Origin of the sequence: Rhodococcus aetherivorans (assembly GCF_011058165.1) — a bacterium.
In the GTDB taxonomy this organism is placed as follows: domain Bacteria; phylum Actinomycetota; class Actinomycetes; order Mycobacteriales; family Mycobacteriaceae; genus Rhodococcus; species Rhodococcus aetherivorans.
Genome location: NZ_JAALEG010000057.1, coordinates 1 through 41755 on the forward strand (window position 1 = coordinate 1; position 41755 = coordinate 41755).

At 70.8% G+C, this 41755-nt stretch carries 37 protein-coding genes and 1 pseudogene; 14 read left to right on the plus strand and 24 right to left on the minus strand.

All coding sequences use genetic code 11. The annotated features are described in order from the left end of the window. Positions 1-33 precede the first annotated feature (33 nt). The 4 genes from G6039_RS20065 to G6039_RS20080 all read right to left on the minus strand — a co-directional run bounded on the left by G6039_RS20065 (position 34) and on the right by G6039_RS20080 (position 3126). Positions 34-1530 carry an MFS transporter gene (locus G6039_RS20065; RefSeq protein ID WP_043799322.1) on the minus strand — a complete coding sequence of 499 codons (1497 nt, stop codon included), beginning with the start codon at positions 1528-1530 and terminating at the stop codon, positions 34-36. Between the two features lie 100 nt (positions 1531-1630). Continuing rightward, complete coding sequence (locus G6039_RS20070; RefSeq protein ID WP_006947463.1) at positions 1631-2188, minus strand: TetR/AcrR family transcriptional regulator; 558 nt, start codon at positions 2186-2188, stop codon at positions 1631-1633. Further along, positions 2185-2793 carry a recombination mediator RecR gene (recR, locus tag G6039_RS20075; protein WP_006947462.1) on the minus strand — a complete coding sequence of 203 codons (609 nt, stop codon included), beginning with the start codon at positions 2791-2793 and terminating at the stop codon, positions 2185-2187. Before recR ends, G6039_RS20070 begins: the two co-directional genes overlap by 4 nt. Before the next feature lie 9 nt (positions 2794-2802). Then, a complete protein-coding gene (locus tag G6039_RS20080) occupies positions 2803-3126 on the minus strand; it encodes a YbaB/EbfC family nucleoid-associated protein (protein ID WP_050034469.1) in 324 nt (107 codons plus the stop codon). A gap of 76 nt (positions 3127-3202) precedes the next feature. On the opposite strand from G6039_RS20080, the gene G6039_RS20085 reads away from it, so the two are divergent. Next, a complete protein-coding gene (locus G6039_RS20085; RefSeq protein ID WP_080688528.1) occupies positions 3203-3961 on the plus strand; it encodes an Rv3717 family N-acetylmuramoyl-L-alanine amidase in 759 nt (252 codons plus the stop codon). Here the strand turns inward: G6039_RS20085 and G6039_RS20090 are convergent. Then, complete coding sequence (locus G6039_RS20090) at positions 3958-4392, minus strand: SRPBCC family protein (RefSeq protein ID WP_029547133.1); 435 nt, start codon at positions 4390-4392, stop codon at positions 3958-3960. The genes G6039_RS20085 and G6039_RS20090 overlap by 4 nt on opposite strands. Before the next feature lie 137 nt (positions 4393-4529). On the opposite strand from G6039_RS20090, the gene G6039_RS20095 reads away from it, so the two are divergent. Continuing rightward, positions 4530-5963, plus strand: coding sequence for an FAD-binding oxidoreductase (locus G6039_RS20095; RefSeq protein WP_006947457.1), 1434 nt, complete (start codon positions 4530-4532; stop codon positions 5961-5963). Beyond that, positions 5960-7261, plus strand: coding sequence for a class I SAM-dependent methyltransferase (locus G6039_RS20100; RefSeq protein WP_006947456.1), 1302 nt, complete (start codon positions 5960-5962; stop codon positions 7259-7261). Before G6039_RS20095 ends, G6039_RS20100 begins: the two co-directional genes overlap by 4 nt. A gap of 38 nt (positions 7262-7299) precedes the next feature. Here the strand turns inward: G6039_RS20100 and G6039_RS20105 are convergent, their stop codons facing one another. The 7 genes from G6039_RS20105 to G6039_RS20135 all read right to left on the minus strand — a co-directional run bounded on the left by G6039_RS20105 (position 7300) and on the right by G6039_RS20135 (position 17092). Then, positions 7300-8337, minus strand: coding sequence for a type IV toxin-antitoxin system AbiEi family antitoxin domain-containing protein (locus G6039_RS20105; protein ID WP_029547132.1), 1038 nt, complete (start codon positions 8335-8337; stop codon positions 7300-7302). 123 nt (positions 8338-8460) lie between these two features. Further along, complete coding sequence (locus tag G6039_RS20110; protein WP_029547131.1) at positions 8461-10611, minus strand: 3-hydroxyacyl-CoA dehydrogenase NAD-binding domain-containing protein; 2151 nt, start codon at positions 10609-10611, stop codon at positions 8461-8463. A gap of 28 nt (positions 10612-10639) precedes the next feature. Then, the gene (locus tag G6039_RS20115) at positions 10640-11854 is read right to left on the minus strand and encodes an acetyl-CoA C-acetyltransferase (protein WP_006947448.1); all 1215 of its coding nucleotides are present in this window, start codon (positions 11852-11854) and stop codon (positions 10640-10642) included. A gap of 148 nt (positions 11855-12002) precedes the next feature. Beyond that, positions 12003-12665, minus strand: coding sequence for a response regulator transcription factor (locus tag G6039_RS20120; protein WP_006947447.1), 663 nt, complete (start codon positions 12663-12665; stop codon positions 12003-12005). Next, positions 12650-14584 carry a sensor histidine kinase gene (locus G6039_RS20125; protein ID WP_029547130.1) on the minus strand — a complete coding sequence of 645 codons (1935 nt, stop codon included), beginning with the start codon at positions 14582-14584 and terminating at the stop codon, positions 12650-12652. The genes G6039_RS20120 and G6039_RS20125 overlap by 16 nt, the downstream gene beginning before the upstream one ends. A 44-nt stretch (positions 14585-14628) precedes the next feature. Beyond that, the gene (locus G6039_RS20130) at positions 14629-15315 is read right to left on the minus strand and encodes a hypothetical protein (RefSeq protein WP_043799319.1); all 687 of its coding nucleotides are present in this window, start codon (positions 15313-15315) and stop codon (positions 14629-14631) included. Between the two features lie 217 nt (positions 15316-15532). Continuing rightward, the gene (locus G6039_RS20135) at positions 15533-17092 is read right to left on the minus strand and encodes a hypothetical protein (protein WP_043799317.1); all 1560 of its coding nucleotides are present in this window, start codon (positions 17090-17092) and stop codon (positions 15533-15535) included. Positions 17093-17444: 352 nt separating this feature from the next. Here G6039_RS20135 and G6039_RS20140 point away from each other — a divergent pair, with 352 nt between their 5' ends. Next, on the plus strand, positions 17445-18821 hold the full coding sequence (locus G6039_RS20140; protein ID WP_029547127.1) for an MFS transporter: 1377 nt from the start codon (positions 17445-17447) through the stop codon (positions 18819-18821). 7 nt (positions 18822-18828) lie between these two features. Here G6039_RS20140 and G6039_RS20145 read toward each other — a convergent pair whose 3' ends face one another. After that, the gene (locus G6039_RS20145; protein WP_029547126.1) at positions 18829-20502 is read right to left on the minus strand and encodes a PucR family transcriptional regulator; all 1674 of its coding nucleotides are present in this window, start codon (positions 20500-20502) and stop codon (positions 18829-18831) included. Positions 20503-20756: 254 nt separating this feature from the next. Here G6039_RS20145 and G6039_RS20150 point away from each other — a divergent pair, with 254 nt between their 5' ends. From G6039_RS20150 to G6039_RS20185, 8 genes are all read left to right on the plus strand, one after another. After that, positions 20757-21206, plus strand: coding sequence for a GlcG/HbpS family heme-binding protein (locus tag G6039_RS20150; protein WP_006943161.1), 450 nt, complete (start codon positions 20757-20759; stop codon positions 21204-21206). A 185-nt stretch (positions 21207-21391) separates the two neighbouring features. After that, on the plus strand, positions 21392-22111 hold the full coding sequence (locus G6039_RS20155) for an iron-containing redox enzyme family protein (RefSeq protein ID WP_006943160.1): 720 nt from the start codon (positions 21392-21394) through the stop codon (positions 22109-22111). A gap of 83 nt (positions 22112-22194) precedes the next feature. Continuing rightward, entirely contained in the window at positions 22195-22578 is a 384-nt protein-coding gene (locus G6039_RS20160; protein ID WP_006943159.1) for a Rieske (2Fe-2S) protein, read from the plus strand. Further along, the gene (locus G6039_RS20165; RefSeq protein WP_029547125.1) at positions 22575-23798 is read left to right on the plus strand and encodes an NAD(P)/FAD-dependent oxidoreductase; all 1224 of its coding nucleotides are present in this window, start codon (positions 22575-22577) and stop codon (positions 23796-23798) included. The genes G6039_RS20160 and G6039_RS20165 overlap by 4 nt, the downstream gene beginning before the upstream one ends. 1 nt (position 23799) lies before the next feature. Then, the gene (locus tag G6039_RS20170) at positions 23800-25254 is read left to right on the plus strand and encodes an aldehyde dehydrogenase family protein (protein WP_029547124.1); all 1455 of its coding nucleotides are present in this window, start codon (positions 23800-23802) and stop codon (positions 25252-25254) included. A gap of 42 nt (positions 25255-25296) precedes the next feature. Beyond that, positions 25297-25653, plus strand: coding sequence for a Rieske (2Fe-2S) protein (locus G6039_RS20175; RefSeq protein ID WP_006943156.1), 357 nt, complete (start codon positions 25297-25299; stop codon positions 25651-25653). Beyond that, positions 25650-27248: a gamma-glutamyltransferase family protein gene (locus G6039_RS20180; RefSeq protein WP_006943155.1), complete on the plus strand. Its 1599-nt coding sequence runs from the start codon at positions 25650-25652 to the stop codon at positions 27246-27248. Before G6039_RS20175 ends, G6039_RS20180 begins: the two co-directional genes overlap by 4 nt. Further along, positions 27238-27708 (plus strand): RidA family protein, encoded by a 471-nt coding sequence (locus tag G6039_RS20185; protein WP_006943154.1) that lies wholly within the window; start codon positions 27238-27240, stop codon positions 27706-27708. Before G6039_RS20180 ends, G6039_RS20185 begins: the two co-directional genes overlap by 11 nt. A gap of 10 nt (positions 27709-27718) precedes the next feature. Here G6039_RS20185 and G6039_RS20190 read toward each other — a convergent pair whose 3' ends face one another. From G6039_RS20190 to G6039_RS20225, 8 genes are all read right to left on the minus strand, one after another. After that, entirely contained in the window at positions 27719-27856 is a 138-nt protein-coding gene (locus tag G6039_RS20190; protein WP_006943148.1) for a hypothetical protein, read from the minus strand. An 89-nt stretch (positions 27857-27945) separates the two neighbouring features. Further along, positions 27946-29163, minus strand: coding sequence for a M50 family metallopeptidase (locus G6039_RS20195; RefSeq protein ID WP_029547123.1), 1218 nt, complete (start codon positions 29161-29163; stop codon positions 27946-27948). After that, positions 29160-29846 carry a cutinase family protein gene (locus tag G6039_RS20200; RefSeq protein ID WP_006943145.1) on the minus strand — a complete coding sequence of 229 codons (687 nt, stop codon included), beginning with the start codon at positions 29844-29846 and terminating at the stop codon, positions 29160-29162. The genes G6039_RS20195 and G6039_RS20200 overlap by 4 nt, the downstream gene beginning before the upstream one ends. Positions 29847-29964: 118 nt before the next feature. Further along, entirely contained in the window at positions 29965-30837 is an 873-nt protein-coding gene (locus G6039_RS20205) for a polysaccharide deacetylase family protein (RefSeq protein ID WP_029547122.1), read from the minus strand. Next, a complete protein-coding gene (locus G6039_RS20210) occupies positions 30834-31325 on the minus strand; it encodes a hypothetical protein (RefSeq protein WP_006943141.1) in 492 nt (163 codons plus the stop codon). The genes G6039_RS20205 and G6039_RS20210 overlap by 4 nt, the downstream gene beginning before the upstream one ends. A gap of 5 nt (positions 31326-31330) precedes the next feature. Continuing rightward, positions 31331-33277, minus strand: a complete 1947-nt coding sequence (locus G6039_RS20215; protein WP_029547121.1) for a primary-amine oxidase — start codon at positions 33275-33277, stop codon at positions 31331-31333. After that, positions 33274-34755 (minus strand): APC family permease, encoded by a 1482-nt coding sequence (locus tag G6039_RS20220; protein WP_029547120.1) that lies wholly within the window; start codon positions 34753-34755, stop codon positions 33274-33276. Before G6039_RS20220 ends, G6039_RS20215 begins: the two co-directional genes overlap by 4 nt. 209 nt (positions 34756-34964) lie before the next feature. Next, positions 34965-36470, minus strand: coding sequence for an aldehyde dehydrogenase family protein (locus G6039_RS20225; protein WP_006943134.1), 1506 nt, complete (start codon positions 36468-36470; stop codon positions 34965-34967). Between the two features lie 446 nt (positions 36471-36916). Here G6039_RS20225 and G6039_RS20230 point away from each other — a divergent pair, with 446 nt between their 5' ends. Both G6039_RS20230 and G6039_RS20235 read left to right on the plus strand, forming a co-directional pair. Beyond that, positions 36917-38338: an APC family permease gene (locus tag G6039_RS20230; protein WP_044476308.1), complete on the plus strand. Its 1422-nt coding sequence runs from the start codon at positions 36917-36919 to the stop codon at positions 38336-38338. Continuing rightward, positions 38335-39090, plus strand: coding sequence for an IclR family transcriptional regulator (locus G6039_RS20235; protein WP_029547119.1), 756 nt, complete (start codon positions 38335-38337; stop codon positions 39088-39090). The genes G6039_RS20230 and G6039_RS20235 overlap by 4 nt, the downstream gene beginning before the upstream one ends. Before the next feature lie 46 nt (positions 39091-39136). Here the strand turns inward: G6039_RS20235 and G6039_RS20240 are convergent, their stop codons facing one another. The 3 genes and pseudogenes from G6039_RS20240 to G6039_RS20250 form a co-directional block, all read right to left on the minus strand. Beyond that, complete coding sequence (locus G6039_RS20240; RefSeq protein ID WP_043799314.1) at positions 39137-39850, minus strand: response regulator transcription factor; 714 nt, start codon at positions 39848-39850, stop codon at positions 39137-39139. A 92-nt stretch (positions 39851-39942) separates the two neighbouring features. Continuing rightward, a complete protein-coding gene (locus G6039_RS20245; protein ID WP_029547117.1) occupies positions 39943-41358 on the minus strand; it encodes an amidase in 1416 nt (471 codons plus the stop codon). A gap of 98 nt (positions 41359-41456) precedes the next feature. Further along, a pseudogene (locus G6039_RS20250) lies at positions 41457-41755 on the minus strand (DNA polymerase III subunit gamma/tau); the annotation flags it as partial.

Below are 41755 nucleotides of genomic sequence, written 5' to 3' on the forward strand. Positions count from 1 at the left end.
CGCCGCCCGGGAGGGGCGGCGGGCCGGCGTGCGTCACCCGGCGGGCACCTCGGCGACGTGCTCGGCGGGACGCCGGTTCGCCGCCGGCAGGGCGAGCGCGGCGACGAACACCACCACCGCGCACGTCGCGCACACCAGGTAGGCGATCGAGAAGCCCGCCGTGGTGATGCCCCCGTTCGACAGATGCGCCGCGAGAACGGTCGCGACCACCGCGCTGCACACGGTGCTGCCCGTGGTGCGCAGCAGCACGTTGACACCGTTCGCCGCGGCGGTCTGCTCCAGCGGGACCGCGCCCATGATCAGCACCGGCAGCGTGCAGTACACGAGGGTGGTGCCGATGGCGGCGACGCCGAGCGCCACCACCACCGACCACAGCGGCTTGTCCGGCACCGCATGCAGCGAGTATCCGCACAGCAGGAACAGTGCGCCGGCCAGCATGGGGACCTTCGTTCCCCACCGGTCGGACAACCGCGCCGCGACGAGGGAGAACGACATCATCGCGAAGCTCGCCGGCAGCTGGCACAGGGCCGCGAGCAGGATCGGCAGCCCGTAACCGGCGCCGCGGTCCGGGTCGGCCTGCAGCAGCTGCGTGGTGATGAGGGTGTTGCCGTAGAACGCGAACCCGACCAGCAGGGCGGCCAGGTGCGGCATCAGGACGGTGCGTCGCGCCGAGACCCGCAGATCCACGAGGGGGTTGCGGTTGCGCAACTGCTGGAAGCCCCACAGTCCGAACAGGACCACGGCGGCGGCGAACATCGACAGCACGGCCGGGCTGGTCCAGCCCCAGGTGCTGCCCTGGGTGATCGGGACGAGCAGGCTCACCAGCGCGGCGGTCAGGCCGACCGCGCCGACGCCGTCGAACCGGCCGCCGGTGCGGGTGCGGGACTCCCGGATGAACACCGCGGCCGCGGTCATCACCGCCGCGCCGATCGCGGTGGTGACCCAGAACAGCACGTGCCAGTTCGCGAACTGGACGATGGCCGCGGCGAACGGGATGCCCAGGGCGGTGCCCAGTCCGAGCGTGGAGCTGAGCAGGGCGATCGCCCGTCCGATCCGTTCCCTGGGCAGTTCCTCGCGCAGGATCGACATGCCGATCGGGATGATCGCGGCGCCCGCGCCCTGCAGGCCGCGGGCGGTGATGAGCACCGCGATGTTCGAACTGATCGCGCAGAGCAGCGACCCGACGGTCATCAGGACCAGGGCGACGAGCAGCATGCGCTTCTTGCCGATCATGTCGGCGAGCCGCCCGAAGATCGGGGTCATCACGGCCCCGACGAGCAGCGTGGTCGTCACCAGCCACGACACGGCCGTGGTGTCGGCGCCCGTCAGGGTCGGCATGCTCGGCAGCAGCGGCACCATGACCGTCTGCATGATCGCCTGGAAGATCGCCCCGACCGCGAGGATAGGGAAGACGAAACGCGACGGCCGGGGCGCGACGGCCGTTCCCGACCCACCGGCGGACGCCGCGGCGAGGGGCCGGTCCGGCCGGGACCCGCGCAGCCGGAGGGGGTGGGTGGACACGTACGCCATCGGTCCTCCTCCGCGTGGGGTGAATAATTGTTTACTAGGCTAAGTGAATAGCCGTTTACCCCGCAACAGAGGTGACCCGCGTCTCACCCCGGACCGTCTGTCACTCCGCCCCGTCGAGCAGCTCCTGCACCAGCGGCGCGTACCGCGCCACCACGTCCGGCACGGAACCGGTGGCCCGCTCCCCCAGCATCCGGCGCCGCATGATCGCCAGCCCCATCACCATCGACATCGCCAGCTCCGCGCGCAGCCGCGCGTCCGGACCGGGCAACCGCGCGGCGAGCGCGTCGATCATCTGCTTCGAGTAGTTCTCCCGGAGCGTGCGGTTGCTCTCCTCGCTCGCCCCGCTCATGAACAGGATGTTCATCGAGAGCGGCTTGTACGGCTCGAGCGGCCGGGCCAGCATCGAGACCATCCGCTCCCCCAGCTCCCCGAGCGGGCCGTCGAACAGCACCCGCGCCGCCTCCTGGAAGTCGACCAGGGCGTCGAACAGCTGCTCCTTGGAGCCGAAGTACTTGATGATCAGCGGCGCGCTGACCCCGGCGTCCTCGGCGATGTCCTTGAGGGTGATCTCGCGGTACGGGCGCGTCGCGAACGCCATGCCCGCCGCGTCGAGGATCCGGCGGCGCGTCTGCTCCCCGGTGCGCCTCGGCGCCGTCACAGTGTGCGTCGGCCCGAGAGCGCCCGGCCGAGGGTCAGCTCGTCGGCGAACTCGAGGTCGCCCCCCATGGGCAGACCGGACGCCAGCCGCGTCACCGTCAGGCCGGGGAAGTCCCGCAGCATCCGCACGAGGTACGTCGCGGTGGCCTCGCCCTCCGTGTTGGGGTCCGTCGCGATGATCACCTCGGCGACGTCGACGCCGTCCTCCTGGTTGCCGATGCGGGTGAGCAGCTCGCGGATCCGCAGCTGGTCCGGCCCGATGCCGCTGAGCGGATCGAGCGCGCCGCCGAGCACGTGGTAGCGGCCCCGGAACTCGCGGGTGCGCTCGATGGCCTGCACGTCCTTCGGCTCCTCGACCACACAGATCTGGGTGCGGTCCCGGCGCGGATCGGAACAGATCCGGCAACGCTCCTGATCCGACACCGTGCCGCACACCTCGCAGAACCGGACGCCGTCGCGCACCTGCTGCAGGGCCGCCTGCAGCCGGTCGATCTCCGGCGGCTCGAGCGACAACAGGTGGAACGCGATGCGCTGGGCGCTCTTCGGACCGATGCCCGGCAGCTTGCCGAGCTCGTCGATCAGGTCCTGGACCGGTCCCTCGTACACGTGACTCCTCTAGAAGCCGGGCAGACCGGGGATGCCGCCGCCCAGCCCGCCGGCCAGTGGGCCGAGCTTCTCGGAGGCGATCTCCTGCGCCTTCGCCGACGCGTCGGCGATCGCGCCGATCACCAGGTCCTGCAGCGTCTCCACGTCCTCGGGGTCCACGACCTTCGGGTCGATGTGCAGGCCGACGACCTCGCCGGTCCCCTTCACCGTCGCCGTCACCAGGCCGCCACCGGCCTGGCCGGTCACCTCCGCCTGCGCCATCTCCGCCTGGGCGGCCATCAGCTGCTGCTGCATCTGCTGCGCCTGCGCGAGGAGCTGCTGCATGTCGGGCATTCCACCGGGTTCCAAGGCATGTCCTTTCCGCGGGATTTCGCAACTCAGGGTAGTCCGTCCCCGGTACCGTGACGGCATGCGCGTGCGTGGACTGTCCCGCCGGATCACCGTCGCCGCCACCTGCGTGCTGGCCCTGTCCCTGCCGGGACTGCCCGCGACCGCGAACCAGGACCTGCCGCTGGCCGGTCGCACCGTCTTCCTCGATCCCGGCCACAACGGCGCCAACGACGCGAGCATCACCACCCAGGTGCCCACCGGTCGCGGCGGCACCAAGAACTGCCAGACCACCGGCACCAGCACCGACTCCGGCTACGCGGAGCACACCTTCAACTGGGACGTGGCCACGCTCGTGCGCGCCGAACTCGAGCGGCTCGGCGCGCACGTGCTGCTCAGCCGGCCCGACGACACGTCCGTCGCCGCCTGCGTGGACCGTCGCGCCGAGGAGGCCAACGCCTCCGGCGCGGACGTCGTGGTCAGCCTGCACGCCGACGGCGGGCCGGCCGACGGCCACGGCTTCCACGTCAACTACTCGGCGCCCCCGCTCAACGAGGTGCAGGCCGGCCCGTCCGTCGCCCTCGCCACCGCCGTGCGCGACGCCCTCGTCGATGCGGGCCTGTCCCCGTCCACCTACCTCGGCACCGACGGCCTGCTCGGCCGCGACGACCTGGCCGGGCTCAACCTGGCCCGACGGCCGTCCGTGCTGGTCGAGTTCGGCAACATGCGCAACGCGGCGGACGCCGCGACGATGACCGGCCCCGAAGGGCGGCAGCGCTACGCCACCGCCGTCGTCGCCGGGATCGTCGCGTTCGCCGGCGAACCGGCCGAGGCTCTCTAGTCCAGCTCGCGCTTCAGGTTCGCCAGCACCTGCTCCTGGATCTTGCGCAGCCCGAGCGGGGCGAAGGTCTTCTCGAAGAAGCCGCCGATGCCACCCGCGCCCTTCCACTCAGTCAACGTCACCACGGTCGAACCGGTGCCGTTGGGCACCACGCTCCACGTGGTCACCAGGGACGAGTTCGCGTCCCGCTCGGTGATCGTGCTACCCGACACCGCCACTCGCGCCTCGACGTCGCGGGCCCGCTTCTTCGTCGCCTGCAGGATCCAGTGCACGACCGTGCCGTCGCCGCGGCCACCCGAGAGCACCCGGTAGTCGCGGTACTGCTCGGTGAGGATGCGCGGACGCACCGACTCGTAGTCCGCGAGGGCCTCGAGCACCCGCTCCGGCGCTGCGGCGAGCTGAATCGAACTGCTGGCGCTTACCTGTCCCACTGTTCCTCCTGTGTCTCGTGGGCCGCTCACGTCGCGGCCGTCACCGAGTCCCATCCTGCCTGCTTCATCGTCGCGCCCGGCCGGGCCCGCGGGGCTATTGTGAAGATCGCCACCGGCGCGTCGCCCCAGGGAGTCGTATGCAGAAGCCGAAGTCAGTCGTAGCCCCGAGCGGAGAATCCGCCCACCGGGCCGGTGTCGAGCGCCTGTTGCGCTCCTACCGCGCCATCCCAGCCGACGCCCCTGTGCGCCTGGCCAAGAAGACCTCCAACCTGTTCCGGGCCCGGGCCCGGGTGGACGCGCCGGGCCTCGACGTGTCCGGCCTCGGCGGGGTCGTCTCCGTCGACCCCGCCGCGCGCACCGCCGACGTCGCCGGCATGTGCACCTACGAGGATCTGGTCGACGCGACGCTCCCCCACGGCCTCGCGCCCCTCGTGGTGCCGCAGCTGAAGACGATCACCCTCGGCGGGGCGGTCACCGGACTCGGCATCGAGTCGACCTCCTTCCGCAACGGCCTGCCGCACGAGTCGGTGCTCGAGATGGACATTCTCACCGGGGCCGGCGAGATCGTCACCGCCACTCCCGACGGCGAGCACGCGGATCTGTTCCACGGCTTCCCCAATTCCTACGGCACCCTCGGATACGCGACGCGCCTGCGCATCGAGCTCGAGCCGGTGAAACCGTACGTGGCGCTGCGGCACCTGCGGTTCGACTCGCTCGACGAGATGCAGTCCGCCCTCGACCGCATCGCCACCGAACGGGTGCACGCCGGGGTGCCGGTCGACTATCTCGACGGAGTGATGTTCTCCGCGACCGAGTCCTACCTGACCGTCGGCACGCAGACCGACGCACCCGGCCCGGTCAGCGACTACACCGGCGAGCACATCTACTACCGCTCCATCCAGCACGCGTCCGTCAACCATCCCAGGACCGACCGTCTCACCATCCGGGACTACCTGTGGCGGTGGGACACCGACTGGTTCTGGTGCTCGCGCGCCTTCGGCGCCCAGAACCCCCGGATCCGGCGGCTGTGGCCGAAGCACCTGCTCCGCAGCAGCTTCTATTGGAAGCTGATCGCCCTCGACCACCGCTACGGTATCGCCGACCGCATCGAGCGACGCAAGGGCAACCTGCCGCGCGAACGCGTCGTGCAGGACATCGAGGTGCCGATCGAGCGGACCGCGGAGTTCCTGCGCTGGTTCCTCGACGAGATACCGATCGATCCGGTGTGGTTGTGCCCCTTGCGGTTACGCGAGAACGGACCCGCAGCGGGCGATGTCCAGCGCCCGTGGCCCCTGTACCCGCTCGAGCCGAAGCGCACCTACGTCAACATCGGCTTCTGGTCGTCGGTGCCGACCGTTCCCGGCGAGATCGAAGGCGCGGCGAACCGTCGCATCGAACACAAGGTCGCCGAGCTCGACGGGCACAAATCGCTGTACTCCGACTCGTACTATTCACGCGCGGAGTTCGAGCAGCTCTACTACGGCGGCGGGGACTATCCCGCCCTGAAGAAGCGGTACGATCCCGAATCCCGTTTGCTGGACCTCTTCTCGAAGGCGGTGCACAACAGATGACCACGTTGCGAGAACCACGCACGAACGACGGCCGGCTCACCCTCGCCCAGATCCTCGAGACCGTGACCGGCGGCGAGCTGCCGGTGCGGTTCACCGCGTACGACGGCTCCAGCGCCGGCCCCACGGACGCCCCGTACGGCCTGCGGTTGACCTCGACGCGCGGCACGACCTACCTGGCGACGGCCCCCGGCGACCTCGGCATGGCACGCGCCTACGTCTCCGGTGACCTCGAGGCCGAGGGCGTCCACCCCGGCAACCCGTACGAGCTCCTGAAGGCCCTGGGCGACCTGCACTTCCAGCGCCCGCCGGCACTGACGCTCGCCCAGATCGCGCGCTCGCTGGGCTTGGAGACGCTCAAGCCCATCGCGCCGCCCCCGCAGGAGCACCTGCCGCGCTGGCGCCGGTTCGCCGAGGGCCTGCGGCACTCGCGCAGCCGCGACGCCGAGGTGATCCACCACCACTACGACGTCTCCAACGCGTTCTACGAGCGCGTCCTCGGCCCCTCCATGACGTACACGTGCGCCCTGTTCGACTCGGAGACGCAGAGCCTCGAGGACGCGCAGGAGAACAAGTACCGCCTCGTCTTCGAGAAGCTGCGGCTGCAGCCCGGGGACCGGCTTCTCGACATCGGCTGCGGCTGGGGCGGGATGGTCCGGTACGCGGCGCGGCGCGGCGTCAAGGTGCTCGGCGTCACCCTGTCGAGTGAGCAGGCCGAGTGGGCGCAGAAGGCCATCGCCGAGGAGGGGCTCACCGACCTCGCCGAGGTCCGCTTCTCCGACTACCGCGACGTGCCCGAGACCGGCTTCGACGCGATCTCGTCGATCGGGCTGACCGAGCACATCGGCGTGCAGAACTACCCGGCGTACTTCCGGCGGCTGCACGAGAAGCTGCGCGAGGGTGGGCTGCTGCTCAACCACTGCATCACCCGCCCGGTCAACCGCGGTCCCGTGAAGGCCGGGGGCTTCATCGACCGGTACGTCTTCCCCGACGGCGAGCTCACCGGCTCGGGCCGCATCATCACCGAGGTCCAGGACGTGGGCTTCGAGGTGCTGCACGAGGAGAATCTGCGCCAGCACTACGCGCTGACCCTGAAGGGCTGGTGCGAGAACCTCGTCGCCGACTGGGACGCCTGCGTCGCCGAGGTCGGCGAGGGCACCGCCCGCGTCTGGGGCCTGTACATGGCCGGCTCCCGCCTCGGCTTCGAACGCAACGTCGTTCAGCTGCACCACGTCCTGGCCGTCAAGCTGGGCCCGGACCAGGAGCCGAACGTCCCGCTGCGCCCTTGGTGGGTGGCCTAGGCGGCTCCGCCGCCCGTGCGTGGTTCTGGTAGTGCCCGCTACCAGAACCGCGCACGGCAGCTGCAGGGGTTCGGCTCGTCCCGCACCCAGCCCAGCCGGGTCAGTACCGTCTCGACCTCCCGCGCGACGTCGCACGGCGACGACGCCACCTCCCGATAGCCGAAAACCAGTCGCGACCGGCGGGCCAGCTCGGCGGCGTTGTCGCGGCGCCGGTCACGGAAGGCGACTTCGCGCATCGAATGGACCCACCTGCCGTCCAACCGCACCGTGAGCGGGCATCCGGCGCCGTCGTACGTGCAGTCCTCGTACAGGGTCCTGCCGTCCACGACGACCGGACTCTGCCGGCGCGCCACGGGCAGAGCGTGTGCACGCTCGACGTCGATCGCGTAGTGGTATTCGAGCACGGACTGCACCCCGTCTGCGAGCAACGTCACCGCCTCTGCCAGCGAACTCCGATATCGATACGGCGGTCGTTCCTCGAGTCGCAGACGCACATCGGCCAGTCGGATGCCGGCGTTCGTCACGGTGGCGATCAGCGACAGGTACGCCTCCCGCGGCGACGGTTGCGCGGTGGCCAGATCCAGTGCGGTGTCGACCTTGGTCGTGCGCGGCAAGTACCGATCGACGCCGATGTGTGCGTGTGCCCGTGACCGGTGCACGACTACCCCCGGATGGAGAACGGCAGTCGGCTTCGACACCGGCAGCTTCGCTTTCCGTCCTGGTGCCCGCACCGTGGCTCGCTGCGGCAGCGCAGACTTCCCCACGGGAACGGTGAGGTGAACCGGTGCGGTGTCGTCGACCGGAAGCATGCCCCACACCTCGGCCGCGGTCCGGTGACTGAGCATCGCCGCTCCGCCCCCATACAGCAGGGCCGCCTCGAGCACCATGGTCCGCGTCAACGGTCCGCTGCTGACGGCATACACGCCCTGCAGGACACGTTGCCACCGTCCCGTATCGAGCAGATGCCGGACCGCTCCACGGCCCACCCCCAGCGCAGTCAGCTCCGCCTGTGTGACCAGACCGGCCCGATCGTCGACCAGCTTCTGAATCTCGCTCTTCCCGAAGTCGTCCCCCATGCCGTCGATGATGGCCGACCCGGCGACGGGCAAGGGCTCCCGACCGTGGTCGGGAGCCCTTGCCTGTGGACAACTCGTGTGTGGTTCTGGCAGCGATTGCTACCAAAACCACGCACGGGCGCGTCAGCGCAGGGACGCCGGCGGGGTGAAGCGCTCGCCGTACTTGGCGGCGAGTTCCTCGGCGCGCTTGACGAAGCCCTCCTTACCGCCCGGGTAGCCGGCGATGTACTGCGCGACGCCACCGGTCCAGGCCGGGAAGCCGATGCCGAGGATCGAGCCGATGTTGGCGTCGGCGGTGGTACGCAGCACGCCCTCGTCGAAGCACTTCTGGGTCTCGATGGCCTCGATGAACAGCATCCGCTCGATCAGGTCCTGGATCGGGATGTCGGTGGGCGCGCTGCTGAACTTCTCGCGCAGGCCCGGCCAGATGCGGGTGCGCTTGCCGTCGGCGTACTCGTAGAAGCCGCCGCCACCGGCGCGGCCCGGGCGGCCCTCGTCGACGAGGAAGTCGACGACGGTGGTCGAATCGTCCTGCGGCACCTTCAGACCCGACGCCTCGGCGGCAGCCTCGGTCTCCTTGCGGATCTTCTGCATCAGCGTCAGGTTCAGCTCGTCCGACAGCTGCAGCGGCGGAGCCGGGTAGCCGGCCTGCGAACCGGCCTGCTCGATCGTGGCCGGCTCGATGCCCTCGCCGACCATGCGGATCGCCTCGTTGACGAACGTGCCGATGACGCGGGAGGTGAAGAATCCCCGCGAGTCGTTGACGACGATCGGGGTCTTGCGGATCTGCTGGGCGAGATCGAACGCCTTGGCCAGCGTCGCGTCGGAGGTCTTCTCCCCCGCGATGATCTCGAGCAGCGGCATCTTGTCGACCGGGGAGAAGAAGTGCAGGCCGATGAAGTCCTCCTGGCGCTTCACTCCCTCGGCGAGGCCGGTGATCGGCAGGGTCGAGGTGTTCGACCCGAGCACCGCGTCCGGCGCGACGACGTCCTCGATCTCCTGGAACACCTTGTGCTTGAGGCCGGTGTTCTCGAACACGGCCTCGATGACCAGGTCCGCGCCGGCCAGGTCGGCGGCGTCGGCCGTCGGCGTGATGCGGGCGAGCAGCGCCGCGGACTTCTCCTCCGTGGTCTTGCCGCGGGCGAGCGCCTTGGCCTCGAGGCCCTCCGAGTAGGCCTTGCCCTTCTGCGCCGACTCGATCGAGACGTCCTTGAGGATCACGTCCATACCGGCCTTGGCGCACACGTAGGCGATGCCCGCGCCCATCATGCCGGCGCCGAGCACGGCGACCTTCCGGAAGGTGGTCTTCGGGAACGGCGTGCCGTCGGCCTGCTTGGGGCGCGACGCCCCGGAGTTGATGGCCTGCATGTCGAAGAAGAACGCCTGGATCATGTTCTTGGCGACCTGGCCGGTGACCAGCTCGGTGAAGTAGCGGCCCTCGATCTTCGACGCGTTGTCGAAGTCGACCTGCGAGCCCTCGACGGCGGCGGCCATGATGGCCCGCGGGGCGGGCATCGGGGCGCCCTTGAGCTGCTTGCGCAGGTTCGCGGGGAACGCCGGCAGGTTCGCCGCGAACGACGGCGACGCGGGGGTGCCGCCGGGGATCTTGAAGCCCTTCTTGTCCCAGGGCTGCACGCCGCCTTCGGGATTGGCCTTGATCCACGCCTTCGCGGCGGGGACGAGTTCGTCGATCGAGCCGACGACCTCGTCGATCAGGCCGAGTTCCTTGGCCTTGACCGGGTTGTACTTGTTGCCCTGCAGCAGCACCTGCATCAGCGCGGTCTGGATGCCGAGCATGCGCACGGTGCGGGTGACGCCGCCGCCGCCGGGCAGCAGGCCCAGGCTGGCCTCGGGCAGGCCGATCTGCACGCCCTTGACGTCGGCCGCGATGCGGTGGTGGGTGGCCAGGGCGATCTCGAGACCGCCGCCGAGGGCCGCGCCGTTGATCGCGGCGACGACGGGCTTGCCGAGGGTTTCGAGCCGGCGCAGGTCCGCCTTGATGCCCTCGACCTCGTCGAAGATCCGCTGCGCGTCCTCGGGGCCGACCTTGATCATGTTCTTCAGGTCGCCGCCGGCGAAGAAGGTCTTCTTCGCGGAGGTGATCACGACACCGGTGATGTCGTCCTTCTCGGCGACCAGGCGGTCGACGGTGGCCTTCATCGACGCCTTGTAGAGCTCGTTCATGGTGTTCGCGCCCTGATTCGGGTCGTCGAGGGTCAGCACCACGATGCCGTCGGCGTCGCGCTCCCAGCCGATCATGTTGTTCTCAGTCACTGTGAATTCCCCAGTCCCTTCCGAAGTTTCAGACACGCTCGATGATCGTGGCCACGCCCATGCCGCCACCGATGCAGAGGGTGACGAGGGCGCGGCGGGCACCGCGGCGCTCGAGCTCGTCGACCATCGTTCCCGTGATCATGGCGCCGGTGGCGCCGAGCGGGTGCCCCATCGCGATGGCGCCGCCGTTGACGTTGAGCTTCTCGTCCGGGATCTTCAGGTCCTTCTGGAACTTGAGCACGACCGACGCGAACGCCTCGTTGATCTCGAACAGGTCGATGTCGTCCACGGTCAGGCCGGCGGCGGCGAGGACCTTGTGCGCGGCCGGGGTGGGGCCGGTGAGCATGATCGTCGAGTCCGCACCCGAGGTGGCGGTGGCGACGATGCGGGCGCGCGGGGTCAGGCCCATGTCCTTGCCGGCCTGCTCGGAGCCGACGAGCACCAGCGCGGCGCCGTCGACGATGCCGGAGCTGTTGCCGCCGTGGTGGACGTGGTCGATCTTCTCGACGAAGTGGAACTTCTGCAGCGCGACGGCGTCGAAACCGCCCATCTCGCCGACCATCGCGAACGACGGCTGCAACCCGGCCAGGCCCGCGAGGGTGGTGTCGGGACGCATGTGTTCGTCGTGGTCGAGGACGGTCAGGCCGTTCTGGTCCTTGACCGGCACCACGGACTTGGCGAAGTACCCGCCGGACCACGCCGCCGCGGCCAGCTGCTGCGAACGCAGCGCGTACGCGTCGACGTCCTCGCGGCTGAAGCCTTCCATGGTGGCGATCAGGTCGGCGCTCACACCCTGCGGCACGAAGTAGGTGTCGTAGTTGGTGGCCGGGTCGAGGGCCCACGGGCCGCCGTCCGAGCCCATCGGCACCCGCGACATCGACTCGACGCCACCGGCGACGACGAGCTCGTCCCAGCCGGAGCGGACCTTCTGCGCGGCCATGTTCACGGCCTCGAGGCCGGAGGCGCAGAAGCGGTTGATCTGCACGCCGCCCACGGTGTCGGGCATGCCCGCCGCGGTGACGGCGGTGCGGGCGATGTCGGCACCCTGGTCGCCCACCGGTCCGACGACGCCGAGGATCAGGTCCGAGATGCGGTTCTCGTCCAGGTCCGGGAACCGCACGCGCAGTTCGTCGATCAGGCCGGTGACCAGGGAGATCGGCTTGACCGAATGCAGCGACCCGGTCTTCTTGCCGCGGCCGCGCGGAGTTCGGATGGCTTCGTAGATGAATGCCTCGGAGGTCACAGTGCAGGGTTCCTTCCCGTGCTTTGCGGATGCGAGGGGCGGCGGCTCGTGACAGCCGTCACGCCCGACCTCGTTCACCCTAGGAGCCGGGGCGCCCCGGACTGAAGGACCGAACCGAGCGGAGTCCGTGACCGAACCGAGCGGACGTTCACGCCCCGAGACCGGCCTCGCGGGCCCGCACGATCGCGGTCGACCGGTCGGCCGCGCCGAGCTTGCCGAGCACGTTCGACACGTGGTTGCGCACCGTTTTCGGGCTCAGCACCAGCCGGCGGGCGATGGTCGCGTTGTCGTGCCCGCGCGCCATCAGGTCCAGCACCTCGCGTTCGCGATCGGTGAGTTCCGGGAACACCGCCGGCGCCAGGGTGCGGGAGGCGGCCATCGCCCCGATGGCCTTGGCGGCGACGGCGGCACCGACGATGACCTCGCCGTCCGCGACGGCGCGGATCGCCCGCTCGACACCCGATGGGTCGGCACCCTTGACGAGGTAGCCGCGCGCCCCGGCGCGCACCGAGGCGACGAGCGACTCCTCGTCCTCGTGCATCGTCACCACCAGCACCCGCAGCTCGGGGAACCGCCCGAGCAGCTGCCGGGTCGCCTCGATGCCCGAGCCGTCCCCGAGTTCGAGGTCCATGAGCACGACGTCGACGTCCGCGGTGATCACCTCGAGCGCCTCGGCGACCGAACTGGCCTGGGCCACCACCTCGATGCCGTCGAGGGTGCCCAGCAGCGCGACGAGCCCGAGCCGGAACACCGGATGGTCGTCGACGACGGCGACGGCGATCGCCGCGGGGGCGTTCACGACGGGCCCCACGGGAGGTCCGCCGTGACGACGGTGCCGTGCGGCTGCGCCGCGGCGATCTCGACGGTGCCGCCGACGTCCTCGGCGCGTTCGCGCATGCTGTGCGTCCCCACGCCCCGTCGCGCGTTCCGGTCCAGCCCGCGGCCCGCGTCGCGTACCTCGAGGGTGAGCCGGTCCGCCGCCGCCCGCACGAGCACCCGGCACCCGTCGGCACCGCTGTGCCGACGCGCGTTGGTGACCGCCTCGGCGGCGATGCCGTACGCCGCGGCGACGACCGCCCCGCCCCGGCCCGGTGGCACATCGGCGTCCACGTCGACGCGGAATCCACTGCGCGAGTGGACCGCCGACATCTCCTCCAGCGCGGCGGCAAGACCCAGCTCGTCCAGGACGGGCGGCAGCAGCCCCCGGGAGAGCTCGCGCACGCCCTCGACCTGGTGGTCGAGTTCGCGCAGCAGCGAGTCGATCAGCGGAGCGGCGCCGGCGGAGTCGCTGTCGATGAGGTTGCGGGCGCCCTGCAGCCCGAGCCGGATACCGGCGAGGGACGGACCGAGCCCGTCGTGCAGTTCCCGGCGGATGGTGCGGCGCTCGGCGAGCCGGGCCTCGGTGAGCCGGTCGCGCGCCGCGTCGAGCTCCTCCGAGGACCGCAGCACCACGAGCCCGGCCTCCACCACGGAGGCGAGTTCGCCGAGCGCGCGGAAGCTGCGGGGCCCCAGCGTCTCACCGGGCGGGGCGGTCACCTCGAGCCGGCCGTCGCGCAGGACGACCTGCTCGGTGGGCCCGGTGGGGGTGCCCCATCGGGCGAGCGCCTCGTCGCCGCGGCGCACCGTCACCGACTCGAGGCGCAGCGCCACACCGACTCCGGCGGCGAGGTCCTCGAGCAGCCGCCGCGGCGTCTGCGCCCCCGCGAAGTGCCGGCCGAGCCGGCGCACCGCGCTCGCCGGGTCGTCGCCCTCGCCGTAGACGAGGGTGTGCACGCGCCGGGTCAGCCAGGCCCGCACCGGTTGCACGGCCAGGGCCACCGCGACCGCGGCGATGGCCTGGGCGACGACGGATCCGTCCGTCGGCAGGATCAGGGCGACGGTGGCGGTCACGGCGAGGTAGCCGGTGGCGAGTACCGCGACGAGGCTGCCGGCGACGGCGGCGCGGCCGACCGCGAGGTCGAGCCCCCACAGCCGTTGCCGCAGCACCACCACGAGGATCGCGACCGGGTAGAACGCCTGCGTGGCCAGGTGCAGCAGCGGCGTGAGCATCCACGGCAGGCCGGGCACCGCCAGCGGGATGTAGGACACCGCCATCAGGGCGGTGCCGAGCGCGAGCCAGCCCAGGCCGATGCGATCGGAGACCGGGCCGCACCGCCACCGGTAGGTGATGTCCGCAGCGGCGAGCAGGCCGAGCGTGACGACGGGCAGCACGAGCCAGCCGACGGCGGTGCCGGTGAAGGTACGGGCCCAGAAGAACCACGCGGTGACCACGGCACCGGCGAGCACGCCGAGGCGGGCGCGCCGGTCGAGCGGCGTGTCGCGGACCAGCCAGGGCACCACCAGGAACAACGCCAGGGTGCCGGGGATCCACGCGGTGCTCTGCAGCGGCGCGAGGACCCCGGCGAACGGCAGCCCGGGCCGCACCTCCGCGAGCTTCGTCCAGGCGTAGCTCAGGGCCGAGAGCCCGACGCCGATCGATGCGAGCGACAGCAGGATCGGCACCGGATGCACCCGGCGCGCCAGCACCACGCCGGCGACGGTGCCGTACACCGCGGCACCCACGGCGTCGACGAGGAAGAACAGCTGATCGGAGTCGAGGTCCGGGCGGGCGGTGGCGAAGACCACGAGGGCCGCGACGGCCAGGCCCCCCGAGAGCACGGCGACGACGGCGGCGGGCACCGGTGCGCCACCGGTGCCCGCCGCCGTCTCGGATGCGCCCGCAACAGCCATGATGCGGTGAGTATGCCCCGCGGCCGGATCCGTCGCGCGGCAGCCTATCGGCGCGCCCTGTCGGAGACGGCGAATCCGATGCCGGCGACGAGCACCCACACGGGACCGACGAAGCCGGCCATGTATTGCAGCGGGGAGATCCCGAGCAGCGCGGTCAGGCCGCCGAGCACCACGCTCGCCCAGCCCAGCCACCGCGGCGTCGCGCCGTGGCGCAGCGACGCGGCCGCCACCGCCAGGCCGCTGACCCCCGCGCCGACCCACAGCCACGGGATCGTGCCGACCCAGTGCGCGCCGACGACGGCGAACTCGGCGACCATCTGTCCCGGCTCGCTCAGCCCGAACAGCAGCTCGGTGTCCAGGCCGGCGCCGAGCAGTCCGGCGGTCGCCGTGAGCAGCAGACCGAACGCCGCGACCGACGGCAGCAGGCTGTCCTCGGGCAGGGCGATCCGCAGGCGGCGCTGCAGGCCGGCGGCGAAGATCAGCAGCAGCACCGTCGACACCATGAGCGACAGGTGCATCACCAGCAGTGGGGTTCGTTCGCCCGCGAACGCCTCGGCGATCGCGGGCGCGTTGCCGGCCGTGGATTCGTCGTAGGCGGCGCCCATACCCATGCTCGCCTGGATGGCGACGACCCCGGCGAGCCCGGCAACGGCCCCCGACCATGCCCAGGCGCTCGACGACGCGCGCCGTGCGGCCGTGCGTCCGTCCTCCGTCACGCTCACTGTGCTCATCGGTTCGGTGTCCCTCCCGTCGTACCGGCGCGCTCTGCGCCTGACGGAGAGGCTGCTGCGCCCGGCGTCCCGGTCGCCAGGGACACCCGTCCCGTCCCGGTGGGATTCCTCCGGCGGGATGCCGGACCGGTCCTCGCGCGCGTCGGTGCTTGCCGCGCGCGTGAGGACGCGCGCGACAAGCACCGTTCCGCGCGAGAGTGACCGCGCTGCAGGCGAATCAGTAGATGAGGACGGCGAACAGCGTGCTGAGCACGAGCCCCGCCATCACCGGCAGGAAGCACTTGCGGGCCAGGTCGAGGACGGGGACGCGGGCGAATCCGGCCACGGCGACGAGCGACGACCACGCGACGATCACCCCGCCGCCGGACCAGATGTTGCCCATCTGCCCGATCGCGGCGAGGGTCGACGGATCCATGCCGACCGCCGGGCCCAGCGCGCCGGACAGCGAACCGGTCAGCGGCAGACCGCTGAAGCCGGACCCGTCCAGCCCGGCCACCACGCCGATGAGCAGGATGCCGAACGACGTGACGAACGGGTTCTGCGGCAGGTGCGACTGTGCCGCGTTGACGAGATCGAACAGGATTCCCGGACCCGTCTCGCCGTCCGCGTAGCCGAGGATGGCACCGGAGAAGTCGGGGTTGCCGATGAGGAAGAAGCCGGCGATCGGCAGCACGACGCCCATCGCCTTGAAGGCGAACACCAGACCGTCGACGAGGTGCTCGGAGGTGGTCTCGAGGAAGCCGCCCCTGTCGTTGGACGCGGCGGCCGCGAACAGGATGAGCGCCGCGATTCCACCGACGATGGCCGCGGCGTCCCCACCCTGCAGGGGCGGCACCACCTGGGTGAACTTGCCCAGCAGCAGATACACGATGAAGGCGAGGTAGGCGAGCGGAACGAGCATCGCGAACGCCTTCGCGGTGCCCCTGCTCTCGGCGAGTTCGTAGCTGCCGGGGTCGCGCTCGGCGACGATCACGGCCGTCGCCGTGCTCGCGGCACCGTCGGGGCCACCGGCGGGGCCGCCGCCCACGGGCTCGGGCTGCACCGGCTGCCGGCTCGGGGCGGATCCGCCGCCGGCCGGGCCGTCGGCGCCGCGGTCGGCCTCGGCCTCCCACTCGACGAGCAGGTCCGGCGACGGCGCCCGCCACGTCCGGCGCTGCGCGACGAACGTGATCGCCAGCGCGGTCACGCCGACGACGAGCGACAGCACGAGCGACTTGTCCGCCACGGCGTCGACGTCGGCACCGGCCGCCGTGGCGGAGATGCCCGGTGCGACCTTGATGATGTAGTCCGACGACAGGGCCATGCCCTGGCCACAGATGGCGATGACCATGCCGACCGACAGCGGCGACAGGCCGGCCCGGATGGCGACGGGGATCAGCACGGCACCGACGAGCGGGACGGCCGGGGTGGGCCAGAAGAACAGGGAGATCACGTACGTCACGACGGCCAGCACGACGAAGCTGCTGGTGCCGGTACGCATGACCCTGCGGAACGGCGCGACCATCAGCCGGTCGGCGCCGAGTTGCCGCAGCGCGCCGAGCATCGCGGTCACCAGCGCGATGATCAGGAAGATGTTGAACAGCTCCTTCGCGGCCACGAGGCTGGCGTTGAAGATCGAGGACAGTCCGGTGACGATGCTGCCGGAGAACACGAAGGCGGTCAGGAACGTTCCGATGACTGCGGGAACCACGATGTTCTTCCGCAGGGCCATGGTGGCCAGGATGACGACGATGCCGGCCACGTAGACCCAGTGGGCGGCTGTGAGTTGTACGTCCAATTCGAGTCCTAAGTCAGGAGCAGAACGAGTGAGGGGCTGTGTTCGTGGAACTTTCCGCGCTCGTTCATGCCTGGTCAACGCAAACCTTGCACAGTGCCCCGAACTGTAGATGTGCAGTGTGTTCCTGTTTTGCGTTTCCGTGTCCTCCGGTAGCGCGATCGTGAACAATTGCTACGAACTTGTGTCTTCCGCCGTTTCCGCCGGGCGAACCCCGATTCCTTGGGCAGGGTGCACACTCCGGGCGCGTCCGCCTGTGCTGTTTACGAATTCGACGCCGATGCGGCGGTACCGGGCGCGGTGAGACAGTGAGGCCACGGCCCCCGCCGTATCGCTCGCGAGCCACAGGAGACAGATGACCACCCGTACTGCCGCGCCGACTCCGGCCCCGGCGCACGCCGATTCCGGAACCCCGCTCGCGCTGTCCGCCCTGCTGGCGGGAACCCTGGTCGGCACGATCAGCAACAACGTCGTGAATGTCCCGTTGGCGGAGATCCTGTCGGATTTCGGCACCTCGCTCGAGAGCGGGGTGCTCGTCGTCGCCGGTTTCCTGTTGACGTTCGCGGCGTCGATGCCGCTGGCCGGCTGGATCGGTGATCGCTTCGGCCGCCGGCGCGTGTACTGCGGCGCGCTCCTGGCGACGGCGGTGTGCTCGGCCGGCGCCGCGACGGCCCCCAACCTGGCGGTGCTCGTCGCGTGGCGCTCGCTGGGCGGTGTCGCCGCCGCCGCGTTCGCGCCCGCCGTGATGGGCCTGATCGCGTGGTTGTTCGGGCCCGAGCGGCGGGCGCGGGCCGTCGGGGCCTGGGCGGCGGTCAACGGTGCCGGTCAGGCCCTCGGACCGTCGATGGGCGGCCTGATCGCCGACCACTGGGGGTGGCGCTGGGTGTTCGTCCCGCTCGTGCCGGTGGCGCTGATCGGCTTCGCGGGGACCCTGCGCTGGATTCCCGCGTTCGAGGGCCGGCGCATGCGCCTCGACGGCCCGGGCGCGGCCGCGTTGACGCTCGGCGCGGCGGTGCTGGTGCTCGGGCTGACGCTGGTCCCGCAGCCCGGCGTGGCGCTGCCCGCCGCCCTCGCGCTGATCGGGGGCGCGGCCGTCGTGCTCGTGTGGTTCGTGCTGCACTGCCTGCGCACGCAGGTGCCGTTCGTCGACGTCCGCCTCGTGGCCGAACCGCGGTTCGCCCGCAGCGCGATCGCGGCGTTCGGTCAGATGTTCTGCCTCGGTGCGACCCTGCTCGCGGTGCCGCTGTACCTGACCGGCGCGGGGGTGTCCACAGCCCTGGCGGGGACGATCCTGTTCGCGCTGCCCGCCGTGATGGTCGCCCTGGCCCCGATCGTGGGCCGCACGACCGACAGGCTGGGCGCCCGGAGGGTGCTGCGGGCGGGGCTGGCGGTGCTGATCGTCGCCCAGTCGGCCCTGGCCGCCGTCCTGGCGACCGCGGCGACGAACCACTGGGCGGTCGTCGCGGTGCTCGCGGTCACCGGGGTGGGCAGCGCGCTCGTACAGACCCCGGCCGCGGCCGGGTCGACGCGCTCGCCCGCCGGAGCCCAGGGCACCGGGCTGGGGTTGTTCAACCTGATCCGTTTCGGCGGATCGGCGGTCGGCGCCGCGTGGGTGGCCATCGCGGTGGACTCGTGGTCGTACCCCGTGCTGTTCGTCGTGTGCGCCGTCGTCGTCGCGGCGGGGCTGGCCGCGTCCTTCCTCGGCCGCGACCCCGAACTGGCAGGCGTGTGAACGTTGTTCAGCGGTAGTTGATCTCGCGGTCCACGGCGGTGTGGACCTGGTCCAGCAGCTCGAGGCGGATCGCGAGCCACGCCGTGAACTGGTTCTCCGGCAGGCGCACGTCCATCGACAGCGCACGGGAGATGCGATCGAGCTTGGACAGCATCGTGTTTCGGTGCACGTTGAGCTCCCGCGCCGCGGCGTTGACGTTGCCACCCGCGCTCAGGTACGCGACGAGCGTGTCGTGCAGGTCGGTTCCGGCGCGGATCGGGCCGAGCACGTCGCGGACCAGGCGGCGGCTGCGGTCGGTCTCGGCGACGAGTTCGAGCACGCCGTAGCCGCGCAGGTCGCGGTAGGAGACGGCGCCGGACAAGCCCAGCCGCTGCCCGATTCCCAGGGCGACCCGGGCCTGACGGTAGCTCTCCCGGATCTCGTCCGCGCCGACGGCGGGCGCGCCGTGCGCGACCGGCACCGGCCGGCCGCGCCGGTCCTCCAGGTCCAGGGCCATGGCCTCGGCATACTTCTCGATCTCCGCCTCGACGTCGCGCCGGTCGCGCGACCGGAGCGAACGGACGACGACGAGGACGTCCCCGATCACGGTGACGTAGGACCGCACCGCCGGGTGCGGCAGCACGCTCGCCGCGTACCGCGCGAGCCGCAGCAGGCTCCCCGAGCCCTCGACGCCCGCACCCCCGGCGTCCGGGGCGTGCCCGGCCGCGACGAACACCGCGAACGTCGAGGTCAGATCGATGTCGTGATACCCGGCCCGCGCCTGCATGTCGTGCTGGCTGGTGAAGCTGCCGTGCACGAGCGCCTGCACGAAGTCCCCGCGGGCGCGTTCCTCCGCTTCGTCGACACTGCGCTGCCGCAACATCTCCGAGCCGATGATCGCCGTCGCCTGTTCGGTGACGACCGCGTGCTGAGCCAGTTCGTGCGGGCCCGGGCCGGGACCGGCGGCAAGCACCGCGACCCAGCCCTCGAACCGCTTGCCCAGGCGGATGGGGCTGGCGGTGCACGTCCAGCGTCCCGAATCGCCGGACAGCTCCACCACCCGGGTGTCGTGGCCGTGTCCGGATCCACTCGTGGTCTCCGCGCCCTGCCGTTCGGCCAGCGCCCGCGGAAGCCGGTCGGAGACGAGGTCCGTGGTCGCGGAGTCCAGGCCGTGGACCGCGACGACGTGCCCGCGCGCGTCGAGCGCGACGGCGGGATGGTGCGCGAGGGCCGAGACCTCGCGGAGGAGCAGGGTCATGCCCGCGCCCCGGTGCAGCAGCCCCGCCAGGGTGGTGTGGACGTGCGACGAGTAGCGCATCACGTGCACCTCCTGCGTCAGGGCACGCTCGGCCAGGAGGCGGTTGAGCGCCGCGAAGCCGATCGGGAAGCTCAGCTCGAGGACGACGAGTCCCGCAGGCAGCGGCGACTCCGCGGTCGTCGCGGGCAGCGAGCCGTCCACGACGAGGGCGGCGGCGCCGCGCGCGGCCAACGCCGCGACGGCGTGTACGTTGCCGGCGAGCGCCTCCGGACGGGCGTACACGGCGACGGCATCGAGGTCGTCGAATCGGCCCATGACCTCGCTGAACGGCAGTGCCCAGGTGAGGGCGCGGTCGAGGGCGGTGTGCCCGGACGCGATCCGCGCCCCGGTCATCAGCGACTCGTCGAGCAGACCCCGGACGGTCAGGCGCGGGCTCGGTTCCATGTCGACCTGCTTTCTGCGAGCGGGGCGCCGGCGCGAGGGACGACGTGCACCTTTTTCATCAAGTACCAGAGTCGAAGGTCCGCAGGCGATGTGCAACTTGTACACGAATTGTGTCGGGTACGGGTGATTCTGACCGTCCCTCCGTGGCCGCATCCCTGTTAGAAATAGCCCACTGGCGAAAACGCATCCACCGGCCGGACCCTCGCTTCCCGCTCCGCCAGGCCGGTACTCCCGCAGACCGAAAGTGGAGACCCATGCATCGAATTCATCGCATCACCCTCGACGACGCGCTCCCCCTCCTCGCTGCCGGCCGCGCGAAGGCGGAGGAGATCGGCGTCAAGCAGACCCTGTGCGTCTGCGACGAGAGCGCCAACGTCATCGCCCTGCACCGCCTCCCCGGTGCACGGCTGACGGGTGTCGAGATCGCGATGGCCAAGGCGTTCACCGCGGCGGGCCACGAACGCGCCACGCACCTGTTCAACGAACCGCCCAACGGGCCGGCCCTGCCCGGCAACGAGGCCTTCGGCATCAGCCACATGCTGCCGGGCAAGTTCGCGATCTTCGTCGGCGGCTTCCCGCTGGTGTTCGACGGCCAGATCGTCGGCGCCGTCGGCATCAGCGGCGGAAACGGCGAGCAGGACAAGGCCGTCGGCGCGGCGATGCTCGCGGAGTTCGAGGCGATCACCGCGTCGGTGGCGCACTGACTGTGCACTTCGACCCCCGCCGGCGCCGCATTCCGGTCAGTGTGGCCGTGGCCGCACCCCGACGCCGGCACTAGTTTCGAAACCGACCGGAACAGGCTTTCACTCAGCCGATTTCGATCGTTCTCCGCAACGTCGCGGATCAACCCCAGCCCGACCGCACGACACAGCGTGAAAGGGAAACCACCATGACCGAACTGCTCGGACGCGACGAGTTCCGCGCCGCACTCGAGAACGCGATCAAGGGCCGCGAGGCCAAGGACGCCTCGTTCAGCAAGGCCTGGGCCGAGGGCAAGCTCGAGAAGCACCACTTCGCCCGGTGGGCCGAGAACCACTACCACTACGTGGGCCCGTTCGCGGACTACCTCGCGAACATCTACTCCAACACGCCCGACACGTTCACCGACGCCAAGGACTTCACCCTGCAGAACATGTACGAGGAGGAGCTGGCCGACATCCGGCACACCGACCTGCTCATCAAGTTCGCCGAGGCGTGCGGCACCACCCGCGAGCGCGTCGAGGATCCGAACAACATGAACGCCGTCACCCGCGGCCTGCAGGCGTGGTGCTACGCGGTCTCGCAGCGCGAGCACTTCGTGGTCGCCACCGCGGCCCTGGTCGTCGGTCTCGAGTCGCAGGTGCCGAGCATCTACAAGAAGCAGATCGTGCCGCTGCGCGAGGTGTACGGGTTCACCGAGGACGAGATCGAGTTCTTCGACCTGCACATCACCTCGGATGTCGTCCACGGCGAACGCGGGTACCAGATCGTGCTGGACTGCGCCGACACCCCGCAGTTGCAGCAGCGCTGCCTGCAGCTCGTGCGCTGGGGCGCGGAGATGCGTTTCTCGTACACCAAGGGCCTGTACGACACGTACGTCGCTCCCGACCTCGAGCTGGCTCCGGCCTGACCGACGTGACCGGACCGCGGGAGGGTCCACCGCTCGGCCCTCCCGCGCCGGTCCCGGCGGCCATCCCCGATCGAAGGAGAATCATGTCCACCGACGCCGCCTCGGCCCCGCCCGGGTCGACCCGCGACAGGGTCGCCGTCGCCACCGTCAAGGAGCTGACCCGCCGGCGCAAGCTGCGCGTCGAGGTCGACGGCGTCGGCATCGCGTTGTTCCACGCGAACGACCGGGTGTACGCGTTCGCCGACCTGTGCATCCACCAGGACCGCTCGCTCGCCAAGGGCACCCTGTTGCACGGGCGGGTCATCTGCCCCGGCCACCAGTGGCGGTTCGACCTCGAAACCGGCTACGAGGAGGACCAGGATCTCTGCCAGCCGACCTATCCCGTGACCGTCGAGGGCGACACCGTCTATCTCGATCCGGCCCCGCGCCGAGTCGTTCCCGGCTCGCAAGAGGAGAGTTCGTCATGACCGTACGCACCGTTGTCACCGTCGGCGCCGGCCAGGTCGCCGCGGTCGCCGCACGCACGTTGCGCCGCCGCGGATTCGACGGCCGCATCGTCCTGCTCGGCGACGAACCGCACGCGCCCTACCAGCGGCCGCCACTGTCGAAGGAGTTCCTCGCCGGCCGGGAACCCGTCGCCTCCCTTTCCCTGCTCACACCGAAGTGGCTGGCCGACAACGATATCGACATCCGGACCGGTGTCACGGTACGGCGCGTCGACACCGCTTCGCGCAGCCTGGAATTCGACGGTGGGTCCGTCGCCGCCGACGCGGTGATCCTCGCGACCGGGGGACGCCCGCGCACGATCCCCACCTCCGGGACGCGCCCCGATCTCGTGCACTACCTGCGGACGCTCGACGACGCCGTCGCCCTCGCCCCGCGGCTGACCCCCGGTGCGCGCCTGGTCGTCGTCGGCGGCGGATTCGTCGGCCTCGAGATCGCCGCAACGGCACGCGGTCTCGGTGTCGACGTGGTCGTCCTCGAATACGCCGACGCCCTGCTGGGTTCCGTCCTGGGCGCCACGGTCGGCGGGTTCTGCGCCGACCTGCACCGCCGCAACGGCGTCGATCTGCGCACCGGCGTCGGCGTGGACTCCGTCGCGACCTCCGAGGCCGGGGTGCGGGTCCGCACCACGACCGGCGACACGATCGAGGCCGACGTGGTCGTGGTCGGCATCGGCATCACGCCGAACGTCGACGTGGCCGCCGCGAGCGGACTCCACACCGACAACGGCATCGTCGTCGACGCCGTGGGCCGCACCGCCGTACCGGGAATCCACGCCGCCGGCGACGTCGCGAACCGCTTCTCCGACCGCGCCGGCCGCCGAGTCCGGGTGGAGCACTTCGACAATGCCAACCGGCAGGCCGCGGTCGTCGCGGACACGATCGTCGGTCGCACCTCGCTCGCCGACGACGCCCACTGGTTCTGGTCGGACCAGTACGACACGAACATCCAGTTCACCGGAACATCCTCCGGGACGACGGAACTCGTCGTGCGCGGCGACGCCCGCTCGGGGGAGTTCACCGTCTTCTATCTCGCCGGCGACGTGCTCACCGCGGCGTTCGCCATGGACCGCGGCGAGGACATCATGGCCGCCCGCGAACTCGTCGGCCGGACGGTCGGCGCGCACCAGCTCGCCGACGCGGACGTGGACCTGTGGGAACTGGGCGAACAGGTGGTGAGCTGAGGTGGCCGTGACAGGACTGAACTTCATCGACGGTGCGTGGGTGCCGGCCGTCTCCGGCGCCACCTTCGAACGACGCAACCCCGCCGATTCCACCGACCTGATCGGAACGTTCCCCGATTCCGACGCCACCGACGTGCGCATCGCCGTCGACGCACTCGACAAGGCGGCCCCCGAATGGGCCGCCACCCCACCGGAGCGCCGGGCCGCCGTCCTGGAGGCCGCCGCCCGGCACCTCGAGGAGCGACGGGAATCGCTCGTCGGGGAACTGGTCCGCGAGGAGGGCAAGACGCGCGCCGAGGCCACCGTCGAGGTGAGCCGCACCCCCATGAACCTGCGCTTCTACGCGGGCGAGGCGCTGCGCGCGACCGGCGCGACGTACCCGGCCGCCGGCCGCACCATGATCTACACCGTCCGCGAACCCATCGGCATCGTCGGGGCCATCACCCCCTGGAACTTTCCGCTGAACATCCCGTCCCGCAAGCTCGGGCCGGCGCTCGCCGCGGGAGATCCGGTGCTGTTCAAGCCGTCCGAGATCACCCCGCTCATGGGGCAGCGGCTGGTCGAGGCGCTGCTCGCCGGCGGACTGCCCCCGGCGGCGATCGCGCTGGTGCAGGGCGGCGGGCGGGCCGGGGCCGCGGTGGTCGCCGACGAACGCGTCGCGGCCGTCACCTTCACCGGATCGACGGAGGTGGGCCGGGCCATCCATCGTGGCGTCGGCCCGGACCGGCGGGTACAGCTCGAGATGGGCGGCAAGAACCCCGTCGTCGTCCTCGCCGACGCCGACCTCGACGCCGCGGCCGCGTTGATCGTCAAGGGCGCTTTCGGGCTCTCCGGACAGGCCTGCACCGGCACCAGCCGGGTCGTCGCGATCGACGACATCCACGACGCCCTGCTCGAGCGGGTCGTCGCCCGCGCCGAGGCCCTCACCGTCGGACCGGGCCTGCGGGCGGGGGCGTCGATGGGTCCGCTCGCCAGCCGCGGCCAGCTGGACAAGTTCCTCGAGTACGTCGCCGTCGGGCAGGACGAAGGGGCCCGTCTGGTGTGCGGCGGAACCCGCTGCGACGACAACGGTTTCGGAGACGGGTTCTTCGTGCGCCCGACGGTGTTCGCCGACACCGCGCCGGGCATGCGCATCCTGACCGAGGAGATCTTCGGTCCGGTGCTGGCGTTCCAGCGGGCGTCGTCGTTCGACGAGGCCGTCACGCTGGCCAACGACACGGCGTTCGGCCTGAGCGCGGCGATCGTCACGCGCGATCTCGACCGGGCCGGGCAGTTCGTCGCCCGTTCCCGCACCGGCCTGGTCAAGGTGAACCAGCCGACGAACGGCATGGCGATGAACGCTCCGTTCGGTGGGTACAAGGCGTCGAGCACCCAGACGTTCAAGGAACAGGCCGGGCCGACGCTGATGCAGTTCTACCAATCCGAGAAGACCGTCTACATCGACCCCGTCGCCTGACCGCCCGCGGTCGGAGCAGATCCCAATGCCTGGAGGATGACCATGGAGTTCAAGAGAGTGGCCCGTTCCGGGCAGGTGCCGGAGGGCATCGTCCGCCGCTTCTACGCCGGCGACTACGAGTTCGCGATCTCGCGGCTGGACGGGAAGGCCTACGCGACATCCAACTACTGCTCACACCTGGACTGCCTGCTCTCGTCCGGCAAGCTCGTGCAGGATGGAATCGGATGCTCTTGCCACGGAAGCGCTTTCGATCTCGCAACCGGTGAACCCATCTGCCCTCCCGCCACGGAGCCGATCAGGACCTATCCCGTCGAGGAGCGCGGCGGCGAGATCTTCGTCGGCATCGATCCCGCCGAGCCGCCGGAGGGCCCGCGCCGGCGCCGGCTCCGGCAGGCATGACAGCGCGGCGGGTCCGTCCGGCGACATTGTCGACCGGCGGCATGGTGTCCTCGAGCCACCCGCTGGCCGGCCAGGCCGGGGCGCGGGTGCTCGCCGACGGCGGCAACGCGGTCGACGCCGCGCTGGCGATGGCCGCGACCACGTGGCTGACCCTGCCCGGCCAGTGTGGCCTCGGCGGGGACGCATTCGCCGTGGTGCGGGAACCGGACGGCACAGTCTGGACGGTCGGGGGGAGCGGTTACGGCCCCGACGGCGGCACACCGGACTTCTACCGGGACCGCGGGCTGGCCGCGATCCCGCTGGACGGCGCCCTCGCGGTGGCCGTGCCGGGCGCTCCGGCCGCGCTCGCGGCGCTGCACCGGCGCGGCGCCACCCGCAGCCTTGCCGAGCTGTGGGAACCGGCCGCGCGCCTCGCCGAGCACGGGTTGCCCTGCTCGGCCAAGACCCGCGACGACGTGCGGTCGGCGCTGGACGCCGTCCGCAGCGATCCCGGGCTGGCCTCCGTGTACGTCGACGGCGGTCTCGTACCGCTCGTCGGTGACCGGCTGCCGCAACCCGACCTGGCGCGCACCATCCGTGAACTCGCGCACGACCCGGCGTCGTTCTACACCGGGTCGCTCGCCGAGCGGTGCGTCGCCGCGCTGCGCGACGCGGGCGCCCCGTTCTCGGGAGACGAATGGGTCGCAACCGGGACGGTGACGCCGGAGCAGGCGCTGTCCGGCCGGTACGCCGGCGCGGTGATCCATCAGACCCCACTGCCGACCCCCGGGTGGATGGTGTTGCACCAGGCGGCGCTGTGCGACGGCGTCGTCGGGTCCTCCCCGCTCCTGAGCGCGGCGGCGATCGACCGCATGGCCCGGGCCGCGCGGACGGCGTTCGAGGACCGGCTGCGCTGGTGCGGCGCCGACAACGACGGTGCCGCGCGCATCCTCGATCCCGGCCACATCCGCGCCGGCCGCGACCGGCTGTCGGCGACCGCGCCCGCCGGAGCGTTCACGGTGGCCGGCGGAGACACCACCTCGCTGGTGACGGTCGACCGGGACGGACGCGCGGTGAGCTTCATCCATTCGCTGGCGTTCACCTTCGGGGCCAAGTTCACCGTGCCCGGCACGGGGATCGTCCTGAACAACCGGCTGGGGCGGGGCGCGTATCTGATCGACGGGCATCCGAACGAGGTGCGGCCCCGCCGCAAGCCGCTGCACACCCTCAATGCCTGGATCGTCACGGACGCGGCGGGAGCGCTGCTCCACGTCGGCAACACCCCCGGCGGGGACGGGCAGGTGCAATGGAACATGCAGCTGCTCTCGCACCTCCTCGACCACGGGCTCGATCCGCAGGAGGCGGTGTCGGCGCCCCGGTTCACGGTGTTCCCCGGCTCCGACGCGAACGTGCTCGGGAACCCCGCCGAGCTGCGCATCGAGGCCGACGTCCCGCCCGAGGTCCGCACCGCCCTGTCCGAGATGGGGCACGACGTGCGCACCCTCGAACCGCTCGGCGCCGAGGGCAGCGCCCAGATCATCTCTCTCGATCCCCGCGGCGTGCTCAGCGGCGGCAGCGATCCCCGTCAGGAAGGAGTGGCTCTCGGTGTCGAATGAACAGGCGATCGGCCGGGCAGCGATCGGCGCGCAGCCGCCGCGGCCGCGCGGCCGCTACGTACCCGCGGTGCTGTCCGGCTCGACCGTCCACACGGCGGGGATGACCCCGCGCCGTGACGGCCGGCTGACCGTCACCGGCCGCGTCGGCGGCGAAGTGGACCCGGCCGTCGCCCGGGAGGCGGCGGGCCTCGCGGCCGGCAACGCCCTGGCCGCGGTCCGTTCGGTGCTGCCGCCGGGTGCGATGTTCCGGTGCGTCGAGATGGTGGTGTACATCGCGTGTGCCGACGGCTTCACCGAGCTCTCGGCGGTCGCCGACGGCGCATCGGAGGTCGTCGAACGCGCGCTGGGCCCGGCGTCACTGCCCGCCCGCAGCGCGATCGGGGTCTATCTGCTTCCCGGCAACGCGCCGGTCGAGGTGGCCGTCACCGCGCACGTCGCGGACGGACCCGGCGCGCACTGACGACCGCGGATCAGACCAGGGCCGGCCCGATCACGGCCAGCGCGACGAGCGCGATCAGCGCGGACAGGCCCGCTATGGTCGCGCCTCCGACCGGCGACTCGACGTCTCCGAACAACGGTTCGTCCTCGTCCCAACACCACCGCGGCATCACTCCATGGAAGCGGTTCGCCCCCGCATGCGCAACGGGGCGAGACCGATTCGGTCGAATTGCGGGAAGTTCCACGAAGTTTGCCGGGATCAGGCCGGACGAACCGGGGCGACGATGTCCGCCGCGAGGGTGAGCAGCATGAAGGCCCCGCCGACGACGACGAACGCGTACGTCACCGGCAGCAGCTTCACGAAGTCGACCGGCGCTCCGCCGGGCCGGCCCAGCCGGGCGCGCACCCGGTTCCGCAGACCCTCGTAGATCGCCACGGTCATGTGCCCGCCGTCGAGAGGCAGCAGCGGCAGCAGATTGAACAGGCCGACGAAGAGGTTCAGGCTCACCAGCAGCAGTACGAACGACTCCCAGGCGCCCCGCTCGACGGCCCGGCCCCCGAGCGATCCGGCCCCCACCACGCTGATCGGGGTGTCCGCGTCGCGTTCGCCGCCGGTCACCGACCGCCACAGCGACGCCGCCTTCGTCGGCATGTCCACCACCGTGCGCGCCGTGAGCGCGGCGAGGTCGCCGGTGAATGCGAGGGCGGCGGGCACCGCGGTCACCACGTCGTACCGCACGGGACCGGCGGGCGGGCGCGCGGATACTCCGATCGCACCGACGGCCGTCGAGCGCTCGTCCCCCGTCCGAGGGTCGACCACCCATCGCTGCACCTGCTCGGTCGCGACGGGCAGCACCAGCCGGCGGCCGTGCCGTTCGATCGTCAGTTCGACGACTCCTGCGCTGTCCCAGATCTTTTCGACCAGGTCGCCGAACCGGGTGACGCCCTCGCCGTCGACGGCGAGGATCGCGTCGCCGGGGAGTATCCCCGCGGCCCCGGCCGGTCCCGGGCCGTCGCACGCGGCGAGGCCGTATCCCGGGCCGGGCCGCTGCGACGACGGGACGCATCCGACGGACTCGACGACCACCTTCGGATGCAGCTCCGGCAGCCCCCACCCGACGGCGAGCACGAAGACGAGGACCCCGGCGAGCAGGAAGTTCATGCCGATGCCGCCGGACATCACGACCAGCCGCTTCCAGGTCTTCTGCCGATACAGGGCGCGGTCGTACTCGTCGGGGGTCAGTTCGTCGAGCGCGGTCGTGCCGGCGATCTCGCAGAACCCGCCCACCGGGATCAGTCCCAGCCCGTAGTCGGTCTCACCGCGCCGGACGGAGAAGAGCATCGGGCCACGCCCGAGGGAGAAGCGACGCACCTTCATCCCGAGACGCCGCGCCGCCCACAGGTGGCCCGCCTCGTGCAGGGCGACGGACACCGCGACCCCCAGCGCGAAGAGCACGACGCCCAGCGCGAACGTCACGGGTGATACGTCGCGTGCTCGCGGATGTACCCGGTGACGTTGCCCTCCGGGTCGCAGATCATGTCGCCCTCGAGGCACTCGGTGGTGACCGGGATGTGCCGCAACTCGCCCGCCGGCTGGGGCAGCGTGATGCCGGGGACGAGCGGGCCGGCGTACTGCGCGGGCCGGCCCTGCGCCGGGTCGGCGATCAGGTGCACCCGCACCCGGTCCTGCAGGTCGGTGCCGTCGTCGTGCACGGGCGCCGCCGCGTCGATCTCCATCGCGACCCTGCGCACGACGATCGCTCCCTGCGAGTAGCCGTACAGCTCGTAGCGCGTGCGCGGCCCGCAGGCGGCCTCGGTCCGGCCGATCTCCGCCCAGAGATTCTGCACGCCGATCTGCACCGACTGGTCCATGAACGTGTCCCAGCCGAACACCCCGGCGACCATGCCCGCCGGATACCGCACGTGCCGCACCGCGAAGTCGGGGCTGTTGCGGTACTGATCCGTGTAGGAGTTGAGCGGGCTCTCGGGATCGATCGAATCCGGCGTTTCGGGGCCCTTCGTGCCGTCGACGGCGAGCACCACGGTCGGCGCACAGTACGAGGCCGGGGACGGGTCGGCATGGGCGATCGAGACGGCACCGAGCATCGAGCCGATGGTCAGCGCGCCGACGATCGCGACCCGGACAGCGGAAAGGATCATCGAAACCGTCCTTCAGCCATGGGATCCACCCCAACGATTCCCGACCGCGTTCATAAGTAAGCACAGTGATCGTGAAGTCCGCAAATCGAACACGCGGATGCGGTGCAACTCGGGGGGCCTAGCGGACGACATCGGCCAGATCCACGAAACCGTAACCCCGCGTCCGCAGACCGTCGATGATCGCCGGCAGCGCATCGGCGTCCAGGGTCGTGCCGTCGTCGGGGTTCGCGCCCACGTGCATCAGAACGATCTGGCCGGGCGCGGCCGCGGCGAGGACCCGCTCGGTCACCGCCGCGGCGTCGAGACCACCGCTCGTGCCTTTCCAGCCGAGCGAATCCACGGTCCAGCGCACGGGCACGTAGCCGGCACCGTTGACGACGCGGATGTCGGCGTCGGTGCGAGCACCGAAGGGAAACCGGAACAACGGCACGGCCGGGCGACCCGTCAGTGCCGTGATGGCGTTCTCGGCCGCCGCGAGGTCGGCCCTGATCTGCTCGTCGGTCAGATCCGGATAGGAGGGGTGGGTGTTGCTGTGGTTTCCCACCGCGTGCCCGGCGGCGGCGACGGCGCGGACCCGGTCCGGATACGTCCGCGCGAAATCACCGGTGACGAAGAACGTCGCCGGGACGGCGTAGCGGGCGAGCGTGGCGAGGATGCGGGAGACCGCGGTGTCGGAGGCTCCACCGTCCAAGGTCAACGCCACCACCTTCTCCTCGGTGGGAATCCGTTCGAGGTCGATGCCGCGCAGGGCGGCAGGTACACCGGCCGGAGGCACCGGCGTCGGCTCCGGACCGGACGGCGGAACGGGGACGGTCGCGGAGGGCCCCGGCGCCGGGGACGGGGGCCCGGGCGGCGTGGTCGCCGGTTCCGACGTCGGACTGCTCGTCGCGGTGGCTTCGGGCGGCTCGTCGGGCGGGCCGGAACCACAGGCCGTCACGACCAGGATCGACGCCGCGACGACGAGCGATCCGCGCCGGAACCGGATGTTCATGTGGACAGTGTGCCGCTCCACCTCGGCCGCGCCGCTGCGGTCGCCGGGTCCATCCCCCGCCGGGTGCGGTGGAACACGACGCTCACGGCAAGGAGGACCTCCGCGGCCGCGACCGCCAGCGCGGCCGCCATGAGAGGGGGAATCGAGGCGCCCGCCGCTGCACCGGCGACCGGAGGCACAGCGTGCCCGTGGTGGCCGCCCGCGGCCCGGTCCGGGCTCATGGTGGTCAGGTGCACCATGATCATCGCGACGTTCATGACGGTGACCAGGATCCAGTCCCGCTGGTCTCCGCGCATCCACAGGTGACGGGCGCAGTAGAGGCATCCGGCGACCATGACGAGGGTCAGGGCCGCCGACCCGGGCGACGGGGTGTGCTCCGCGAGCGAGCCGGCGTGCAGGACGGCCGCCGACACGGCGAGGGCGGCGGCCGCCCGGCCGCACCACGTGGTGGTGGTGCGGCGGGCGGCTTCCGGAACCGTGGTGGACATGCCCGTCAGTCCGTGCAGCAGTGCTTCGACGTGCCGGCCGGAACGTCGAGGGCCGGGTTCCGGTCGAAGAACCCGACCGGCTTCAGCGTGAACCCGGCGTAGTCGACGGGCATCACGGGCCAGTCCTCCGGGCGCGGGAAGTGGGTGAGCCCGAAGGTGTGCCACAGCACCAGGTCCTCGCCCTCGATGTTCCGGTTGCCGGCGACGAATGTCGGCAGTCCCGCCTGTCCCGGATGCTGGTTGACGAAGTCACCGGCCGGATAACGCTGCGCCGGGTCGTACCGCGTGACCCACAGGTGCTTGGTGGCGAACGCGGCGCGGGCGGCGATGGAACTCGACGGATCCGCCAGCAGCACGGGCTGACCTTCCGGGTGCAGTGCGTATCCGACGTTCCGCCCGAGCCGGTTCTGCTTGGTCGGGTTGGTGATGTGCCAGACCCTCGCCTTGGTGTTGTCGGCCAGCCTCTGCCCGTCGGCCTCCGTGGTGAGGGTGGTCTTGCGGCAGCGGAACGCGTTACCCCACGGGTTGTCCGGTCCCATCGGTTCGGGCACGGCGTCGACCTCCTCGACCGTGTTGACGTTGCCGTCGACCGCCATGTCCAGGCGGGCGGAGAAGAGGTGCTGGTGGAACGGCGCACCGAGCCCGGGCGCCATCTCGGTGGCGAACCCGTCCTCGCCGCGGTAGGCGGAGGTGAAGACGATGCCGGTGGCCTTGGCTTCGAGTTCGATGGTGCCGTCCAGGTAGAGGTACCAGTAGAAGCCGTAGTCGTAGTTGCCGATGGTGAGGAAGAAGGAGATCACGAGCCGGCGCGACCGGCGGGTCTCGGTCATGCCGTTGAACATGTCCGTGTGCTTCCAGAGGACGCCGTAGTCCTCCTCGTGGAGGCAGATCGCGTTCTTCATCACCCGCGGGTCGCCCTTCTCGTCGGCGATGGTGACGTCGAAGTACCGGATCTCGCCGAGGCAGTCGCACCCGAGTTCCAGCGAGTTGGTGTAGCGGCCGAACAGGTATTCGCCCTGGTCGAAGTAGTTCTGCCAGTACCGCACCGGCGACGGGTCGGCGTAGGGCACGACCATCTCGGCGATGGATGCGCGGTAGATCACCGGCCGCTGCACGCCGTCGTCGGAGAACGACAACTGGTGCAGGGTCAGGCCCTCGCGTACGTCGAACCCGAACCGGAACGTCCAGTCCGCCCAGGTGATCCGATTGCCCTCGACCGAGAAGCTGGGCCCCTCGGGTTGGGTGATCTCGATCGGCTTGAGGTCGGTGCGGGCCGGCCTCGCATGCGGAGCGGCGTCCCATTCGCCGCGTTCGGCCGGCACGGGAAGGGTGATCTCGTCGACGACCTTCACCACGCGCTGCTCGGTGAGGTCGACGTAGGCGACCACCCCGTCGATCGGATGTGCCCAGGGCAGGTCGGCCTCGTCCTCCTGGTGGAACGCGAGCACGCGGACGATCCGGTGCCCCACCTCGTCCTCGTGCCCGAACACACCGGCCGACAGCGGAACCGCGCGCACCTTCTCCGGATCGATGCCGCGCGCAGCCATCGCCGCAATCCAGTCGAAGCTGGACAGGAGGAACGATTCGATGTCCTCGAACTCCTCGTCGAGGATCGGGACATGCCCTTCGGTGGCGGCGTCGACGGCGACGGTGCTGAGGATACTGCGTTCGGTGACGGACACGACGTGATCGGAGCCCGCCCCGGTCGCACGGTCGAGGAGAAGGACGCGGGCACGGCGCTCGATGTGCTCCCCCGGCCTGAACGCCAGGACCGTCGACTTGTGCGGTTCCTCGAGCCCGACGTAGACGAACCGGACGTGCTCGGTTACCAGCCCCGCCGCCGATACCGTTTCCTTGACGGCGGTGATCTCGTCGGCGGTCAGAGGGGTGAGGGGGTGGTCCGGTGCGGGCGTCGATGCCGCTTCGGTGAACTTCGTGGTGGCAGTGCTCATCGGGCGATCTCCTTGTCGATCTCGGTTTCGGTCGTGGCGGCGGGCGCGACGCCGCCGGAATGGTGGTGATGTCGTGCAGCGTCGGGGCGGAGAACGGCCACGGCCGTTCCGCCCGCGAACGCCCCGGCGAGAAGCACGCCGACGACGGCGGCGAGGGTGCCGGATCCGCCCACGAGCAGCGGCAGGTTCGCGATCGTCATCGCGAGCAGAGCGCTCAGCCCCGCGAGACCCAGCACCGGTGCGATCAGCGTGGGCCACGGCCGGGTGTCGGCCCGGGATCGCCGGAAGAAGACGAGGACGGCGATCGACGTCAGCGCCATCAGGGCGAGCACGCCGACGGACGCGACACCGGCGAACCAGGCGAAGACCTCGGTGACGGGATCGAGTCCGCCGACGGCCGAGGCCACGACGAGAACCAGGGCCGAGACCGTCTGCACGACCGAGGCCACGTAGGGCGAGGCATGGCGTACGTGCGAGCGGCCGCATCGCGCCGGCAGTGCCGCGCTGTTGCCGAGCGAGAAGATGTAGCGCGCGAGCACGTTGTGGAAGGACAGCAGTGCCGCGAAGAGACTGGTGACGAGGAGCACCTGCACGACATCCCCCGCCGCCGCTCCCACGTAGCGGGTCGCGGTCTCGATGATCATGCCCTCCGGGTTCTCGGTGGCCAGGACGACGGCGCCCTCGTCGCCCCACGCGCTGACCAGCGCCCAGCTCGACAGCGCATAGAAGCCACCGATGACCACCAGGGCGAGATAGGTGGCCCGCGGAATGGTCCGGGCCGGATCGCGCACCTCGTCGCGGAAGACCGCGGTCGCCTCGAAGCCGATGTAGCCGGCGACAGCGAAGATCAGGGCGATTCCCGGTGCGCCCGAGAAGAACTCGGAGGGGCGTAGCGCGGCGGTGGAAAGACCCTCCGCTCCGCCGCGGGCGATCACCGCTGCATCGATCACCAGTACGATGCCGACCTCGCAGAGCAGCAGGACCCCGAGGACCTTTCCGGACAGGTCGATGTGGCGGTAGCCGAGAATCGCGACCGCCGCCAGAACGATCAGAGCCCAGAGATACCAGGGCAACTCGGGACCGCCGTGCGAGGTCACGAAGTCGCCGAGGGCCGCGCCGAGGTATCCGTAGACGGCACCCTGCACCGCGGTGTAGGACAGCAGCGCCAGGAACGCGGAACCCAGTCCGACGTGCCGGCCGAGTCCGTGGGTGACGAAGGTGTAGAACGCCCCCGCCCCGGGCACGTGCTTCGCCATCGCGGTGAAGCCGACGGCGAAGAAGAGCAGGACCACCGTGCAGACGATGTACGAAGCGGGGTACGCGGCCCCGTTTCCGGCGGAGATACCGAGTGGGACCGTGCCGGCGATCACGGTCAGCGGGGCCGCGGCCGCGACCACCATGAAGACGACGGCGCCGGGGCCGAGGCTGCCGGACAACCGGTGGGTGGGGGGTTCGTGTGCGCGAGCGTTGAGGGTCATCGGTGCTTCGACTTTCGGGAGAGGGAGTGCGCCGGCGATGTCGGTGCCGACCGCCGGAAGAAGCGTGCGCCCGGACGTTGTCGGTGCGGTCACCGCGGCGTCACGGTTCGTCGACGGCAAACGAGAAGGGCGGGGGGCCGGGTTCTCGTTCGGCCCGGCAGGGGTACGGACGGCGGTGCCCACACAGTGCCGGGCACCGCCCCGACCGGTCACAGTGCGATGTTGACCGACTTGGTCTGGGTGTACTCCGCCAGGGCCCCTTCACCGAGTTCCCGCCCCCAGCCCGACTGCTTGTATCCCCCGAAGGGCAGTGCGGTGTCGAACGCGTTGTGGCAGTTGATCCAGACCGTACCCGCCTTGATCTCGGCGGCGACCTCGTGGGCCCGGGAGACGTCCCGCGTCCAGACGCTCGCCGCGAGCCCGTAGGGGGTGTCGTTGGCGGCGGCACGAACTCCCTCCTCCCGGTTGAAGGGCACCGCGACGGCGACCGGGCCGAAGATCTCCTCCCGGTACACACCGAAGTCGCTGCGCACGTCGACGAGGAGCGTCGGCTCGACGTAGAAGCCACTGTCGCCGTGGCGCTTTCCTCCGGTCAGGGCACGAGCCCCGTCCTCGAGGCCGGCGCGGAGGTAACCGGTCACCTTGCCGAGTTGCTCCTCGGAGATCAGCGGGCCGATATCGCTGGCGGGATCGAGTCCTGGACCGATCTTCTGCGACCGGGCGAATTCCGCTACGCCCTGGGTGAATTCGTCGAAGATGCGATCCTCCACCAGCAACCGCGTCCCGGCGGTGCACGCCTGACCGTGGTTGAACAGGAATCCGCCGGCGACACCGGGGATCGCGGCCTCGAGGTCGGCGTCCGCGAAGACGACCTGGGGGCTCTTGCCGCCGAGTTCGAGCGAGACCTTCTTCAGGTTCCCGGCGGCGGCGCCCACGATCTTCTTGCCGACCTCGGTCGAGCCGGTGAAGGCGACCTTGTCGACGTCGTGATGGGCCGACAGGGCCGCACCCGCGTCCCCGAAGCCCGTGACCACGTTGACGACGCCGTCGGGCACCCCGGCCTCGGCGGCGACCTCGGCGAGCAGCAGGGCGGTGAGCGGGGTCTGCTCCGCAGGCTTGAGCACCAGCGTGTTCGCGCACGCCAGCGCAGGGGCGAGCTTGAAGGCGGCCATCACCAGCGGAAAGTTCCACGGCACGATCTGGGCGCACACCCCCACCGGCTCGCGGCTGGTGAACGCGTGGAAACGTGCGCCCGGAGCCCACGGAACCGACACCGGGACGGTGCGGCCCTCGATCTTGGTCGCCCAACCGGCGTAGTAGAAGAAGATCTCGGCCGCCCAGGTGACGTCGACCGCCTTCGCGACGACCACCGACTTGCCGTTGTCCAGGGACTCGAGCTGGGCGAACTGGTCCGCCCGGGCCAGGATGCCCTCGCCGATCCGCCACAGGATGCGCTGGCGCTCGGCCGGGGTCAGGCGCCGCCACGGCCCCTCCTCGAACGCCCGGCGGGCAGCGGCGACGGCCCGGTCGACGTCCTCGGCGCCGCCGTGCGGCACCGTGGTCAGCACCTGCCCGGTGGCGGGGTCGACCGTGTCGAACCGCCGGCCCGAGGCCGACTCGACCCACCGGCCGCCGATCAGCATCTGCTTCGGCGACGAGAGGAAGTCGACCACCTCCGGAAGCAGGCCGGTGGCGGATTGCGCAACTGCAGTCATGATGTCTCCGACTCGTGAGAGATAGCGAAAAAGACTCGGGTACAGTCGTTTCGACGCAGAACCGCCGGTTTCCGTCGCTGTGACCCGAACCCACGATAACCACACGATGTGGCGGGAGTCACCCCCGATTCCGGATGGAAATTGCGCGGTGTCCGATTCTCATTCGACTGCGGCCCAGACCGTTTCCCGATTCTCGTTCGACTTCTCGACCGCAGCCCAGGTGACGGCCGCACGAGCACCGCCGGCCCCGCCCGATCGGGCGCCGGACGGCCCCTCGTTCTCATTCGAGTGACCGAAAATTGATGTGCGATCGGTGCAGCGCACTGCGTGCCTGCGCTACCGTGCACCCCACGGGATCGTCCGGCGGCAGACGCTCGACGTCCCCTGGCGAGTGTGGAAGCAGGTGCAAGGTGTCCGGTACACCACAGATCCGAAGTAGTTCGCCGGTGGCCGGCCTCGAGCGCGGACGCCTCACGTTCTTCGAGGTGCTCGCACAGTCCGTCTCGGCCGTCGCCCCGTCCGCGGTGATGGTCACCCTGCCGGCTCTCGTCATCCCCGAAGCCGGGCGGGCGGCGATCCCGGTGTTCGTCGCGGCGGCCGTCCTGATGGCTGCCGTCGGATACTGCATCGGGCAGTTCGCCACCCGCATGGTCGCGGTCAGCGGCTTGTACAGCTACACGGTGAAGGGTCTCGGCCCCCGCCTCGGCTTCGCCGGGGGATGGTCGCTGCTGATCGGCTACGCGGCCGCCGCCATGGCCAGCACGGTGGGGGCAGCGAGCTATCTGGCGTCGCTGCTCGAACGGATCGGGTTGCCGGCCGGAGCGGCGACGAGTGCAGTGCTCGTCGGTGTCGTCGGCGCCGTCGCGCTGCTGCTGATGGTCCGCGGCGTCCAGCTCTCCGCCCGCATCATGCTGGGCGTCGAGGCGTTCGCCATCGTCGCCGCATCGGTCGTCCTGGTGATCGCGTTCGCCGTGTCCGTCCGGGACGGCGACCCGCCCTCGGCGCCGACCGGAACCGGTTCGGAATCCGCGATCGGCTTCGCGCTCCTGCTGGCGATCACCTCGTTCGTCGGCTTCGAGAGCGCCGGAACGGTGGCACGTGAAGCCCACAGCCCGCTGATCAGCGTGCCCCGCGCGATCAGGTGGACGCCGGTCGTGCTCGCGGCGCTCTACGTGTTCGCCGCGACGATGCAGCTGCCGGAGTCCGCCAGGGAAGGAGTCGGTTCGCTCCGGATCGTGCTCACCCTCCCGGACACCGCCGGGAGCGGCTCGGCGGTGCTGTCGGTCCTGATGGAACTCGGAATCACCGCGTCGTGGTTCGCGTGCGTCATGGGCTCCACCACCGCGCTGTCGCGCACCCTGTTCGCGATGGGCCGCGAGGGCGTCGCCCCGGCGGTCGTCGGCCGTGCCCACGCCCGGTTCCACACGCCGCACGTCGCCCTGGCCGTCGCGATGCCTGTCGTCGTTGTCGTGCCCGTCGTCTTTCTGGCGGCGACCGGCTCGAACCGCGACGTCCTGATCGGGCTGCTGGCCCTCTCGGCGCACGGGTACGTCCTCGCCTACATCCTCCTCTGCGTCGCTACGCCCGCGTTCCTGCGCCGGATCGGCGAGCTGACCCGTCTGCCGCTGGTCATCGGCGCGCTCACCGCCACGTGCCTGGTGGCGCTGATCGTGTGGGCGGCTGCGTCGGGGATCTACGTGGCGGGCGCAATGACCGCCGTGTACGCGGTCCTGATGCTCCTCGGAGGCGCGCTGCTCGCGGTCCGGGTGCGGCGCGCCCCGGACGTCGCGGACCGGATAGGCGTCTACGACGAGACCGTCGCCGCCGATCTGCTCGGCCGGCACCGCCCCTGGCAGGTGCGGCGGTGAGCCCCGTGGACGGAACCCTGTCGGGGCGGCAGCCGAAAGCGGTGATCAGCGCCCTGCGTGTCCTCGAGGAAGTCGCCCGGGCCGGGGCCGGGGTCACCGCCAAGGACATCGCCGCACACCTCTCCCTGCCGCCGGCGACCACCTATCGGCTCCTGAACCTGCTCGCCGGAGAAGGCTACGTCGTCCGGCTACCCGATCTGTCCGGCTTCGCACTCGGGCGCAAGATCGGCATACTGGTCGACGCGGCCGTCGTCCCCACCGTCTGCACAGCCGCACGTAACCTTCTCACCGAACTTCGGCTGACCGTCCGCTTCGGCGTCCACCTGTTCTACTACACCGACACGGCGCTCCGCCTTGCCGACGCCGACCCCGAATATCCACCCCGCGCCGACGAGGCCCTCCTCAATCGGCACCTCCAGGCGAGCGCCGTCGGCAAGCTGCTGCTCGCCGAGAAGATCGACCTCGACACCGTCCTCCCCCGGTGGGAACCCCATGCCCTCACCGGCCGCACGATCGTCGTGCGCAGCGACCTGCTCCGTCACCTCGGGGAGATCCGCGACCGGGGCTTCGCCACCCAGCTCGGCGAACTGCGCGACGACTCCGCGTGCCTCGCCGTTCCCGTCCGCTCCGCCACCGGCACCCTCGTCGCGGGCCTGGTCCTGTCCGGCAGCATCGACCACCAGCACCTGCTGCTGCGCCACCTCGACTCACTCCGAGAGCACGCGCAGCAACTCGTGCCCCTGCTCACCTGAACGGGACGTCCATATCGGGATCCCGCCGCCGGCCCGGAGCGGGCTGCTACGTGGGCTGCGCCCACGGATCCCGATTCGACACCAGACCGAGCCGGACCGCGCGCACCACCGCACCGACCCGGTTGGGGGCCTTCAATTTGCGCAGCAGATGCTCCACATGAGTGTTGACCGTGCTGCGCGACAGCTGCATTCGCTGCGCGATCTCGCGGTTGGACAGGCCGGCGATCACCAGTTCGAGAACTTCGTGTTCTCGTGGGGTGAGGGCCACCTCTTCCTGCTGCGTGAGCGTGTCCACCGACCAGGCGGCGTACTCCCGCGCATCGCTCAGCGTCGTCTTGACCCCGTGGGGAACCGAATCGCGCGCCACACTGACGTGCAGAGCCCCCACCGCCACGCCGGTGGGGGACGTCAGAACGACGGAGGTGCCTTCGGAGAATCCGGCAGGGACGAACACTTCGCGCACCGAGTAGGTCTGACGATACGACGGGATGTCCCGCCAGGTCAGTATCGCGGAGGGCTCGGCCCGAACCGCCTGCATGCCCGGATCCTTGTCGACGAAATCGGTGACGAGGTAGTCCAGGGTCCGGTCGTCGTAGCCACGGCTGGCCACCACCGCGTGCCGACCGCCCGCCACGCGTGTCACGGCAGCCGCCGCGCAGTCGAGCTGATCGGTCATGTGCCGGGTGAGTCCGGCCATGCGGTCGACGGCGTTCTCTCCCAGCAACACCGAGACCAGTCCACTGAACACGGGTACGACCATTGCTCGACGATAGTCGAACCCAGTGTCCAGTGGAGCCGAATCCTGTTACCGGGCAGATATTTTCCCTCTCGTGTGCCCGTTTCCCCGCCCGGTCACAGTTCGGGGATGCGGTCCGCCCAGGGGCGAGCGCGTTCGAAGTTCGCCGCTGCGCGCAGTACCGCAGCGTCGGCGTGGAGCCGTCCCGCGATCTGCAGTCCGACCGGACGTCCGTCCGACGTGAATCCGGCAGGGACGGTGACGGCCGGGGTCGTCAGCATGTTGTACGGATAGGTCATCAGCCAGCCGAGCAGCTGGGTGCGCAGAGACGCGCCCGCCAGCCGGCCGGGAGCGAACTGTCCCAGCGGATGGGCCGCTTCACACAGCGTGGGCGAGACCAGCAGGTCGTAGTCCTGCATGAACGACGAGAACGTATCCCACATCCGGCCACGGAACAGGTCCGCCCGCCCGACATCGACACCTGTGAGACGCTCTCCTTCACGCATCAATTCGACGAGATTGTCGTCGACCTGGCCCTGCCACTCGTCCCAGTCGATCATGTCGTGTTCGGCCGCGAAACCGGGAACCCAGATGCCGTGCCACATCGCTTCTTCCGGGTCTCCCCAGCCGGGCGTCGCCTCCTCGACCCGGGCACCGAGGTCCTCGAACGCCCGAACGGCCTGCGCGCAGATCGCCGCCACCTCCGGATCGACCTCTGCGAAGCCGAGATCCGGTGACCACGCGATGCGCCACCCGGCGATGTCCTTCTTCGTCTCGGCGACGTAGTCGGTGTCCGAGGCCGGCAGACTGAGCGGATCGGATTCGTCGGGTCCGGCGACGACACCGAGCATGAGGGCATTGTCTTCGACCGTGCGGGTGATCGGACCGTGGTAGGCCCAATGGTAGAAGCGACCACCCAGAATGGTCTGCGGCACCCGCCCGGTCGAGGGCTTGAGCCCGACCGCGCCACAGAGCGACGCAGGAATGCGCACCGACCCCGCCCCGTCGCTGCCTTCGGCCAGCGGGCCGAGACCGGCCGCGACGGCGGCGGCGGCTCCGCCGCTGGAACCTCCCGCGCTGTATCCGCGCTTCCACGGATTGTGGGTAGGACCGAACAGGTGGTTGTCCGTGCCGCCGTAGTACCCGCTCTCCGGTGTGTTGGTCTTGCCCAGGTAGAGACCGCCTGCGGCCTTCAGCCGCCGAACGATCACCGCGTCGTGCTCGGCGATGTTGTCCTTCATCGGCACCATGCCGAACGTCAGGGGCCGGCCCGCCACGGCCGTCAGATCCTTGATCGTGAACGGCACTCCGTGCAGAGGTCCGACGGACTCGCCGCCGACCAGTTTCGCATCCAGTGCGCGCGCGTCCGCCAGGACCTGTTCGCGATCGAAGTCGACGATCGCGTTGATCGCCGGGTTGACATTGTCCACGCGCCGCACGAAGTGCGCCGCGACTTCGCTCGCGCTGATCTGTCCTCGGCGAACGTCGGTCGCGAGTTCGGCTGCACTGAGCCAGGAAAGGGTATCGGTCATGGTTGTCTCCGTGAATCGCGGGGTTCCGGTTGAGGTGGCTCGACCATAGGAACCCGGCGATCACGCCGACAATCGGTCAACTTACCGATCTTTCGTGCTCACTCGCTGATCTTCTTCGCGCCCAGGATGTCCTGCAGCAACTCGATCGCCACGTCCTCCGGTTCGCGCCGCGTCGACGGGTCGCCCGGGGTGGCGGCCTCGGCGAACATCTCTTCCTCGTCCTCGGGGGTGACGTCGGCGGGGCTGATCCGCGGCGGCTCGTAGTCCGGCTCGGGACCGGGGTCGTCCGGGTAGTCCGGCGCCTCGGGCGGCGGGATGTCGTCGACCTCGGGACGCGACGGAACCGGGGGCGCGCCGGGGGACGTCACGCGCGGTTGCGGGGCGGGCTGGGCCTGCC

Coding starts and splice junctions, on each gene's coding strand:
- G6039_RS20175 (WP_006943156.1), top strand. CDS start 25,297: ATGGAGTTCAAGAGAGTGGCCCGTTCCGGGCAGGTGCCGGAGGGCATC.
- G6039_RS20215 (WP_029547121.1), bottom strand. CDS start 33,277: ATGAGCACTGCCACCACGAAGTTCACCGAAGCGGCATCGACGCCCGCA.
- G6039_RS20125 (WP_029547130.1), bottom strand. CDS start 14,584: ATGGCTGTTGCGGGCGCATCCGAGACGGCGGCGGGCACCGGTGGCGCA.
- G6039_RS20080 (WP_050034469.1), bottom strand. CDS start 3,126: ATGCCCGACATGCAGCAGCTCCTCGCGCAGGCGCAGCAGATGCAGCAG.
- G6039_RS20100 (WP_006947456.1), top strand. CDS start 5,960: ATGACCACGTTGCGAGAACCACGCACGAACGACGGCCGGCTCACCCTC.
- G6039_RS20160 (WP_006943159.1), top strand. CDS start 22,195: ATGTCCACCGACGCCGCCTCGGCCCCGCCCGGGTCGACCCGCGACAGG.
- G6039_RS20140 (WP_029547127.1), top strand. CDS start 17,445: ATGACCACCCGTACTGCCGCGCCGACTCCGGCCCCGGCGCACGCCGAT.
- G6039_RS20150 (WP_006943161.1), top strand. CDS start 20,757: ATGCATCGAATTCATCGCATCACCCTCGACGACGCGCTCCCCCTCCTC.
- G6039_RS20205 (WP_029547122.1), bottom strand. CDS start 30,837: ATGAACATCCGGTTCCGGCGCGGATCGCTCGTCGTCGCGGCGTCGATC.
- G6039_RS20155 (WP_006943160.1), top strand. CDS start 21,392: ATGACCGAACTGCTCGGACGCGACGAGTTCCGCGCCGCACTCGAGAAC.
- G6039_RS20095 (WP_006947457.1), top strand. CDS start 4,530: ATGCAGAAGCCGAAGTCAGTCGTAGCCCCGAGCGGAGAATCCGCCCAC.
- G6039_RS20065 (WP_043799322.1), bottom strand. CDS start 1,530: ATGGCGTACGTGTCCACCCACCCCCTCCGGCTGCGCGGGTCCCGGCCG.
- G6039_RS20225 (WP_006943134.1), bottom strand. CDS start 36,470: ATGACTGCAGTTGCGCAATCCGCCACCGGCCTGCTTCCGGAGGTGGTC.
- G6039_RS20245 (WP_029547117.1), bottom strand. CDS start 41,358: ATGACCGATACCCTTTCCTGGCTCAGTGCAGCCGAACTCGCGACCGAC.
- G6039_RS20085 (WP_080688528.1), top strand. CDS start 3,203: ATGCGCGTGCGTGGACTGTCCCGCCGGATCACCGTCGCCGCCACCTGC.
- G6039_RS20165 (WP_029547125.1), top strand. CDS start 22,575: ATGACCGTACGCACCGTTGTCACCGTCGGCGCCGGCCAGGTCGCCGCG.
- G6039_RS20145 (WP_029547126.1), bottom strand. CDS start 20,502: ATGGAACCGAGCCCGCGCCTGACCGTCCGGGGTCTGCTCGACGAGTCG.
- G6039_RS20200 (WP_006943145.1), bottom strand. CDS start 29,846: ATGATCCTTTCCGCTGTCCGGGTCGCGATCGTCGGCGCGCTGACCATC.
- G6039_RS20220 (WP_029547120.1), bottom strand. CDS start 34,755: ATGACCCTCAACGCTCGCGCACACGAACCCCCCACCCACCGGTTGTCC.
- G6039_RS20105 (WP_029547132.1), bottom strand. CDS start 8,337: ATGGGGGACGACTTCGGGAAGAGCGAGATTCAGAAGCTGGTCGACGAT.
- G6039_RS20130 (WP_043799319.1), bottom strand. CDS start 15,315: ATGAGCACAGTGAGCGTGACGGAGGACGGACGCACGGCCGCACGGCGC.
- G6039_RS20190 (WP_006943148.1), bottom strand. CDS start 27,856: ATGCCGCGGTGGTGTTGGGACGAGGACGAACCGTTGTTCGGAGACGTC.
- G6039_RS20210 (WP_006943141.1), bottom strand. CDS start 31,325: ATGTCCACCACGGTTCCGGAAGCCGCCCGCCGCACCACCACCACGTGG.
- G6039_RS20180 (WP_006943155.1), top strand. CDS start 25,650: ATGACAGCGCGGCGGGTCCGTCCGGCGACATTGTCGACCGGCGGCATG.
- G6039_RS20240 (WP_043799314.1), bottom strand. CDS start 39,850: ATGGTCGTACCCGTGTTCAGTGGACTGGTCTCGGTGTTGCTGGGAGAG.